A 55647-nucleotide genomic window follows, 5' to 3' on the forward strand; every position below is an offset into this window, starting at 1 on the left:
CGCTTAAAAGGCTAGAACTGGTGCCCACTTAAATTTAAGTGCACACCATGTCCTGGCTTTGCGGGGCTGGGTAGATGACTTGGCCGGACGCTTACGGTTCTCAAACCTTTGGCGGTGGAGGTCGGGGGACGCGCCCCTTGGACTTGCCAGCGCCGCCTGTCGTCTGGCCGGTAAAGCGTTTTGAACGTCCTCAATTCGAAGAGGGTCATCTTCAAAGATCGCCTCGATAGAAGAGTACTCACTGCCGTATTGAGGTGGGCGTGTACCGCAATTGCCGACCGTATCAAGTGGAGATGCCCCTGATGAACGACCTTCCGCAGACCCGCCTTGCGGTCACGCCGCTGCGCTTTGATCCCGCCTTTGAGCAAATACCTGACGATGAGGCCCATACCAGCAAAGAGCTGGCCGATACGCTTCGCTCCATTATGGAAACTACGTTCAACGATAGCGGCCACGCAAATCGTAGCGTTCATGCCAAAGCGCACGGACTGCTGCGCGGGCAGGTCACGGTATTGGACAATCTACCTGCCGAACTGAGGCAGGGGGCCTTTTCCAAGCCGGCCACGATGCCGGTCTTTCTGCGATTCTCTACAAACCCCGGCGACATACTGGACGATAAGGTTTCTACCCCGAGAGGGCAGGCCATCAAAATCGTCGGTGTCGATGGGCCGCGTTTGCCAGGCAGTGAAGGCGACGTGACCCAGGACTTCGTCATGCAGAACGCCAAGGCTTTTACTTCGGCGACCCCCAAGGCATTTTTGGCCACCCTCAAGCTACTGGCGAAGACCACCGACAAAGCTCCAGGGTTGAAGAAGGCTCTTTCAGCGGTGCTCAGGGGCGTGGAGTCGACGATCGAGTCTATGGGCGGGGAGAGCGGTACCCTCAAAAGCCTGGGCGGACACCCGCAAACTCACATACTGGGTGAGAGCTTCTCCACGGTCGTGCCGATTTTATATGGGCCCTATTACGCCAAGCTGGCTATGGTGCCTGTTTCTGCCTCCCTCACCGCGTTGACCGGCCTGCATGTGGACTTTGCCGACAACCCAGATGGCCTGCGCGCGGCTGTCACCGAGTATTTCATTCAGCACAGCGGCAGCTGGGAGCTACGTATCCAGCTGGCGACCGATATTGAAAAGATGCCCATCGAAGACGCATCAGTGCAGTGGTCTGAAGAGCTGAGCCCCTATGTGACAGTTGCTCGTATCGATGTCGATGCGCAGCCGGCGTGGGACGACGAGAAGGTCAGAGCAATAGACGACGCAATGGCATTCAGTCCTTGGCATGGCCTACAGGCACATAGGCCGTTAGGTGGTGTTATGCGTGTGCGTAAACCCTCTTACGAGATGTCCTCTGATTTTCGTGCAAGTCATAACGGATGCCCGATTCGCGAGCCGCGTTAGGACAAGCTGCTGCGCAGTTGATCAGGAATTAACAGGGAATTTGGGGGCAGCATGAAATTGTTCAATCGGGCTACACCAGTGCTGTCGGGGGCGCTGGTTGCGTTGTCGGGCCTGCTTTTTGTAATGGGTGGTGGCTGGCTCGTGGTGTTGCACGGCACGACCTACTACCTGATCGCGGGAGTGGGCCTGACGTTGACTGGACTGGGTCTGATCAAAGGCCGTCGGTGGGCCTTGTGGCTATACGGGGTGGTCTGGCTGGGTACTGTGGTTTGGGCCTTGAGCGAGGGCGGATTGAATGTATGGGCGTTGGAGCCCAGGCTCCTGCTGCCGACGTTGCTAGGGCTTTATTTGCTACTTCCCCGCATTCGTCGCCGTTTGAACCCATCGGGCGCTGTTTCTCCCGTTGGCAACGTCGTCGTTCCCGTTTTATGGGTGCTGCTGATCGCCGGCCTGTTTCTGGCACATCCCTATCCTGACGCAAAGCCGCCTGCTCCGCTTACCCCCCTAGCCTCGGAGTCCGGTGACTCGGAAAATGACTGGAAGTATTACGGTAGAACTGCCAAAGGCGAGCGATGGTCACCTTTGACCCAAATCAGCCCGGCCAATGTTGGCGAGCTTAAACCTGCCTGGGAATACCGGACAGGTGATCTGGCGCGCTCTGACGAAAATAAAAATGGCTATGAATTCAATTTCGAAGTGACGCCGATCAAGGTCGGCGACACCCTTTACATCTGCACACCGCACAGCCAAGTCATCGCGCTTGATGCCGTGACTGGCGCCGAGCGCTGGAAATTTGATCCAAAGCCTGAAACGAGTAACAACGCCTATTTGGCATGTCGCGGCGTGGCTTTTTACCAAGCACCTGCGGGTACCGAATGTGCGCAGCGGATCATCTCGCCAGTAGCCGATGCACGACTGGTCGCACTGGATGCTACGACCGGCAAGCCTTGCAGCGGCTTTGGTGAGCAGGGCTTCGTGTCGCTTCGGCAATATCTAGGCGATGTTCCGAAAGGCTTCCATTTCGTTACCTCGCCACCCTTGGTTGTACGAGACCGAGTGATATTGGGCGGCTGGATCTACGATGGGCAAAAGACCAATGAACCATCAGGCGCCGTGCGGGCGTTTGACCCCATCACCGGACAGATCGCATGGGCATGGGACGTGGGCCGACCTGGAAGTCCTGTCGCTCATCCAGCTGCGGATGAGAGCTTTACCCCAGGTACCCCGAATGCCTGGGGGGTCTACACCGCTGACGTCGAGCGTGGTTTGGCCTATCTGCCAACGGGAAACGCGGTACCAGACTATTACGGCGCCAAACGCCGTCCGTTTGATGAGCAATATTCGAGCTCGGTGGTGGCATTGAACATCGAGACAGGCGAACCGCGCTGGTCTTTCCAGACTCTGCACCATGATCTGTGGGACATGGATGTGCCTATTGGGCCGACCTTGGTCGACCTGCCAGACGCCGACGGCAAGACTATTCCAGCGCTGGTGCAGACGACTAAGCGTGGCGAGTTGTTCCTGCTCAATCGTGAGACCGGTAAGCCTATCGCCCAGGTGGCAGAAAAGCCGGCGCCCCAAGGTGGGTTGCCCGGCGATCCGACCTCCGCGACGCAACCTTATTCAGTGGGAATGCCATCCTTCGCCCCTGAGCAGATCAAGGAGCAGGACAGCTGGGGCGTTACGCCGCTTGATCAGATGCTGTGCAGGATCGAATTCAATCGGCTGGATTACAAAGGCGCCTTCACACCGTTTTCTCTGGATAAGAAAACGCTCGTATACCCCGCATTTGATGGTGTCATTGATTGGCACGGCGCCTCGGTGGATCCGGAGCGGCAGAGGCTTTATGCCAATTTGAGTTACATCCCCTTCGTCGCCGAAACCATGAAGCGTGAGGACGCCGAGGCCAAAGGTTTGGTTGAGCCCTGGGATGGAAAAGGGCAACCGCCCAGGCCCAAGAAGTTCTCGATCAATCCGCAATACGGGACGCCATATGTGGTTAAGGTCGATCCATGGTTAGGCATCCTTGGCGCACCCTGCAAGGCGCCGCCATGGGGGCAATTGGCGGCTGTGGATCTGCGAACGCGGTCTTTAGTCTGGCAGCACGATGTGGGAACGACGCGGGATATGGGGCCTTTGGGTTTGCATGCCAATCTGCCGTTTCCTACCGGGATATTTAACATCGGCGGTAATGTCACCACGCGCTCTGGTCTGATATTCATGGGCGCGACGGCGGATGATTATTTGCGGGCTTTCAATGCCCAGGATGGCAAGGAGATCTGGCGTACCCGGTTGCCAGCGGGCGGGCAGGCCACCCCTATGACCTATCTGGGCAAAGACGGCAGGCAGTATGTCGTGATTGCTGCCGGTGGGCATGGTGGGTTACAGACGCGTTCTGGCGATTATGTCGAAGCGTTTGCACTGCCGGCCAAAGGGCATCTCTGAGAGCATTTAGTCAGCCTCTCTGATAAACATCGCCGCTGTCGTGAAAATATGGCGGCGATCTAGAACGATCAAAAAAACCGCAGGTTTTAGAATCATGTTCCTATGAAGCTATGGCGGGAGACAGCTCATTCAAGAGCGTTTACAAGCCTGAGCCGAATAGGGTCGTTTGGTGCAGCGACCTAAATATAGAATGTCACCATGGCATTGATTTTTTTAAGCAAAAGCATCGCCATTGCAATGGCTTCCGTCATGTCTGGGACCTCCACATCATCAACCCCAAAATCGTGTGGTGACCCAGTTATGAATGTTAAAGAAAAACCTCCTTGGTCGCTGATGAGGTCCACCGACAGATACTCAGTGTTCCCTTGACGATAGGACCAGACGAGGGCCCCGATTTGCCCACGGGTCTGATTCTTTGCATGCCCCGCCAGGGCTTCTGACCATGCCTCGATTTCGGGGGAAATAGTGCGGTTCCCTGATGATCCGATCTGGCATAGTACCACTTCACAGGGTACAGATAATTGCTGGTTTTGATCTGTCATGTCGGGGCTCCTGCTTGGGTAGCGGTCATCATTGCGGGCCGGGTAGGTTTTGTCCGTGGAAAACCTGTTTCAGTTGGGAAAGGGTTTCCTACTGATCCAGTAACCCGATTTGAGACCTTACCGACTGGCCGCGGTGTTTCAGGAAAGTTTTTTAAAAGCTGAGGCCAGCGGGCCGCGCCCTGGCGCGTTCAAGCGGGTGGTTCGAGTGGGTAAAGGATCCGACGACCCGAAGAAGAAACAGTCCTACTACATCAAGCTGAAAAGCAATGAGCCGATGTATTTCGATGCCCTCACCCTAGCTCATGCAGACCTGGAACCCAATGACTGGGACGGTTTTGTGATCATCACGGACGCCAGCAATGCGGGGATTGTCGACATCCATGATCGGCGGCCTGTGGTGTTCAGTCTGCAGGATACTAGGGAGTGGCTGTTACCTGGGCTGTCCGCCGAGCGAGCCATAGAGCTAACACGGCACAGCAGGCCGGTAGAGGATTTTGAGTTGTTTTCCGTGGGACGCGAGGTCGGGAATGTGAAGAATCAGGGGCCTGAACTGATCATGCCTCTGAATTAATCCGAGGCATACGACCAGATGATTGTGATCACAACAACCACCCAGGTAAGCGTCATAAGTATCGATAACCCTGCGAGCTGGCGGTCCATATCATTTCCATTACATAACCCGTCAATAGTCGCACGGTTATAGCCTGACAGGGGATGGCACGGCCGGTCGGCTGCTGAGCGCTAACGGCCTGCAGCATCCCGAACATCCAAACACAGGCAAGAAAACACTGCTGGGAACGGGAAACAGTTGTTGTCGACTGGCGATGACTTTGGATAATTTCCGGCCGACGGCAAGACTGTCACGGTGGTCAGTCATCTGTCGGACTGCCCTGGACTACTGTCCAATTGAAGATAGTTCCAGAAAAACCCAAGGATTATCCGCAGCTTCACCATTTTTGCTGCAATTGCTCGCGTGCTTGAAAGGCTCCCCGTGGTTCTCGACGGATTGAAACTCCAAACACTCCGTACAAGCCACGAATCCACCCATCATTAGCCAGTTCCTGTTCCACTCGACAACCTGACTTACAACGCTACCGCGTTGTCCATAACTGGCCATTTCACACCTCCATGGCGTATGGGCCGGGCGTCCGGCCCGTTACTTTAATGTAGATGACAAATCATGAAGCGGTCTAAGTGTTTGCTTATAAGGCAGATGGTTTGGCGTATCACTATGCGTGGTGGCCAATTGCGTGGTCTCACGCTCGTTCTAATCGCCCATCGGCTCAGGGGCCGAGGTTTGGACATTCAAGCCGTTAACGCCCAATTACGCGGCATCAGGTGACCATGATCAACAGAGGGGGCAGTACAGTCCGGCCAGATTTCCCATACGGACCAGCTGCGCCCGAAAGCTGGCGCAACTACTCTTGCAAAATACATCGCATGTTACCTGGATGGCCTGTTCTGGCAGCGCAGTTTCAGGCCTACCTGCCCTTCGTCCGACGAGCAAGGATTTTGAGAACTGCGAACAAGATTCGGCTGTAAGCTTACAAAAAAAATAGCTAATTGCCATCAGGCGTATTTCGAGGTAGACCATGCAGAATAGCCAGCACGAAGTCCGACCATTACTGACCCCTGAGGAGCGAGCAGCGATCGCTGAAATCGAGGCGACAACCAGTATTTTGAGCATCATCACCCGGATGACACGAATGCGTTTCGCAGCCATTGCGAAATACGACAACAGTGACTGGGTTGTCTGCTCAGTGCACGATATTGGCGACTTGGGTATAAGCGCTGGTGATACGCTACCGATCGAAATCACGCTGTGCAGCGACTTCATCACTAATCCGCAGGCATTGTTACTCCCGGACATACGTGAGAGCCCCAGACATAGAATCCGCCCGGTGGTGAAGCAATATGGGTTAGAAAGCTATGCGGGGGTGCCGATCATCCTGCCGGACGGCACGTTATACGGAGCGTTGTGTGCGCTCGACTCTAAGCCCGTTCCTTTCGAGAATCCAGATCTGGCAGATACGCTCCACCTGTTCGCACGTCTAATAGGATGCATTTTTTCTGGGAGCGGCCGCTCGATCGTTACTGACCCGGATACCAATGGTCATACAAAGCAGCTCCTAAAGGATCCTTCATGATTTGATAGGGATATCAGGATGAAACTCGCCGGAATGGTAATCACCTGTTTGATTGCCGCTGCTGGATGCTCTCGGGGCCAGGCCAATCCAGAACCAGTACAGCCCTAATGTGTATAGGTACGCCATGCCTTACAATGCGGCTTTCCTGGCGAAAACGAGGGTAAACTACGATCTCAAGGACCCAGAAAGCGCGAAATTCCGCGAGGTTAATTGTCTAACTCAAGACCATCGGGGCGAAGCGCATGATCAACCGCCAGCAACATCTGGGTCATTGGATGGATGCGCCGCAGGTATTCAGCGGCAGCGAGCGCCACCAGCCCCCACCGCATGGCGTCGAAAGCAGAAAGGAATGTGTTCATGGTTATGCACCTAGAACTGATCTGATCAACCTGACGAGAGCTTTCAGTCGTGGGATGATGTTCATCGCCAGAAGGCCGATCAGGAAGGCCACCCCGTGTTGAGAGTCTGCGTCAGTCGGCAGTGTGAGATACTGGAGCACCAGGGCGGTGGTGAAGATGGCTGACAGGAATCCTGTCAGTACCGCGGCGGCTGCTGGTCAGTTAGCGTTGGAGCGCCTCCGTCAACGGTCACATTTTCTACGGGCGAGAACTTTAATAGTTGGGAGCTGGCTTCTGCACGCACTCCTTTGCTCCTGCCGCCGCAGGCCCCTTTCTGGTAAGGCACTTACCCTTGAATCCCATTCCCTTCCATCCCTTCAAACCCCTTTGCCTGGGCCATTTCCTTTTGTGCCAGACCTACCCGGGGTAGGATTTGAACTGAAGTAGGAATGGTATATACTATGGTATGTATCATTCGTTCTGGGAGCATCGATCTATGAGCCAAACCGCCAAAGTTTTTCTCAACGGCCGCAGCCAGGCCGTGCGGCTGCCCGCAGCATTCCGGTTCGACGCCGACGAGGTGTTCATCCGCCGCGATCCAGTCACTGGCGATGTGATCCTGTCGCGTAAGCCTGAGTCCTGGGAAGGCTTCCTGAGCCTAATGCAGGAGGTGGAGATTCCCGATGACTTCCTGGGCGAGCGTGAGCGCAATCACGCTGAGGCAGTGAACAGAGATCCTCTGGCAGGTATGGAGGAATGAGGCAGTACATGCTCGACACCAATACGGTGAGCCAGTTGCTGCGTGGGCATCCAGCCGTGGTGGCAAAGGTGCAAGGTATTCAAATGTCAGCGCTGTGTATCTCGGCGATCACTGAGGCAGAGCTGAAATATGGTCTGGCGAAGCGACCGCAAGCCCACAAGCTACGAGCCTTGGTCGAGGAGTTCCTCAAACGGGTTGATACGCTACCTTGGGACAGCCAGGCTGCCGAAACTTACGGGAGAGTTCGTGCTGAGGCAGAGGCGGGCGGTAAAACACCAGGTGCTTTGGACTTGTTGATCGCGGCGCATGGTATAAGTATTGAGGCAGTTATAGTAACTAGCGATCAAGCGTTCTCTTTCATTGAAGATATAAGTCTCGAAGATTGGGCTGTTTAAGCTTTGATGTTTGGCGTGCATGCTATTCGTCGGGATTAGTGCGATGTACTAAAAATAATATTGTTCGTGTCAGCGTTTGGGTCTATAAATGATGGCAGAACGGCATCTTTGAGATGGGAGAGGCACGACATGGCTAGCCACGCAAACAATAGTGATAACTCAGCTGCACGCTTGGGGCAGACCTTGGGCCGTGGTGTCAAGGTTATCCTCGAAGCGGAACGTTGCCTGTGGAACGGTCTCACCCGGCTGGGCCTTCCAGCCGTTGTCTCAAAGCTTGCAAAGTGGGCAGCCCGGGTTGTGCTGTTGGTTGCAGCCGCTGGTGTTTCTCTATATTTCCTCTTCCCGTTCTTCGTTTTTTGCTTTGCCGTCTTTGGGGTTTTCTCGGTTGGTGCAAACAAAGATTCGGCTAGTGAGATGAGCGAGGCGCTGATTAGCTCTGGTGCCGATCATAATGGATGGGAGGGTGATGCAGATGATCATCATTGGGTTCATGTTCCAGGTCATGGTGTATACACAGTAGACCATGAAGACTATTTTATGAAGTAGATATGTAGAGGTTTTTGTGAGGGGAGGTAGGTCGTACCTCCCTGATTAAAAAGTTTTATTTTATCCCCTCTTTGAATCCCCCAGTTGTCATATTTATTCCTTTTCCAATAGTTTTAGCACCCTCTCCACTCTCTTTTTTCGCTGCATTTGCCCCTGATGAAAGGCCTCCTACGATATCTCCAAGTCTATACCCCGCCCAGCTCAATGCAGTGATCCAGAAGCCGGGAAGAACAAGGAACATTGTTGCCATTACATAGCTGAGTAACATGTCTCCTTGCATGTTACTCAGACCCTCTACAGGGTCGAAATTAGAGTGTGCGGAATTATTGTCGATCCCATATATCCCGTTTCCGTACAGGCCGTCCATAATCGTACTATCAACCCATCTGGCGAGTTGAAACCAAAAGTCAACGAAGATCATTGCAAACTGTACTACCGTGAGTGTGATCGTCGTTTGCAGGCTGTAGGTGCTAAGCGTTAGGACGAAAGGCATTGATATAATCAAAGCCATCTTTAAAAAAGCCATCGCCATAGGCGCGGCTTGGCGCACGCTGTCCATCGCTGGGAAGTACACAACAGAGCCCACGCCTTGCCCGATGCCCGCTGTTGCCCTTGCAAGGGTATTGAATAGCGTTGGACTGATTTGTCCACCGTAGTCGCTGTACACCTGGCCCTGGGTCAGGATTTGTTTCTTGGGCGATACCAGGTCACGAATCACTGAATCATTGACCTGGTCCTGGCTAAGGAAGTTTGCCCACTGTTTGATTTGGGTAAACACATCGGGTTTAACCTGGTCGATCAGACGGGCTTTTAAACCGATGCTTGAATCGGACCACCACTGTGTGCAGGTTGGGTAGCCACCTCCTCCTGTGGTCTGAGCCAGGCCCGCATCTCGGGTGGCGTCGTATGGCCATGCTGCTCGTGGTGTATGAGAGCGAAATCCCGACATCCCATCGCTGTAATAACCGGATGTTTGCAGGAAAAAGTGTGAGCCGATCCAGTTCACGTCGTTGAGCTGGTCCTCGGTGAGTGACGGCTGGGTCATGAACAGTTTTGCCCGGGCACGGCCGTAACAGTCGCTGGTGAAGTCGGCGACCTCCTGTGCGAGTAGAGGGCTATTGATCCGGGTACTGTTGATTTCCATGCGGATCTGTTGCAGGTCGACGCCACAAGGTATCGAGGCGACGGAGGCAGCCGTGACGGATTTCGACAGGGCATGCACGAAAAACCACCACACCGGTACTGTCGAACTTTTGCCATTGAGCGTACTGAAGGATGTATTCCAACCCGTCTCACTGGGCGTGGGCAACTGGTACTGGCACTGAGCTGATCGAGTCTGATCAAACGTCAGGGTGTCAAAGCTGACCTGAACCAGCGGCATGCAGGCGAGAACCAACACGATGATGGCGGTGTAGAACCGGTTCTCTACCCTGGCTAGCGCCAAGACACCTTTGTTGCCTTCGTCAGCCCCTTCGCCGCGAGCTTTGAGCCATTCCTGAATCACCATGGCCGCGAAAGGCGCCGCAAACAGTCCGGTGCTGGAGATGATGTCCCAGATCCCACCGTTGATGAGCCAGCCCACGAGCGTGAGGTAATACTCAAGGTAGTCGTTGGTGTGCAATATCATTGGGACGCTCCTTTAGATCAGGCCCGCATGCTTGATTTCGAATAGGCACACAACGAAAATCACCAGCAGCTCACAGCGTCGTAGCCGTTTCATGGAGCGATCTGACGCAGGGTCTTTGGCGAATCGCTGGCGAATGCTGAGCCAGCCCCAGGCCAGTGCGGAGTAGACGAACAGCCGCCATATCAACAGGTAGGCGAAGTGATCCTGTTGCCATTGTTTGAACTGATCAAAGCCACCAAAGTAGTCCTTCACCAGGATCGTCAACGCGACGGCCAGGAAGAGGGTTAACAGGAACATCCACAGAAGCGTCCAGGTAACACGTAGGCCCTTACGCAGAATCTTTACCGCTGACTGAAAGGTGGCCATGGTCATTTACCTTGGCCAGAGCCGGTGTTTTGCAGTCGATCCAGTCGGTTCGGCATAGGGTCGCCCTGGAACACACCCTTCGAGCCATCGCCTCTGTTCTGGGCACGTTCCAGGATGGCCGTAGGCGAGTTGCTGGCCAGGCTTCGACGCAAATCCAGTTCAGTCTTGAGGTTGTCGATTTCCTGTTGCAGTCCGTTGTTCTGTTGATCGATCGCTTTGGTGGCCACGTCGTTGGCCGCGACGTTGGGTTCTTTGCTGCCAGCCATCATGGTGCGCTGGAGTAACAGGGCTTTACCCAGGACATCTGAAAGCGCGACTTCTGAGGCAAGTCGCTTGGCAAGCACGTCCTGGTCGTGTTCTGTGCGCAGCGCCTCAACGACACCGCGAGTGACGGGCAACGAATCGCTGCTGGCCAGGGCCAGGTTGTCAGAGGTCAGCGGTTTGCTGCCAGAGATGAGTTCGTTCAGCGCCTTCAATTTGGCGTCATACGACTCCTGAATCACCGGCGTGAGTCCGGCACCGGCGGTCGTGGTGGTCTTGGTGCAGCTATCACAGGTTTGTTGTTGCTGTTCGCCCAGCACGCGATTGGCGAAGTCGGTTGCTTGCTTGGGCGATGACCAGGTGTTGCATACCAGGCCGTTGCCACACGTGGCGGCGGGGATCGAGGAGGTGTCGGTCGGGCCGCGCCCGTTCATCAGGTTGTAACCAGCCCGGGTCACGTCGCTGACCACTTTGATCGGCTGCTGACCAGAGCCACCGGCCTTATTGCCTCCGACCCAAGTCAGACCATCGTTTCCACTCTTTGCCTCTACATCGGAAACAGCAGTAACGGCATCTGTGCCACTGGCTACGGCCTGAGTCATAGCCTGACCTTCTGCAATCTTGTTCCAGCCCATCTGTCCGCCGGCTACGTCTACCATCTTGTCGGCGATCGCCCGGCATGTGCCTTTGGATCGGTCAAAATCCAAACGGCCCTGGAGCACCCCGTTGGTGAGTAGGTTGTACAGCGCGGGGTTTGAGCGTTGCAGGATCAGGCCAGGCAGCGATGACACGGCCTGAGTCGCGTTAGTCAGCACCGAGCCCATGATCTGCTGGAAGCCTTGTGTCGCGCCGTTGAGCTGATTCTGCAGCGTATTGGTCAGACTCATGTTTCCGCAGATGGGGTTGGTGTTCCAGCCGCCACCAATACCTATGCTGTCCATGTTGCCGGCGCTGCCCATGCTGACAGCGTTACCACCGCCGACGCTGTAGAGCAGGTCGTCGCCAATGACGCTGCCCGAGGAGGAGGTATTAATCGGGTTGACCGCCGCCTCCGCGATGCTAGCTAACAAGATACCTGCGAGCGCCAGGGCTGAAATGGGGCGTATGTGCATGTTCGAGATCCTTATGTGATTACTGGAAGTCGGTGCTGCCCAGGAAGGTCTGGCCTTCGCGCTGGCAGCAGGAGTACGGGCGCCACAGAGCCCAGGCGTAGCCGCCATCGACTGCCTGTACCTGTGCATTGCTGTGAGGAAACACGGCGCAGCTCTGACTCAGTGTGGGTGTCAGCTCCTGCCACTTGCCTGTGGTGGCATCGCCCTCGAGCAGCTCGCCGGCCGGCCAGTAGCCGTCCTGAGGTTGGGCAACCATCGAGAGGTAGACGTGGATCTGCGCGCTGCGCGTGACGATGTCGCCAGCACGCTGCGCGACGACAGCACCGGCCTTGTAATCGTCCGTTTGGTGCAGGAACCCCCCGCGTGGGTAAACAGCGCCCCAGAGGTTGCCCCTGGTCATGCCGCCGACCTCGCGGCGTCCGGGTATCAGGGCCTCGGGATAAACCATTTCCGGTACGGTGTACCGCCATGCGATGGTGTCGAGCGTGCTCAGAAGATAGGGCTCGAATGCGGTGGTCGCTCCCTTACACACATACCCCGAACCACTGGCGAACTGGCTGAACGTCGCACCCCCAGGGTGTCCGATGACGTCCGCGTTCTTGAACTTCGCCATTTCGTTCTGATTGTTTTGGCTGGTGGTGCCGTCGCCACCATCTTGAGCCAGGCCCGAGGGCGAACTGAACATCGACACCTCAGTCCACGGATTCTCACCAGTGTTCGAATAGCTGGAGACCACGGCGTCAGGCACGAAGTGACGAACCTTGGTCGACGTCTTCACTGAACAACCGAAGGGCGTGCAGAGCAGCCAGTAGCAAATACCCACAACCTTGTATTCAAGGCAGTCCGGGGAGAGTGTTGAAGCGACGATAGCTGCGGTGTTTATTGCGGCGAATGCCGGTGCGCCGATCACAAGTACCGAAGCGGCCACCAGGCGCCGAGAGTTGCGGCCCAGTTGTTTCATGGCTTGATCCCCCGGTACCGGGCGATCTGCTGTTCGGCCAGCGGCACATTGGGTTCGCCGTAAATGACAAACTGACGATCAATGACAACGGCAGGGATCTTGGCGATGCCCAGTGACCACGCATCCGCTGTTCCTTGCTGTGCGACGGCAAGATCCTTCTGCAGGCGCTGGCCGTCAGGTGATTGCATGCGCTGACGCACGATCGCCATGGCCTGTTGGGGATCTGCCGGCAGTCCCTGCGAGAGTTTCTCCTGCAGGCGATCGACGTCGTCCAACAAGATCACGCGCACACCGGGTCCAGACTGCGTTGGATGGTGGCTGTCTGTAAAAACCCAGGTTTCGGCATTGGCCGAGGCGCACAGCAGCGCAGTGAGCAGCATCGTCCCCAGCCCTCGCATATACGCGGGGCGGGGTTTAATTCGTTGACGGAGGGCCATGAGGCAGTACCTGATAGGGATTTCAGGTACAGAAGAAGCGATCAGGAGGAGGGCGTCAGCAGGAAACCATTATCAGGTGGCTAAGGGGTTGATCGGCTGATCGTGGAAGGTCACACAACCTGCTGGACGATGGTGCAGCCTCCTCGGGGGCTGGAGGTCTTGGCCGTGCACAACGATTTTATATAGCGGCAAAACTGATATAGGTGCATAGGGACCGGAAAGGTTTATATTGCGATTTTAGGCGTTTGCGTGGGCTCAACATATGGCTGCAAGAGGTTGTGTTTCAGGGCGTGAGTATTCTGTAGCGAATATTTTTGATGACGCCGTCTACCCTCGAATGAAGGAGGAACCACTTCTCAATGCACTGGACGAACTGGTCGTTCCCGTCAGAAAGGTCGGTGCACCACATTTTCGTCGTATGGGTAAGGCTTCGTTCGGCAAGCGTATCGGAAGGACTGAAAATAATCCGACTCATAACGAATGCGTCCGCGTACTTCACGAACAGTTATCTGATACGGAAGTGACAAGGGTTTCTATTTCAACCTATCTCTTTTCAGAGGGCGCACGTGAAGAGCAGGTCATTTTTTCCACGCTTCCTGGAAGCGATTACCGGTGGTTCATGGAGGCAGACGCGCGGATTGCGTTCGAGAATGACACTTACATTCAGCCAGACCTCAGCGGTCGGGACGCCAATCGCTTTTTTCCACGAGCTAGTTGTCCCAACATCATTATTGAAGTAATTCGAACTCATGAGCCAGAAGAGGAAACCTTCAACCGTCTCTACGAGCTGTCTCGGACTAACACGCTTGTAGTTTTTTATGTCATCGGAGACGGAAGCCGAGGCGGTAAGCTGAACAATTTTCGTAGGAACGGGGAAGAGTTAACGCTTCGGATTTCTCACTACCTCATCGCTGGCCAGCCATACGTAAATGGCGTAGCAGTTAAAGCTCTTGGCGAGGACGAAACGCTAGCGCACTGGCACAAATATCTGACGAATAGCTACTTCAAAAAGGCAAAAGAATCGGCTTCCTGACCGCGCATACTCATGCCAAGGGCTTCAATATCGATAAGGCGTCGTTGACAATGACGGCTATCTCACGTTGCCGTTGGTCTCTGCCTTGCCAGAATCCACGCCGTTCAGCCAGAGACAAGGCTAGCTCAAGATTTTTACTTTCAATAGCTTCTTCTAGGTACTTATCTGCCAGGTGGCTGTAGTTTGCAAAAAGCGCCTTTTCAGACGCAGAGATGGCCTCTGATTCACTTCGGTATGTCCCAAGACCAGATAGCTTCTCTATTTGAAATGACCAGTCATCTTCGCTGCCAATAAAGTCCGGATGATGGTACTCGCCAGCTTGCTTGGCGTAGTCGACAGTTCGGCCTATGTTTATGAAAGGGAATCGAGGATGTTTATTGATTGAGGACGAATGCATTTTTTTGCTCCTACTGAAAAATTGCTCACATCTTGATGTCGAGTCTCGACGGTCGAGCTCATCGAGCGTCACTGGCAAGCCAATCGATTGCCGACAGCAATGAATCGTTGCTGGCCGCGCCTAATAGCTTGATTGATCGCTGGGTCAGGTTGTCAGTGATGATTAGGGTGGGCGTGGCATCAATTTTCTTCATCGCGGCTTCTTTGACTTGCTGTTGGACACGCTGGCCAGCCTCCGGTGTCGGTGTCGAACAGCCCTCCACCGCCGTGGCCAGATCTGCAGCTTGAGCCGATGACACATCAAGTTGCCCTGGCAGACCAGCACCATTGGAGCGCGTCTGCTGATAGATCAACTCCACGACCGTCCAGAAAGCCTGATTGCCACTGCTCATACCCACACATTCGGCCAGGCGCGTCTCGCGGCTGGCTGTGGGCTCGTGGATGGACAGTGGCAAGTGGTGCCATTGAAGATTGACGTCAGGTTGCGTATCAATCCAGAACTTCAACTGCGGGAAGTAATCCCTGCAGTAGGGGCACTCCAGATCTGCGTACTCGGTGACGGTGAATCTGGCGCCGGGAGCGCCATAGATCCAGGGACCGCTAAAAGCATGGGGCGATGCGGTTTCCATCTCTCTCGGGGCAAAGAGAGTGTAATAGGCAGCACTCAAAAGCATCCCGATTACTGCTGCCAGGAACAGCAGCCTTAGACGACTACCGGTCATGCTGATTCTTCTCCCATGGACGTCGGTTTGCCCAATAGCTCCTGTTCTAATAGCTCCTGCAATGACTGCCTGGCCATATCGGGCTGGGGATGTTCTTTCAGCCAGTTATCCAAAGCTTTACGCAATTGCGATTCGACGTCGCGTCGATCAACCGCGCTGTGTTTGACCACTTGCAGGTGTTCAATCAATACCGGCGCGCAGATCTGCAACGTGGCGAGTGAGACTTCTGTCGACTCCTTACTAAGAATTTGGGTCAGGCTGTCAATCAGGTTTTGAGTCAGGGCATCCATGGCTCTCATGCCAGGTTCTCCAAAGGGGTCGGGAAGGTAAGTTTTGGAGGTTCAATCCCACGCTTTCTATCGAGGTCTTCGGCAACGCCGAGGGCGGCGCCGAGTTCGTCGACACCCAAGGACTGCATCAGGTCGTAACGGTGCTTTTTCTCCTCAGGCTCAGTCATGGCGAGGGCGAGGTAAAGGCTGGGAGGCACTGCCCGGAATAGTACTTCCATCGATTTGGACATGATGACGCCTTCGGTGAATTTGCCACTTTCCTTGCGGGCCGAAAGCATCAGCGATTTTTGCGCCGGCGATAGCTCTCGGAATTTCGCGATTTTCTCGACCTCGTCAGGCGGCATATTCAGACAGATCCACCACTCGATCATGTTGAGCATCGGTGCCGCCGCGGGCGGCAAGTCATCAATGTTTTGGGTGGCGAGCCAGAACCAGGCGCCGAGTTTTCGCCACATTTTGGTGATCTTGATGATGTAGGGCGATAGCAGCGGGTTCTTAGTGACGATGTGGCCTTCGTCCGTCACGTTGACTATAGGGCGACCTTTAAACTGATCGCGCTCGGCAATGTTATTGACCGTGTTGATCAGCGAGATGTAGGCGATCGACAGTTGGGCGTTGTAGCCCTCTCGCGCATAGGTCGCCAAGTCCACAATCGTGATGTCCGCCTCTGGCCACGGTGTGCCGTCACGGTTGAACATCTCGCCATCTGCGCCCATGCAAAACATATCCATGGCCTCGGCCATTTCCAGCATGCGCTCCCGACGAGCTTCGGGAATGGTTGTGTCTTTACCCGCAGCGGTGAGGGCATCTCGAACATCCTGAGTTCGGACTGTGCGTGCCTCTTTCGCACAGGTCTTAGCCGCCGAAAGGATGCAGTGGCGGATGGCACTTCGGTCGGCCCGGGTCAGACGTGCGTCTTCCTTCTCCTCACCACCTGTGATCATCAACCTGGCTACGATTTCCATTTCGCCCAGGACGTCACGCTCGTCCTCGTCATCCGCTGGGAAGGTGGTTGCCGAGTGGTCATCAGACACATCGATATCATCGGCGTCCAGCGTTTTGACCTTGTGCGGTGATTCGACCAGGCGAATGGCATCGGCGAATGGAGCCAGGCTGACGCCTGAGCCGGGGGCCAGCTTCAAGCGGTTGACTGTGAGCCCCAGCTTCTTGGCAAAGTCACCCAACAACCCGAAGCTATTACCTGCCTCGACAATGAACAGCCTGGGTCGATACACGGCGATCAACTGATTGATCAGATAGTTCAGCGTGGCTGACTTACCCGCACCGGTCGGGCCGAAGATGAACATGTGCGCGTTCATCTGCCGGTCCAGCTTGTTCAGCGGGTCCACCGTCAAGGGCGCACCACCTCGGTTGAACAGTGTCAGCCCGGGGTGGCCGGTGCCGCTGGCACGGTCCCAGACAGGGCACAGATTTGCAATGTGTTGGGCAAGCATCATCTGCACGTACCAGTCCAGGGCACGGCTTTGAGTGACATCGAAGTTGGCCGGCAGCCAGCGAAGGTAGCTATTCAACGGCGCTACTTCATCGGCCGGCGAGACGGGTTCCATCCCGGCACCGAGCAGGGCGTTCGTTAATGCCATGCTCCGATCATTTAATTCTTCCTCGTCACGGCCGCTGAGATAGAACGCCACACTGCCGCGATACAGTTTGTGTTTCCTGCCGATGAGTTTGCGCGCGTCGTCCACGGCCTCGCGGGTCAGGGCAGATGCCTGATTATCACCGACCGATTTACGCGCCAACTTCTCCAGGTGCGCCTCGAGGACGTCCTGAGGGGTGATCACCAGGGTGATGTTGAGGACGGTATCCTCTGGCAGCTTATCGAACAGGGCATGCAGAGCATCGCCGCCCTTGCGGGTTTCACCGGTCAAATGCCCGGTCTTGGGTGCCTCGCGCAAGCGATCGAGGACTACCACGCGATGGGGGAGACCATCGAAGTACCACAGGCCTTTGCCAACGTCCGACCGTGGCTCTCTGTAAAACAGGCTTTGGGCGAAGTCGCCGCCGCTGGCCAGCGGCAATTCGTCCTCTTCGGGTTTGCCGGTGCGGGTGTTGACCAGCTCGAAGAAGCGATCAATATCGCTGCGGGCAGAGCCCAAATGATCGGCGTGTGGGTTGAACCAATGCAAGAGCCAGTGCCGGATATCGTGACCATCCATGCGTTTCGTCTTGATGCCGGCGTTGGCCAGGCCGCCGACAAGGCGCTCGCAGATGTTGCGCAGGTACATGGCCGGAGTCTGGCCACGGATCTTTCCATCGCCGGTACTGGTGCTGCGGCGATAGACAACCATGCGAACACGTCGCTGCTGGCCGCGCCATGGCAGTTGCGAGACCTTGGTGTCCTCAAACAGCCCGCCCGGCTTGGAAATCGCCGCCAGGTGGTGTTTGAACAACTGCAGGTACATTTCCGTGAAGGCAGTGCCCTGGGCGCGCGGTTGTATGTACTCGCGCAGTTGCTGCAGGTAATCATCCCAGCTGGTTTCGTCCTTAGCATAAAACTGCACGACCCAGGGCGACTCATCCAGTTCGTCAAAGCTGTCCTGCAGTGCGTTTTCCAGGGCATCACGAGCTTTGCGCAACCATTCCGGATCCCGGCCCTCGGTGCCAATGGGCGTGATCTCAAAGAAGGCTGCCAGCGATTTGCCATCCTCGAGGAGCATGGCCTGCTCATCAGGCAGGTACTCTGCCCAAGGTAATAGATCCACAAAGCTGGGCTTCACGTCATACAAGGCAGAAACATCGGCCACAGTGGCCGGTTTGCTTTTCGAATCCTGCCAGTTGCCGGGCGTTGGTACGCCCTGGGCACTGAGGCGTCCAAGGTAACGCTCCATCGCTTCATCCATGGATGCCGATGCGGCTGATGGTGTTTCCTTCAGTGGTGGCTGAGATATGGGCTCGTCGGCGGTGATCAGCTCTTCAGTGACCTGTTCCAGGGACGTAACCACGGTGTCATTTGCAGGCTTCGAGTGCCTCAGGCTTTCCAGAAGTCCCATCAATAGTCCTCCACCCGTTCACCGGGCATCGCGTACTGCACGCGCTGATAAAGTGGGAAAACGGTCGTGTACCCAGGTACTGGCGCTGGGTCAGAACCCGCCAGGTGCGGGAACACGTACATGACCAGGTCAGGATTGGGCAGACGCTTGAACTGGCTGTAGATCTCGTTTTGAGAGGTGCGGGTGTAGGCCGCGTTTTCCTGCAGGCCGCCCTGACCCGCGTCGAGCGGTCGGCGCAACTGAGCGCGCGCATCGAGCATCTGTCGATTGCTGGAGCTGGTTCCTGAACCTGTGGTGCCGCCATCCCAGACGTCCATCATGGTGTTTTTGCCATGAGGCAGCATTTGTTCCTTGTCCGTGGAGCACCCGCCCAGCAGCGCGATGGCCAACAGGGCGCAAAGGCATGCTGGCTGGCGAAAGAGGCTAGTTGAGTCAGTCCAGATTGGCAGCGGCATGGCGTGCTCCTGTGCCGTAGTTGACCTTGCGGCCTTTGATTTCGTAATCAATGTCCAGCTCCTGGTCCAGGTGCAGGACGACCTTGGCGCCAGGCTCTACGTACACTGCCGCGAACGCCTGGCCGTAAAGTTTGTTCACCCAGGCAGAGATATCGCTGACGCCCGAGTTGAGGATCTGGCCCATGGCCTGGTTACCGGACACACCGGTGGTGCCGAGGGTGCTGCCGGAGCTTGATACGTAGGATGAGGTGGTGTTATCGGTCTTGATCAGTGACGCAGCGCCGGCACCGGCAGCCGTGATCAAGGCCTGGGAACCGATGTATTGAGCGGCGTTGCTGCGCCGTTCACCGCTGATGCAGGGAATGCCATAGGGATCACTGATCCAGCCCATGCCACCCTGGACGGGTTGTGGCTGACCAGCGCTGGCCTGGTTCTGATTTTGGTTGCTGTTGTTCTGCTGGCCATCCTTGCTTGGCGCCGGCAGTGTGCGGATGGTGCCGTCGGTGAAGACGAAGGTCATGCTGCGGATCTGCCCACGCACACACGATAGCGTCCAGTCACCGGACGCCGAGCCGCTGGCCACCGCACCGGCCACGTCCGGCAGGTCGATACCGTTGGCTGTCAGGTTGTCCGGACCGATAAGCACTTTGAAAGGGTAGGGGTCGTTCACAGTGCCATCGACAGGGACACGGCCAATCAGTGCAGACATGGCCACCGACCCCATCAATGTGGAGTTCTGTGGCAGCGTGTAGACCTTACGGACTTTTTTGCGTGACTCCTGCTGACTGGTTGGGCTCATGCTGTCGCTCACACGCTCCGCACCGCTGTTGAGCGCTTTCTGTCCCCGATCCACCGAGTCACCGAATGACGACGGGAAGCTGAAGCTGCTCGGCTGCAGGCTTGATCCAGCAGCGATGGGCTTGCCTGTGGAGTCCACGGCAGTAGCGTCTTGCGGACTGATCCAGATGATTTCCGAGCTATCACTTGGCTTTTTGACGTCAACGCCTTCGCCAGCCGCGATTCCCAGGCCAATGGGCATGTCGTTGTTCGAGGCGGCAGGTTTACCCAAATTGTCGAACTGCTTTTGAATCATTTCAGTCAGACTTTGTTGCCGCTGCACGCTATCCGTTTTCATTTGTTCTGTTGCCGCTTGAACGCGCTGATTGACTACCTGATCGATGTTTCCCAGCTTGAGCTTCAGCGTTTCGTTTTCCTGCTTTGCAGCTTTGTTATCCAAGAGCACCTGGTTGACCTGATCCTTGAGCTGGCGGCCTTCTGCAACCATCGTGCGCAGGGTGTCGCTTGGCGTATCGCCGTCGACGCCCATTGCCTTGGCCTGCTCGGCGGTCAGTTTTGGGCCGCCTGCGTCACCGCCGTCCGTAGCCGGTTTATTGCCAAACGCCTTGATCCCCAGAAACACTGCAAGGACGATAATGGGGATAACCAGTATTTTGAGGAGCGGATTACCTTTCATGATCGGCCTCCTGTTTCACGCGCGGGTCGGCTTGGCCAATTGCCGGGAGCACCGACTGACCGATGCCATGCCCACGGGTGACGACATACAGCGTGGTCGTGTCCGTTGCGTCGCCCTTGGCACCCAGGTAATTGTGTTGAAAGGTCGCCGTCACCAGGTCGCCCATCAATTCCCGTGGATCAAGTGAGAGACGCTGCGTGGTCTGATTGCGCAGCTTGACCGCAGTAACCCAGTAGTCGTCCAGTTGCCATGAGCCCAGTGCGGAGGAGACCACCGGCAGGGTTGGCAGCAGCGTGGAAAGGTCAGCGCGTCGATCCAGCTTCACCTGGATGATGCCCTCCACGGGCTCCACGGTTCGAAGGGGGGCGTACAGCATTTGCGATGCATAGCGAGTGAGAACTACCGGTACGGGCGTTTCACCTTTGGGCGGCGCGTCGTCTTCCTCGGTCTCTTCCTCATCGTTGGTATTGACGGCTGCTGAGGAGGTGCGACTGGTGGCTTTCAGCGCCGGTTTGCTGGTCCCATAACGGGTAGGGGCCGTTTCGCCGGCGATGATTTTGACCGGCTCAAGGGCGGCCTGGTCTTTTGGCGCTGTCATTGCAGCGATATCCACCAGCATGATTTCGCCGGTTTGAACATTTTGCAGCTGCAGGCGTGTGGGTTCGATGGTCTCCTTGGCGAGCAGATAGATCGCACCGCCAATGCTCTGAACCCGCAATTTGTCATTCAGTGATCGAGGGATGCCTACCCGGACATTCTGGTCCAGGAAAACGATGCGTTCTTGTCCGACGACCAGTGGGACCGCCAGTGGCAGCCGTTCCCAGCGCATGATCTCTACTGCCTGGGCTGACCAGGTCGCCATCAGCAGGCAAGCGACGATGCTGAATCGCGCTACGAAGCGGAATACTGTCATTTGGCACCTCCAGCAGGAGGTAGCGGGGTGGCATCGATTCGTTGAGGCGTACCGCTGTAGCAATCCCATGCCATGCCGAAAGGGTTTTTTTCTGGATCGACGTCTTGGCGAATGATGTGTAACGGGTAACGAGCGAGCGCGCGTTTGACCAGCTCCCCACCGAGGTATTCATCAGCGGAGAGATCCAGGTTGACGGTCCATTCGTTGATCGAGAGTTGCTTAACGTGCAACGTCGGCTCGTCGCCATAGCCTCGGCCAGGAATCTCATACACTCCTCGCACACGCTTACGCAGCTCGCCACTATTGCGCCGCAGTTCGAAATCACTTTGCAGGTAGGCTCGGCAGGACGGCGTCAGGTAGGCCGTGAGCTGGATGAGATTACGCTCATAGTCCACTTCACCATTTGTGGGCCAGCGATTCAGTTGCTGGAAGATGTAGAAGCCAAAGGTGTAAACCGACTCTGGCGGTACATCCCACCACTTGCGTGTACTGCCCGATCGCAGATCTGGAGGTACATGGACCGTTAGTTCGCGCGGTGCTGACCACCAGCCGTAGCCCAGGCCTACGCTGATCAAAGCACTCACCACCAGCGCAATACGCAGGCTGACGATATGGGTGCGCTGCGCGTCTGCGAGTTTCCAGAAACGGCTCATATCTGCCCCCGGCGTTTACAGGTCCAGGCGCCTGAGCGGATCACCAGGCGCGCACTGTTCATGAACGTCGGACCTTGCTCTGCAATGAGCCATTGGGCACGGCGATACAGCCAGGTCTCAGGTCGACCGCGCTTGAGCCTGCGCAATACACGCGCGGCGATCAAAAGTCCGGCAGTTCCGCCGGCGAGTGCAGTGACCACTGGCATCGCGGGCGTAACAAAAAATGCCAGCGGAATGCCGATGACAAGACCGACGCCGGCACTGCCGAAAACGGTCACCCACATCTCGTCAGCGGTCAGCCCACCGATGACGACGGGCTGGTTATTCAGTCTGCTCGGAAGGAAAAGCAACGTTCCGTCATCATGCTGATCACTCATCAGTGCACCTTAATCGTCAGAGTACGGAAGTGGCTTTTGTGACCAGGAAGATCGTGATACCGATCAGGCAGACCCCCACTGTTGCAGTCGCACCGAGGTCGGCCCATTTCGCCTTCCCCATGTGAATTTCGTGATAAACCCCGATCCCATGACGGCCGACCATGATCAACGCGGCGGCACACATCACCAGTCCAATGAGGGTGAAACCATCGAACATGTAGTTCTGGATCGTCTGCATGATGCTCGTGCCTTCACCCCGAGTAGGGGCCTGGGCCTGCGGCAAGGCCGCGAATGACATCTGCGGTAACGCGGTCAACAAAACTGCTGCCTGAATGGCCGAGGCGGTCCTGATGCGTTTTACGCTTGCAGATAAGCGAGGAAGGAACGGCATTTAAATCTCCTAAAGGTCAGTGCAAAAGCATGAAACTCATGATCATGAACATCAGGGTCCAGCGGATGACCCCGGCGGTTGCCGCGGCTTGATCAAGATTGCGTGTCGACCAGCCGCGGTAGATGCTCTGGAACACCCACACTCCCCACAGCGTGGTGACGACGACGGCCAACCCCACCCACAAGACGTTGCTGTCGGCAGCGGAGAACCCGCCTGCGGTCTGGAACGCGCTGGATTGGGCAGAGGACATCGTCATGGCTGACGTTCGCTGTTGGTGGTGTAGTGCCCCGACAGCTCGGTGGTGTCTCTGGGCTGTGCCCGGGACGGCGAGAGGTAGTCCTGCAGGCCTTGGCGCATACGCGCGACGTCGCCTGCCAGGCGCTGGTAATCGAAGTGATAACGCTGGGACCCATCGTTGGGCAGTTCTCCGCTGCGCCGCGCAACAGCTTCGAGCGCATTGAGTTCGCGAATCATGACTTCGACGTTCGCCTGCTCGGAGGCAGTGCCTGCGGCTTGTGCCTGGTTCACGCAGAACAGGCTGGCAACGATGAAGGTGACCATGCACCCGTTGCATAGCAACGAGCCGGTTTTCTTCGGGGGAGTGATTTTCAATTTGGGGGCCTCAGTATCCTGCTGCGGGGCAATGTCCACAGCATGACCAGAGGCCAGATTTGAATCAGCAGGAAACCCTTATCAGGTCCAAGAGGGTTTAAATGCGCCTGTAAACACGAACAATCAGCGGGCCTGTGAGCGCTTGAAGAACAGCAAAAAGCCGGTGGTTAACGCATATCCAAATGCCCAACCTTGAGCGTTTTGATTGCCTACCTGGTCGTGGCCACGGTTGATCGGTTGAGCGCTTACCAGCTCCCATCCTTCCAGGCCATGACGATTGAGCACGGCCAGGGATTCAGGACTGTTCAGGTAGGCCTGAATGTCCGGCTCAGTGGTTTCGTTGGTGGATTTGAAGAGCAGACCGCTGGTGACGGTCTTGTAAGGGAGGGGGACGAAAGCGTGGGTGTATTCGAATGAAGGCATGGGGCACCGGCTGCAAGTTGGGTCAAAGCAGGCTTGCAGCCGATGGCGCGGTACAGCAAGGCGAAACCCTTTTTTGTGTCGTTTAGGGTTTCGGGGACAGACGGACCCATTGGTGCCATGATGGGAGCGCCAGAGACCCCGGAAATCATGGACATCCTCAAATCTGGTTGACACAAGTGTCACCTTGTATATCCTTGTTGTTGAGGACTGCAACTGCGCATTCGTCGGGACTGGGTACCAGCAAAGGCCCCCCCGCATTTTTGGCAGCAGAGGAAGCTGGTTTCTCTGAAGTAGTGACGACGGGCATAGCCGGTCGGATTCTGAACCCAAGGTCGCTAGACTGGGAGCTAAAGAATCGCTGCGACTACTCCTCTAGAACATTGAAAAGGCGCCCTTGGGGCGCCTTTTTCATTTGTGTGTTGGCTTTGGTTCAGGTGCTGTGAGATCAGGTTTCATCGGTCGCGGAATCTGACCTACCAACGTGCCATGCGCTCGACGCTGGGGATACCAAGTCACAACGTAATATCCAAACCCGCTAGTACGCTCATGACGTGGTTCAAGGATTAGTGTTCCTGCAGACGTCCTGAGCACCGCAATGCGGTTTCCGCCACGTTGCTCTTTGAACTCACAGTAGATTTGCGCTCCTGGAACAATCATTTTTGCGATGTGCCCGGCCACTCCGTCGATGGTGGCACAACCTTGCTTAAGCAAATCCGGTTGATGCGCTTCCCAAATGTGAATTACACCAAAACCGCTATTCGCTCGGCGGTGAACACCCACGCGCAAATAGACCTCACCCCCCGGCAAACCAAATTTCGGCATGTCTGGAATTGTGCCAAAGCTAAACCCGCCGTCAGGATGGGCTAGTAGTGTGTTTTCTTTGAGTTTGAGCAGTTCAGACAAAACCGAATCCAGACTATGACAGACGATAGAAACTAGCCGTCACGATTGTGACACGACTGAAATAAGACGTGACGAACAGCCACGTACAGACCAGGGGCAATGGAACACACGGCCCGTTACCTTGCCGAAGCTATCAGTGCTTTGTTGTCTTTGAACCGCTGCATGATATCGATTACCAAGGAGTTGATCGCAAGAATTTTCATCGCTCTGGTCACTGACACGTACAGTAGGTTCAGCTCATCGTCGCGCTTTGCCGCATCGATGTCGGGTGACAGAGGATCTGCGCTGAAGTCCTCGTACAGACATACAAAATCCCACTCCAGGCCCTTCGCTCGATGGGCGGTGGTCAGCGTGACCGTAGCGTCCAGCTCGTTGGTGACGGAGCTTTGCCGCAATCCGTCGATCCGCGCCGGCAGATCTGGATACGCCTCAATGATCCTGATCGACCGCAGCATTTCAGGATCCTGAGTCGCCTTTGCGATCACGACATACTGGTCGTAGTCCCTGTAGTCCGTCAGCAGTTTGCGGTTCTGCACGTTGTCCCTGATATCGCGGCTGAAGTAGAACAGATCCTCGAGGTCGCGCAATGAGTAACTGTCGATGCCTCCGACCCAGTGCATCCGATGATTTTTGCTCACCAAGCTCAGTGCATTTTCGATTACGCCACTGACAGTGCGGTGCAGAAACGTTTGGTGAGGCAGACCCTCCGGCAACTTTCGCTTCACCTGGGTGGGCTGGCCAAGGCCCTGCAAAGGGATCGTTTCGCCCTTGAAGGACAGAATGATGTTGGCTACATGGGCCACCGCTGGGCCAAAGCGAAAGCTCTTGGTCAGGTAATGGTGTTCAGCATCTCGCATCCAGGCACCGCTCAATGCATCCACGGCGCCGCGGAAGCGATAGAGCTGCTGATGCCGGTCACCCACTGTGACCTGGGTAATTTTCTGAGACTGGACCAGGTCCGCAATGACCGGGTTAACATCCTGCCCCTCATCGAGGAGCACAGCATCGAAGCGCTGACTCAGATCCGGCTTACTCAACTGGTAGAGCTTCAAATAGCCATCGTGGGTCATCGATACGCTGCGATCCTGCAGATCCACCATACGTGCCCAGATGCTTTTCGCTGCATTGACGGCCTTGGTCTGATAGTCCTGCTGAGCGGAAGTGAGCATTCGATTGTTCTGGAAACGAAGCAGGTGAGCGCTGTTCAATGACATGTATTTGCTGGCCATGAACACATTCAAGATCGACACAACGTCCTTGGCCAACTCCCAATCCTGGATCTTTAGCGTGCGCGCGATATCGGTCAGCCGCAGATTACCTGACAGTTTGTGCTTGTACTGAGTGCCATAGACGGCGTGAGCCAAGCCATGGGCGGTTTTGCAGGTGACATTGCGCGGGAAGCGGTTTTTCGCCGCCATCTCTACCGCTTTGTTGTAGCAAAGGTAAAGCATGCGCATGGAGGACTTCTCCTCGGCATACCCGACCAGCATCGTGGTTTTTCCTGTACCGGCGTAGGCTTGCACCAGCAGCTTCTTGGCCTGTGACTGAATTGCCGGTGTCTGTTCATCGGTCCAACGCATGTTCATCACCACAAAGTTTTGCGCACTAACAGGCGATCAACACGCACCTGCAACTGCTGGAGAATGGGTTTACAGGTACTTCTTGAAACTGGAAGCGGTAATGCTCACCGAGAGCCCCAGAAGCGCGGCGCATGGCAGCAGCACCAGTAATGGGCTGACACTGAAAGGCAGAGCCAGATAGAGCGACCAGGGCATGATCACCAGGGGCATCATCGTCGAGCGCGCCTTGTGGTACAGATAACTGGATTCTCGGCCTGCACCGAAGCGCCGCAGATCCCGCCGTACCAGCCCGTCGACGAACCCGACAAATGCCGCCATCACGAACAGTGGGATCGCCAAGGTGAGAATGACCAGGCGCACGCAGAACACCAGTGCGGTGTAGAGCGCGGCCAGGCCATAGTCCTGGACCTTGGTGACCACCCATGCCAGCTCATAGGTGAAGTCAAACCCACCGCCAGGACGCCCGTGCTGGGCATAGGCGGTCATTTTGGTCAGCCAGTCGAGTAGGCCCGTCTTCACTACCAGCCAGTCATAGGTAAGCTGGACCAGCCACTTGGCGGTGTGCCCGGGTTCTTGGACGATTACACTTTGCAGAAAACCCTGAGACAGCCACCCAAGCTCGTGATCGAGCATGCCCTGGGAGTGATGCCAACCAGCCTCCGGCCAAAAGAAATAGAGGCACAGCCACTCGACGATGATCGCGCCGCCGAGTGAGAGGAACATCACACCGATGAAACGGAAGGGCAGGCTTAGCAGGGAGCCAAACCAGGTCTGTTCCCTGATCTGCTGTTGCTGCGCTTTTTCGGCCACGTCAGCCATGAGTTACGTCTCCTACTCAGGCGGCCGCGTCATCGGGCTTGGCGATTTGCTGGAAGTCCTCGATCAGGTCCAGGGGCAGCGCTTCAGTGAGAGATCGATACCCTGGGGCTTCCCACCAGCCACTGTCTCCCACTTTGCCCACTTGGTAGGTCTGCCGCATGCTTTCGGCCAGGGCTTTTAAATCCGGCGGCATGACTTCATCCGGATCGTTCGCCGGCAGGGGCATGCGGACTTTCCACAGGTTGCCGCCCTCGATCAGCGCGAAACACTGACCTTTGGGCAGTCCGACGACGTGGGCAGGCTCGATCATCGGCACGCTGACCGAGCTGACCTGGTCATGAGTGTTGGAGGTGAATGCCGTTTCGCCCGACGCGGCATCGCTGGCAGAGCTGGCCGGTGTCGTGGTGAATACCTGCACCTTGGGCAACTGATTGGTCAGCAGCTCTGCCGTGGACGTTTCACGAACGCGCAACATGAACACGTTGTTGAAGTTACCGATCACCTGGCCGGCCTTGGCCTTGTTACCGATCTTCGCCTCGATGTCGCTCATGGTTTGGGTGTAGGCCGTCACTTGCATGCCGGCGCCGCCGCCCTTGTTGATCATTGGGATGAACTCTTCGCCCATCAGCTCGTTGAATTCATCGGCGTGCAGGTTGATCGGCACCTTCGAGCCCGCGATGGCACCGGGTAGCCCGTCATCGATACCGAACTTGTAGATGTGGCCGGCCACCGAGACCAGGTCGGAGAACATGGAGTTGCCCACGGCTGCGGCCACCTCGGTATCCGACAGCGCATCGAGGCCGACATACACAACAGCGCGTTTGCGAACGACCTGCATCCAGTCGAAGATCGGGCGCGGGTCGTTGACGTCCTGGTAGTCGGGCGAAATCAGCTCAGCCATGCGCCCGGTGGTAAGCTTTTCCAGCAGCGGCAGCAGGGATGCCACAATCTTGTCAAAGTAGGTCTTGTCGTAACGGACCGCGCTGCGCAGGCCGTCCATAACTGGATCTGATACCCGGGTCTGCGAGAGATATTGGTCAATCGCAACCACCCGGAACGGGCGGCCTTTCATGTTGAACGGAATGTTCTTATCGTTGAGCTTGCCTTCAATCGCTACGATGCTGTCCCAGGCCTTGGGATCGTTTTCCGCGAAGTACTTGGTCGCGTACTCGACGAATATGCCCTCGATGTTGATCACGTGTTGCTGGATCTGCAGGTAGTCAGGTCGACGGCCGAGCGCCACCAGCGCCCGGGCGATGATGTTGACGAATCGCCAGGCGAATTCGCGGAACGCCGCGGAGTTGCCTTCACCGGAAAGTTGACCCGCGATACGGGTGGCCACCTCAGATATTCGACCAAATCGGCCCACGGCGTTGTAGCGTGCCGAATGATCCGGCCAGCCCAGGTGGAAGACATAGAACTCACTCAAACGGCCAGCCCGCTTGGCTTCGACGTACATTCGTTTGAGGAGATCGGCGTCGCCTTTAGGGTCAAACACAATAACGACCTCGTGCTGGCCATTGCGTTTACGGCGTATATCCTGGGTGATGAACAGCTCAGCCAGGCGGGTTTTGCCAACCCGGGTGGTGCCCAAGACAATCGAATGGCCGACCCGCTCGCTCAGGGGCAGAGAGACGTTTTCCTCATAGGGCTCGATGCCGTGCAAGCGTGGCAACCCACCGACCGGGGGCAGCGGCCGCATGGGATTGATCGGAACGTCCCACGACGTCGCCCTGGCCAGCACCTTGATCGGCCAGGGCGCAAACTCTGCTCGCTGCTCGAAGCGACGGGCCATTCGAAACAGTGGCGTAGCCTCCACATAGCTTGCGTACTGCGGAAGATAGGTGTCCATGAGCCGCTGGGTGTGTCGCTGATGCCAGCGAAAGCCCAGGCCGATGAACAGCCGCTCATTGCTGACCGGCACTTCCTTACTGGTCATGGTGTAGTGAGGCAGCCGGCGAATGTTTCTTCGGTACCGCAAAACTCGCGATGCTTGCTTCAACCGCGTCACGCCCAAGACCAGAAAGCCTGCCGCGCTGACGGCTCCAAAAAGAGGGGTGAGCGCAAATGCCCAGGGTGCGAATACACAGAGAAATGCGCCGGCGGCGCATACCGCAACGGTATAGAGTTCAACTGCAGGTCGAAGGAGGGAGTCAATCGCATAGTCGGTGGCCATCTGACCTCCTATTGCTCAATCGCAGTGGCGGTGATGAGGGCGGGGTAATGCTCCAGCGCCAGGCGCTGGGCAAGGTCATCACCCGGTGTTGGTGCAATCCGTACTCCGGTGATCCAGCCCTGAATGACCGCCAGGCGCTGGCTGGACGCAACGTTGACCACAAGGCCCATCGCTTGCATTTGCCGGAGAGCGTCTGCGTGCTGAGTCAGCCAGAGCCGTGATTGTTCGTCGTCCCCGACCAGGAAGAATGGCGTCAGGCCAGGGGCATTGATGACGCGGCCCTGAACCGTGCCTGGCGATAGGCGCGTCGACCGCACCGGCAGGCCTTGTGCTTTCGAGACATCTACTTTGCCGATCGGAGAGGCTGTCACAGGCGTGGCGGGTTGAGGATTTAGCCCCCGATAGTAGGGAAGTGCCGAGTCACCGCCTCGGTCGTCGACCACGATGAGTGGTGATGCATACAGCGGTAGCGCCGGTATGCCCATCAATGCGATCAGGGTCAGCTTGGAAAGTTTGTTCATGGGTTGCCCGCCAGTTGAGTGATGCCGGTCACCCGACTGAGGTGCTCGGCGAATAATTTGCGGTAGCGTGCGGCCGCTGGACCTCCAGCAGGATGGTGGTAACGACCGGCAGCTGCGATCCAGTCCCCCGTGGCCGCGTAATGCTCAGCCAGGAGCTGGGAGGCCACCCTCAGGTTGGTGTAGGGATTCAAGGATTCGCAGGGTTCGGAGAAACGTTGCCCGTTCCAGCCGATGTTCACTTGGCCAAGCCCTGAGTCCACTTTCTTCGGACCCACAGTGGCGACGGCGATCAGCAATGCTCTGCAGGCGTCATCCCGCGTCGCAAAGCGGTAGCCCGCACCGGCAACGTTCAGCGTCCAGGGCCACGGCACCAAGATTCTCTTGCGGCCCCGTAAGTAGGTGCCGCTCTCCTGCAGCGCCACGGAGTACAGCACCTCGGAGGGGATGCCCGCCGAGTATGCGGCGAGCTGATAGGCAGGCGGCGGGAGCTCATTACCCTGGGCTGTTAGCAGAAACCACAGGGCCGCCGCGCCAGCCAGGCGGGACAGCCATGCTGCTGTCATTGACGCAGCCATTGCCCGTTCACTTCACGAACAACAGCAGGCAACTCACCGCCCAGGCCAAGGCTCAGCCAGCGGCCCGCATCGTGGTTCAGGGTTATTTGGCGTTTGCGCACGCTGGTGGGGTCAATGTTCGCCTGAATTGCCCAGGCGCGGATCCGTGCGTCGTCGCCCTGGCTGCCGACCATGTAGACATCGAACTCTTGCCCGCGGGCCTGCAATGCCTTGACCCGCTGCGCGCAGTCCACGCAGTCGGCTTTGACGAACACAGCCAGGCGCCCGCTTGCCCGGGGGGCAGTGCCCGCAGAGCCTGATCCGGAAGGCTGGATGGGCAGCAGGTTCGGGTAAAGGCGTTTCCACGCTTCATCGTAGGCCTGTTGGTAGGCCAGTTCTTTGGCCGTGCGCTGGGCTTCGGCTTGTACCTGGAGTTCGGCGTAATGCCGGCGCTCTTCATCATTCCTGGCTTCGATGCCCAAAGCGGTCAACGGGTCGAGGCCTGGCGAGTAAATCCCTCGGGATCCTTGCATCAGGCCCTGGTAACGCTGCCATTCCTGCTTATCCAGATTCCACTCTTGCGCACGTGCTTCGGCGGGGCCTTCGATAAAGTTGATGGTCGAGTTGGGCGAGTTGCGAACGGAGGCTGTTCCAGAATCAGCTAGCGCCTGGTTACACCAGAGGCCCGTCAACCCGGCCATGATTAAAATGCGTAGGTAAACACGGTGCATAGAGACCTCTAGGGCTTGAGAGAGACGATTCGGGATGTGCCGTTGATGCTGAACTGGGCGCGCCCGTCATCCAGGCCGTTCAGACGCCAGTTGCTGCCAGCAACCGTGTCGCCGGGTCGCACCAGGTAAAGCTGGCTGAGTTGCGTACTCCCAGGGGGCGCAACGGAGAGGAAGCGTTCGCCGCCGCGATACTCGACACCGACAACAGTAAATGGTGGCGGGGTTTCTACAGGTTTTGCGATGGCTTCGGTTTTGCGCGGAGGAGGGGCTTTGGATTTAGCGGGCTTGGTGGGAACGGGCGCTGGCGTCGTCTTTGGCCTTGTTTTCACAAAGTCCTGAAAAGTGGCCTGCAGTCCTTCAAACTTCGCCTCCAGGGCAACGATGTCCAGCATCGAGGCAGCCGAGGGCGAGGTGGGCTGCGTGGACTCTTGATTCTTCTTGATCTGCGTCTGAAAGGTATCCATACGATTGGACAGGGCCTGTTGCCCGGCACGAAAATCTTCCATCGTGACTGACGGTGCCTTTGCGCTTTGATCGAGCCGATCTTCCACGCTATTGATGCGCTGGATCAGCGAACCGATGCTGTCCTGGTCCACCGTACCCGCGAGCGCAGTGCTCAGGTGGTAAATCTGGTATTGCTGATACCCACACCAGCAAGTCAAACCGACCAGGCATAGGGCTTTCAGGACGATGGGATTACTTAGCGAAATTTGCAGTGGCAGCTTCATGGATGGCCTCACTCATGATGTGAGGCACTTTCGCAAAAGCGTTAGAACAATTCAGTAGGAAACCCTTATCAGGTCCAATGGGGTTTTATTATAGCTGCGCCGGTTGCGGGTATTGGCAGCGGATCGCCGAGGTCAGGCCTAGGGTATGTAAGGTCGATGGGGCAATGGCAGTGCTTTGCGTGAGGAAAACACCACCCAACGGGAAGTGTTTTCCCGTCGGGTGAAATGAAGACGTGTTACTGGGCTTTAGAGCAGTTGCCCTGATTCAATCGATATGAAGCGCGGGTACCTGATGCAGGATGTCGTTTCGCTGGGCGAACCAGCATTCTCCCAGCAGTCGTTGTCCCGATCCCAGCCACTTTCGCAGAACTCGAAAATGACACCGACGCTGAAACCGTGAGGCTGAGCATTCAGTATGGCCGCGCAGAGATGGCCATCATGAAGGAGGGCCACGCAATCACTGCTGATGACGAGGGCTGAGCCAGGATTGGCTTCCAGGAGGCGCCGATATGACGACAGTGTTTCGGTGTAAGAGTCGAGCTTGTGGGTAGCGTGCATGGTGTTTCTCCAGATAAGTGGGGAAACACCGCCTATGGGGAGTGATCCCCGCTGGGTTGAAAATGACTGTGATTAAGGTGCATTCATCGTTTGGCACTGCCTTACGACCGTTCGCGCTTCCGAATGCTTGGGCGAACTTGGGGATGGATTAGCGCCTCAAAGGCGCCGCAGTCATGAAGTCCGGACTGCCTGGGATGATGCTGTCAACGACAGCAAATCCACTTTGGCAGGTTCTGAAAGATCACTGTTTTTGTCAAGGTCGGTCCAAATAGTGAAATCGCAGACACTGGACCAGCTCGACGTTCAAATTGCGAGTATCACAACGACCTCATTTGGGCCTTAGCGTCGGGCGGCAGTCGACCCAATGCAGACATTCCCCTTGCACCAATTTGATTCTACGCAGACACGGCGTACAGTGTATGTGTCGGAAAAGGCAGACTTGGTTTGGTAAGCCCAAGTCCTTTCGCGCTGTGAAAGCTCTGTCTACTGCGTAGCACGCAAGACCCCACGACGAACACGCGCCGCATTGCGGCGTTCCTTGTTCGTCCGTGCGGTTTCATTCGATGACTGCTCCGGTCGAACGACCTTTTAGGAGCATTACATGTCATTTTCAAAACTTCACGATGTCATCATTGCTGGGGCCGGCCCCGTCGGTCTTTTTCTCGGCTGCGAACTAGCGCTCGCTGGGCTCGATGTGTTGATCGTTGAACGAGCCGAGAGTCCACAGGCGCCGCTGAAACTGCCGCCGCTGGGCATGCGAGGTCTTTCCGTAGCGACCGGTGAAGCGCTTTATCGCCGGGGACTTCTGGACGATCTGATCGCGACTGCTGACGCCGCTCGTGCGGCAATCGCTAGCCATGCGCCAAGCCGGGGCGCCGTCAAGCCCACCAAAGCGCAGGTGGGGCATTTCGCTGGGATTCCCATCGATCCCGCCCTGGTCGATCTGTCGCAATGGACTTACCGGCTGCCTAGTCCGGCGTTCGCTAATTTCGCGGCCGACATGGCTTCAGTTGAAGCAGTGCTTACGGAGCGAGCACTGGCTTTGGGGGTCGAGATCCGCAGAGGCTTGGCGGTAACGGGGGTCTGCGATGGGAGCGACCAAGTGACCATCGACCTAGGCAACTTAAAATTGCGCGCGCGCTGGCTTGTCGGCTGTGATGGTGGACAGAGCAGTGTCCGTAAACTGGCTGGCTTCGATTTCCCAGGGACGGAACCGGAATTCACCGCTTACTATGCGCTCGTCGACATCGCCGATTCGCACAAGCTTCTCCCTGGCCGCAATGCCACCGCGTCGGGCTTCTATGTGAATCTTCCCGGGCAGATTTCTATCGCCGACTTTGACGGTGGTGCATTCGACCGCTCGAGCGCCATCACCCGGGACCATCTACAGGCGGTACTACGTCGCGTGTCGGAGACCGATGTCACGCTGACGGCGGTTCGGCTTGCTACGAGTTTCACCGACCGGGCCAGACTCGTGACAAGCTATCGTCGCGGGCACGTGTTGCTGGCGGGCGACGCTGCGCACATTCACTCGGCGCTCGGAGGCCAGGGCCTTAATGCCGGCCTGGGCGACGCAATGAACCTCGGGTGGAAGCTGGCTGCGACGGTCTTAGGAACAGCGTCCGAGCAGTTACTCGACACATACGAAACCGAGCGTCGTCCCATCGGCCAATGGGTGCTTGACTGGACGCGGGCCCAGGCTAGCATCATGAAGCCAACACCTCAGGCCAGGGCCATTGAGGGTATCATGCGCGACTTGGTTGGCACCGGCGACGGCGCAACCTATTTTGCCGAGCAACTTTGGGGCATTACGTTGCACTATGATCTTGGCAGCGACCATCCGCTAGTCGGCTACAGTGCGCCCGACTTAACTTTCCAGAATGGCCGTCGGCTGGCAGAGCACCTGTGCGCAGGCACCGGCGTTCTGATCAACCTCGCCGGCGATGAACGATTGCGGGCTGCATCAGAACGTTGGCGCGACCACATAGACTACATCGAGTCTGTTGCGCAAAATTCCCTGGGATTGAGTGCAATGCTCGTACGCCCGGATGGCTTCGTTGCCTGGGCTGCGGATGGGGAACCTGATTTCGGCGGTTTCGATCAGGCCATCTCGCAGTGGTTTGGCGCGCCAGCCTTAGCCTGCTGAAGTCGAATGTCGGACTACTGAGTCGAATGCAAGAGGTCGATCGTCCCAGCCAGTCCTCGTCGCAATTGCGAACGGTGCGCTGCCTGAGGCACTGCGCGCTTTACGATTGGTGCGATGCTCCTTTCCAGAATCCGCCATCTGCGAAAGGCAGCTTCTGGCCGGCTTAAGCCCGTGATCAATGTTCCGTGATCTGGTCGGATGGAATTGACTGGTAGGCAGGGATAAATGCCCGGCGAGCCGGGCATCGTTTGTTAGCTCCTTTGATTCACTGAGCCCCCACCAGTTGCCTGGCCAGCGCCATCTCCACCGAATCTCCATCCTGGTTCAACGAGTCGAGACCTGAATCAGGCACGTCGCCAGAAGTGCTTTGGGCGACCGCGATCTTCTTTGCCATCAGTTGCAAGCAGGTAATCTGCGAGCTGCCGATGTAGCCGAAGAACAGCACCCGTACCGCGTGCTTTTGCCCAATCCGCCACGACCGTCGTGCCGCCTGCTGCAGGGTGTATACGTTGTAGCCCGTCTGCAGGAAGACGATGGTTGGGAAGTCCAGCAAATCCAGCCCCGTCTTCACCAGCTCGGGATTGGTAATCAGTACGTCAATGCCTCGGTCGACCTGGTCGAGAATCCAGTCCTCGCGCCGCGTGGTATCCACTGTTGCTCGCAGCACGACCACTTTCAGTCCTGCCTGTTCCAGCGCACGTTTGAGCCTGGCCGTGGTGTCGCGAGTCCCTGTGTAAACGGTGTAGGCCAGAACCTTACGGCCCAATGCCTTTTCCTGCCGGCACAGATCGATCAACGCCTGTTCCTTGGGCATGAGTTGATCATCGCTGAAGACCGTTGGCACGAAGGCGAGCAGCTCCTTGGTGCGTGGATGTTTCACGGTCTCTGGTCGAAAACTGCAATCTGGCCATGCCAGCAGGACATTGAGCACCACTCCCATCAAAGTTGTGTCACGACGAGCGAGGGCTTGTCGTAACTGAGCTGTAAGGTTGCTGGCCAGCTTGGTGTACGCCGCCCCTTGTTCGTCAGTCATGAGCAGATCCACGAACTCCTCTTGGTAGGTCGGAAGAACATTGGCACCAATGTCCTTGAGCTTCAGGAACACTGTGAATGGAAGAACGAATCGATGAATGCCCTTCGGACCGAAGCCTGGGGCTTTCACCGTGCGTACCGATAGTTTCTTGCCCTTGGCCGTCTTGTGGGACTGGCCGTCGCGCTCTGTGTAAATGTCCTTCAGCACGCCATGATCGCGCATGAACGCCATTGCACTGGGAGCCATGCTCCCGCGATGGTTGGGCCGATAGCCGTCCTCGATCATGCGCTGTGGCAGGATCCTGAACAGCAGGTAGAACAGATCATCGGCATACCCGCCCATCAGGGTCCCTGTCAGTACCAGGCACTTGCGTGCTTTTGCTGACAAAACCCCCATGGCTTGTCCCTGGGCAGAGCCGTTGTTTTTGTATTCATGACCTTCATCGACGACCAACAAATCGAAGTAGCCCTGAGGCAGGTAGCGCTTGATGAACTCGGTTGGCTGGTAGCCGCCCTCACCGAAACCGAACTCCAGATTGGCCATCGCTCGCTCCATCCGTTTGGCTTGTCGATCGCTGAAGACAAAATTGCCCTGGGCGTCCATCAGATTGATGAACTCATGAACATTGTCGATCAGCATCGAGACCAGGAAGTCCTCGCCAAAGTCGGTCATCAGTCGCTCTGCACGCACCGGTCCGATGGTGGGGATTCGGCACATCGACTTGAGAATGACATTGCGGCGTTCGTCTGCATCGGTTCGTCCTGGGCGCATCAGTGTCCACAGAGGGCTTGCGCAGAGCTCGCAGCGCCGGCGGCGCTCCTCGCGGTAGAACTCCTCTGTGGTGATCCGATTGCCCTCGATGTCAGTCAGGATCTTGCCGCAGCCTGGGCATGCAGCAAAAACCTGCCTCCCAAGTGCTCTCCTGGGCCAGCAAGCCAGCCTCCAGTGAAACCCCATGCGCATGCGCACACGTCCCAGAATAAAGAACTCCTGGCGACCCTCCTGAGTGATGCCGAGACTGTCCCTGAGTTTGAGCAGTTTAGTCAGCGTGTCAGGGCCGTTAAGCACCCAGACCCTAGCGTCTGGAACCGTTTCAAGGATCTCCCGCCGCCACTTGTACACCAGGTGAGGAGGGCAAATGACCAGCGTGCGGCGGTATCCTTCGGCGAACATCACCGCTGCCGTGGCGATGGCCATCATCGTTTTACCCGTGCCCATTTCGGCATTGATGACGCCGGCCTGCTCGTTACGATCAAGCAACAGGGCTGTGATTGCCTGGACGACGTCGGCCTGGGCGGGGAAAGGGCTGCGCTTGAGTGAGTCCATCACCGCAGCACGAATCGGGTTGGCGATGCCGGTGTAGACCGGTGGGTTCGAGCGGTTAAGAGAGCCCAACAGTTCGTCGCCGAATTCGTCGATGAAATCGGTCAGGCTGATGTTCAGTTGTGCGAGGTCGTTCATGATGTTTCTCCATAAGCCGGGAAACAGGGCATGCACGACACCCGACGGGTACGTGACATACCCTGGGTAGTGATGAATCGAGGCCGCCCGGAACGGGCGATAGCAGGTCAGTATTCGGATGGCAGCAAGAGTGTGGTCACGCTGCGATCGGCTTCAGTGATGATCCAGAGCCGGGGCTCGTCGTCGAGGTTCGTGTCATAGGCGGAAAACAAGCGATCACCATATTGCAGTGCCTGTTCGTTGCTTTGCCGGTCCTCGTCGGGCAGTTCCCCCCAGTCACCCTGGGCGTGCCGACGGATAAAGGGCATCGGATTGAGTAGGCCTTCCTCCACCAGCTGGTGAACGGAAGATGTGGAAACGAGTTGGCCAAGAGCGAATCGTGGCGATATGACGGGTGGAGCTGGTTCTGGCGCGTCAGGGACACTGGGCGCAGCCGTCTGTGCAGGCGCTGAGCTGATTGTCAAAACGCTTCCCCGGGTTGCCGAACCTGGCGTCATGTCCCATGCGCGGATGACGGGTATGAAGCGGTCAGTCAGGATCCGCACCTCAACGACATTGCCCTGTTCATCTTCAGTGAACTCGGTTTTGTGCGCTTTCTCTTTGTAAGTGTTGCCTTTGAGCGCCAGAACACGTCCTGATTTCGAGGTCACGACGCCGGATATAGCACCGGCTGCGAGAGCAAGCGCCAGGTGCCATTGAGACAGAGCTTTGACCGGTGGTCGCTGCGCGACGCCGTTACGGCCGAAGTGCAGCGAAAACTCAGACCACAAGCCGCTCAATCTGCCGATTTCCATCGCAAATTGTTCCGGCTCCAGCGTTACCCGGTAGAAGTGCTGAATCTCATTGCCTGCAGGGAGAACCGCATATGGTTCACCCAGCCACACTTCTGGAATGTCTGCCGCTTCAACAGCACCACTGCCAATTGCGCGTAATTGATTACGCGTGTGCGTGACTTCGCTCGAACGGCCCAGATCCTGCCGGCGTATTCGAATGCCGAAAATCACCACTTGTTTGAACTGGTGATCAACAGCCGAGAAGACCTGCAGTTGAGTGAAATGGTTGCAGAGCCAGCCACAGAACTCATCATCCAGTACGTAACTTGGCACTAGAAGCACGAGCACGCCGCCGTATTGCAGCAGTGGAATACAGCGCTGATAGAAAAGCTTCTCCAGCCTCCGTCGACCGGTTCCCTGGTATTGAGAGGCTCCGCTATGGTCTGCCGCCAGGTCGCCATAGGGTGGATTCAACCAGAGCAGGCCAAAGGACTGACGCGAGATCATCGTGTCCATGAGGTCGCTGTGCAGAACCTGGTCCAGCAGTGCCCGTGAATGCTGCGCACGATCCCGGTCATATTCGACTGCGTATGACTGGACGTGCTCACGTCCCAGCGCGTGAGCGACTTCGGCCAGGGCAGTACCTTCGCCCGAGCACGGGTCGAGAATACGCATGGTCCCAAACGCGGAAGGCGTCAGGGCTTGCAATGTCCTCTCAAGGGTCTGTTCATCGGTAGGGTAGTAGCCATTTTTGGCAAAGTTGTGCGCCAGGCGCGAAAACATAAGAGCCATTATGTGAATCTCCAGACAGATGACGGGCAGCAATGCTGCCCGCGGTGGGAGGGTGGGGTTAGGTGAGGGATGTAATCGTCAGGCTGTCGTCGCGGATCAAGTTGCCCAGAGCGGGTTCCAATGCGTCGATATCGATAGCGAGTCGCCATGCGCAGACATTGCCCAATACCCCGGAGAGGGGTTTAAGCATCTGCAGCGAAATGAGTAGGTCCATCACCGGCCTCTGCCAATGCGTCAGCAGGGGTAGGGGGCAGGTGGCGATGACCAGCGGCCAGAGCCTGTGGTGAACATCACCGTCCTGTCCCATCAGGGCAAAGGCGAAGTAGTTCGCTACGTCAGGTTGGGTGCAACGCTTGTCGAATAGCCAGACATGCAACAGGCTGCCAAAGAGAGTGCCGGGGTATTGCCGGGTAGTCCGCTTTTCAAGCAGGTCGGTGTTGGGAAAAATCGTGAGGCGATGGCCTGCAATGGAAATGTGGAACTGGTCGATTCCGCCTTCAGATTTGCCCAGCGTCAGCCGTGCAAGGAATTCCTGCAGGACGGTGTCGCGCCCCCAAGCTGATAGAAAGACCAGGTTGTGCTGTTCGTCAAAAACGCATGCGTCCAGGTACAGGTCTGGAAACTCATCCAGGGTGAATAATTCGGCCATGGCCATCTCCGTGAGTAATCAATAGAGGCGACCAGTGCCGAGGCGCTAGTCGCCCCGATGTGGGTGAGAGTTATGCTGCAGGTTTAGATCCAGGCTGATTCCAGACCTGATTTCGGAAGTCCAGCTGGTATCCCAGCTCGCCAAGACGCAAGCACTGCAAGCGCAGTTTTTGACGGTCAACGGTGAAGTCCAATTTCACCTGATCGCCCAACGGCCAGACCGCACCGAAGAGCTCTGTATCTGCATCAGCGGTGGATTGTTTCGGCGCTGCGGGCTTTGCCGGTGTCATCCCGAAGGGGGCATCCGACTCTAAACCGCTGGCTGGTTTTGAGGTCTTGGGCCTCGAGGGCGCGCGAGTGGTAGCTGCAGGTTCGTCGGCAGGATCCGGCATCTGGTGATCAATGGAGGCGTTGTCTTCAAAGGACAACTTCTCCACATCCTCCAGCGTCATGCTGTCCAGCCTTGCCCGAATCTCAACGACTAAACGGCCACCGGTTGTGTAGTAGGAGGGGCGTATCTCGATGATCGCGAAATCACCTCGGTACTTGCCTTCAGTGTATTGCTCCAGGAGTGCGTCCTTGATGACGAACTCGCCGATTGACGTGGATAGTCGGCCGACATTGAAGTCTCCGTTGCGGCCGGTGATGGTACGAATGGCCAGGTGGCCGGGCAGGGTGATCATGCGTGCTCCTGAGGCTGTAAGGCGCACGTTGCCTCGTAAGGTCGAGGCCTTACAGGCAGTGATCAAAGGGCTGAAGAGTGCGGAGATACGGGACCTACGATTGAGAGTTTTGGAGCCGTGTGCAGCAGTGGCAGGTTTTCCAGTACCGGCGCGCTGGGATCGAATACCAAAAAGCGAATATCAGCCTGGCTCGCCAGAAACAGGACGTTCACCAAAGACTCTGGGAGTCCGAGGTTGAGCTGTTGCTGTCGAAGTTCAGCTGCCGTGATGTTTTCAGTCGGCAGAAGATTTTCATCAGTCCACGGCGTGTTGTAGAGCTTGCATCCGACGCTGTCGCTGTCGGTCAACAGGAAGCACTCGAACTCCAGTCCGATCTGAGTACTTGACTCAGCAAAGCGTTGAAGGCGCTCAAATGCCCTAGGTGTGAGGTGAGAAGTGCTGATCTCCCAAGAGCGGCTGTAGTGGCCAGTCTGGAACGACAGAACACGTATTAACGCCTGTGCACCTTCCGCTGTTGGAGTGTCACCAACATGAATGAGCTTGCCGTCATCAACGGCTCGAACTTCATACAGCACATCTCTGACCTGGCCATTGCTTTGGCACTGTTCACTCAGTTCCTCAGGAACCGACTGTCCCTCAAGAATCAGCGTGAAGCTGTCGCAGAAAACGCAGGGAAACAGTTGGATTTCGTGATCTTGCAGATGTTCTTGCGAGGTATGCAACGTTTGATAGCTGGGTGGGCAGTCGTCAGCGTAGGTGACCAGCAAAACTCGCCGGTAGCTCAATTGGGTGTAGCCGCGGGTGAATGGGTTTGTGGTGGCTTTCATAATCTCTCCGGTTTCAGAGAGGGGACAAGCCCTCGGGGGCGTTGCCCCCGAGTGGGAAATGGATGGTTCAGGTTATTTGAAGGTGTAGTTGCGTACTTCCCGAATCAGAGCGATTGCGATTCGGGTAGCAACGACGATGGATGCGAAAGTTGCAACCATGCCGGCTTGGTAAATCATGCGGTTCGAAGTGCCGCTGCCAATCTCGTAGAGAGCTACTGACAACACGAAGAAACCAACGTAAAGGGTAAATAATTTCATGAGAAATGCGCCTGTTTAGTGGGCTGGTTTGAGTAGTTGGAGACTGGGATTGAACAGTGGCTTGGCGCGAGGCGGAATCCACTGCACTTTGGTTGCAGATACCAGGCCTGAGAAAACCAGTGCCCCGGATGCGTCGCGTACCGAAACCCTTTGGCAGTGGAAACCCAATGCCATCTGGTTGTAGTGAAAAATGCCGGTAGCGATTGCCATTTCAGCCGCAGCCACTGCATCTGAAAGCAAGCTGAAGGGCTGGTTGGATATCGATCCTTCGGCGCTTTCGCAATGAATGCCAAAGTCAGGAGCGGCGTGTTCGTACCGCGCTTGGCCGTGGATAGTCACGGTGTAAGCAGGAGCATTCATGGTGGTTGCCTCAAAGAGTCAGGGGCACCATGTCCCGCCGGGGAATGATTCCCCTTGTGGGTTATGCGATAGAAAAAAGGCGCCTTGGAGGGCGCCTTGGGTTGATTGCTTAAGCAGCTTGACGCCGAGCGGCGCGCTTTGCTTTTGCAGATACATCAACTGGTTCAGGCTTCGGATCTGCAACAGCTGCAGATTCGTTGACTGGTTCAGCGTCAGCAGGTGGTACTGGCTGGCCGTCACCGACGATGGAAGCAGGAGCTTCTTCACGTGGTTTGGCTTCATAGACAGTGACACCCTCTACTTTGATCCAGCTGAGGAACAGCAAACGACCTTTCAGACTCACGCCTGATTGGCCTGCTTTGTCACCTTTGGTGTAAGTGAAAATGTCGGGCCAAACGTCACCGATGCGGAAGGACACGAGGACCTTCTTATCGTTGTCGACAGCTTCTTTGCAGCGGCGAATCAGCATTTCAGCCTCAGCGCCGACGACATTGCAGTCGATGTATTGGTATTCGACATCGTCAGATTTGCCTTTCAACGCTGCAATGGTGACAGCCATGAAAGGAATGCTTTTTTTACCTTTGGGCGTCACTTCACGGATGCGGTTGAGATAACCGATACCAGTGGTGTGCAGGTCAAAGTATTTAGCTTCAGTAGAATTGCTCATAGTGATTCTCCAATTTCGAAAAAACAGAAAGCGGAGAAAGACTTCGCCCGTGGGGGAAAGTATTCCCCGCGTGGGTGGTAGAGCGAAAGGGATGTGCAAAAGCACGGATCTTGAACTGTGCATTCATCAATCGGAAAAACCGACTGACTGTTCGCGCCTCCGAATGCTGTGGCGAACTTCGGGAAGGGATCTATACGTGGGTACGCATCGTAGTCATGAGATCCAGACTACCTCGGGCATGTGGCTGACAACGTCAGCGGAACATGGCTTAAGAATGTGAAAGGCCGGCAGGCTTTGTCAATACATTTATGAAAGAAAAAGCCCCTCAAAAGGGGCTTTGGCGTTCGTCAGACTAAATAGGCTTGACCGTCAACTCGACGCCCAGTGCTAGCAACAGCTTCTGAACGGTGTCAAAGCGGGTCTTGTCGCCTTTTTTAAGGGTTTTATACAATGATTCTCGGTTTACACCTGCGTCCTGCGCAAGCTGATTCACGCCTCGAGCTTTGGCCACTTCACCCAATGCTTGCATCAGGATCTGAGGGTTATTCTCTTTCATGATTTCGCTGAGAAAAGCGCTGATGGTTTCTGGAGAATCCAAGAATCGAGAGGCCTCAAAACGGCCGGTGTTTTTACTGGTAGCGTTTTTCAGCGGGATAATCGGCATATCCAGCGGATTGAATGTCTCACTCATGATGCACCTCTCAATGCTTCCAAGATTTCCTTGGCACGCCTGATGCCTCGTTTTTGGTCTGTCTTGTCGCTGCCATACAGCATCAAGAACGTGGTTTCGGCCGACCTGACAAAGTAAAGACGATAACCAGGCCCGACGAAGACGCGCATCTCACTCATGCCTTCGCCAACCGATTCACAGTCACCAAAAAGACCGTTCTCTGCCCTCAAGAGGCGAGCGGTGATGGCTGCCTTGCCTTTACGATCATTGACGCCGGCAAGCCAATCATCAAACGCTGTCGTTGTGTCGATGATGATTTTCATGTTCCCCACAATGTAGCCTAGTGACTACTCCTTGTCGATCTGCGGTTCGTCGCTCGAATGGCTCGGTGCAGAAGAATAGAGCCCCCAAAGGGGCTCTTGGTGAACGAGGGGATTCGTAGCAGGGGAGGCATCAAGGATCAACCCTCGAAACCATCCGCTTAGCATGTCCATCTATCAATTTCACGCCAGCAAAACTCGTCCTCTTGATCTACATCCGCAAGGGATGTTTCGGACCATCCTCCGCCGTGAATGGCTGCATTCCAGCCCTCGTGCCAAGCCATGTTGAGGGCCGGCACGTTTTGGAAAAGTTTCGGAACGCCTTGCTGATTCGTGAGTTGGGCATGTTTACCAACCAGGTGAGCCTGTATTTCGTACTCAAATGCAGTGATCTCGTCACCGGCGATTTGGGCTTTTTCGAAAGCGACTCGGATATCGAGAATCTGGCCGATATTCGCGAATGCGGAAATCAAGCACGTGTTTGCGCGTGCTTCGATGTGTGTAGGGGGGCTGAGCGGCATGGTGAGTCTCCAGTTCGAATCGTGATGACCGGAGACACTCGCCCCGGGGGAAAGTATTCCCCGTGGGTGATTGAGATAGATGAGGTTTGATGACGCGGTTGGGACGCGACCAGCTGTTATTCAGTGTTGGCGGAGCAAGCCATGCTTGCTGCACCAGTCCTTAACTTCGCGCCATTTCGCCCAGACGACCATCCCGGAGCAGACCATCAGCAGCGAGCCCATGATAATCAAACCAAAGGTATCCTGACTCATGTTAAGCCTCCTTAGTGAGGTAGATGCCTGCCAACCAAATTACAGTACCCACAATGAAGTCACAACCGGTCAGGAATCGATGATCGCTGAGGAAAACCCCAACCAAAGCTGTGGCCACCGCAGTGGTTCCAACCTTTCGTAGATCTTCAGCAATTGCTGATTGTTGGTAAGGTTTCATAAGCGTCCTTGATTAGGAACGCCGGAAAACCAGCCCGTCGGGAGGTTTCCCGACAGGTGGATGAGGTGCGGCGCCGAAGGCGTTAGGCGATCAGTTCATTTAGCGAACCGAGCGAAGATGAATCGACCTGTTTAAGGGCCGAAGCTTTGCGCGGTTTACGTTTTTTCGCCGTAGATTGAGGTGCTGGCTGGCACTCACGAACGTTTTGATTGAACCAGTCGGTAAGATTGACTTTATCGAGTCGAACGATCGCAGGGAGCAGGCACATTTCCTCAAGTTCTGCAGCGCTTGAAATAGAGGACTGCATAGGGAAGGGGCTAACGATATTTGCCTTGACTGGCAGGGCAGGTCGTTCAGCAGTGCGAGTTGCACGAAAGATTTCACGTACCGCAGTACCGACGGAATAGCCGAAGCGGAAGCTAGATGCGCTCATGGTGTTTCTCCTGAAATGAAAGTGCGGAGAAACACAGCCCTGGACGGGGAGTGATCCCCGCTGGGTGAGTTGAAGCGATGAGTGTGCATTCATCGATCAGGGTTAGCCGATCAACCGTTCGCGCCTCCGAATGCTGTGGCGAACTATGGGTTGGATCTGTGCGAAAAACGCACCGCAATCATGAGATCCAGATTGCCCGGGCATGTGGCTGACAACGTCAGCGGAACATGGCCTAAGAATGTGAAACAGAGATTTTTTTGTCAAGCAGAAGGGCTGGTGCAGGCGGGGCATGTTGCGGGGGAGGGTAGGAGAAGCCTGCCGAGGGCGATCAACCTCAATCGCACCCGGCCGACGTGATACAGCGAAACTGAGAAGGATGCCACCTGTGAGCGGGAGCTCGCGTTGCGTGGGTCCCTGGGCATTGACCATACGCTGCGGTTCACCGGCTGCACCTGGCCCATTGTCGTGGCTGGGGCCAGTAATCAAAAGGCACGCATTCGCGCACAAAAGGCGCCCGTTTTTTCACCGGCGGGCTCCGGCAATGAAAAACAAACCCCGAAGGGTAGCCTGGTCATTCAGAGGACTAAATGACCAGGCTACCGCTCGAAGGTTTTTTCAGAAGAAAGCGGACCGCAGCACCTGTGCGGTCCTATGACAAGTATGCACCGAACCTTCTGTGAACTCTGTGTGCCTTTGAACCCGTTTTCACGAGTTAGACGGCTGCGTGTCTGCGAAGGACAGGGAGACACAGGGAGAATTCACGCAAAAATCCACACGCCCTTCCCGATGCTAAGCGTGTTCTGGGTTTGGCGTCTGTAAGCAAGGCCTACGACTCCAGGGTGTCACTGATGACCGTCAGTAACCAGCGGGGTGTAACTGATGTTGGCGGCATTGTGGCATATCGAGTAAATCCCTGCCAGATGGGCTCTTTGAACAGTTTTATGTTCGGGCCGTTCGAGGCCTGGAAGTCTTGGAAGCGCTTTTCTTCGGCGCCTCGATGTTCACAGAGCCCTTGCAAGCCGGGTAGGTACTGCAGGCCCAGAAGCTTCCGCTCTTACCGTGACGATTTATCGTCTTCGAGGAGCAGATCGGGCACAGAGGGCCTTCGGGCACTTTGATGGCCAGCGTCGTGCCTCGGTATTGCTCGATAAGCCTAGTGATCCAGGTTGATTGTTTTTCGATGAATCCATCGACGGTCAGCGTGCCGGCCTCGATCATGCTCAACGCCTGTTCCCAGATCGCGGTTGTACCCGGATCGGCCAGTGCCGACGGTACGGCGTCGATCAATGATGCGCCGCTTTCGGAGGCGCGCAAGGACTTGCCTTTCTTTTCCAGATGACCTCGGTCGATCAATCCTTGAATGATACTCGCCCGGGTTGCTTCAGTACCGATGCCGGTAGTCTCTTTGAGCTTTTGAGCCAGCCGCGGATCTGTCACGTATTTGGCAACTTGCTTCATGGCCTTCACTAGGTCGCCTTCGGTGTAAGGTTTGGGGGGCTGAGTTTTCAACGCCTTGAGCTCCGAACTCTGCACCTGGCATCGAGAAGCATTTTGCAGGGGTGGAAGTACCTGGGAGCGGGACTTACCTTCTTTGTCCTCTTCATCATCCGAGCTTGTGATGAGGGATCGCCAGCCAATCACAGCGATGCTTTTGCCGACGGCTTGCAGGGTCAGCCCCTCACAGTCGAACTCGGCAGATGTTCTGTCGTACTCGTGATTAGGAAGGAACTGCGCCAGATAATGCATTCTGATGAGCTCGTAAACGGCTCGCTCTTTGTCCGACATTGCAGAGAGATTCGGCGTTTCGGTCGTTGGTATGATGCCGTGGTGAGCAACAACTTGTTTATCATTCCAGGCCCTGGAGCGCAGCGCAGGATTCAGCGACTGCAGGACTGGTCCAAGTGCCGGGTCACTTCGGCGCAGCGCGGCGAGCACTGCGGGAACGTCGGAAAACATGTTTTCAGGCAAATAGCCAGTGTCGGTCCGTGGATAAGTCGTGGCTTTGTGCGTCTCATAGAGCGCCTGGGCGATGTTCAACGTTTCCTGAACCCCGAATCCGAATTTGCTCGAGCACACCTCTTGAAGCGAGCTGAGTGCAAATGACAGGGGTGGGGCTTCACGTTTGCGTTCAGTTTCCACCGTAATTGCGATTGCGGTTTTGCCTGCTATGAGTCGCTGTTGAACGGATGCGGCGTGGCGCTGGTCGACACAGCGACCCTCATCGTCCACGACGGTTTGATCTGGTATCCAGTCAGCGCTGAAGACCTGTCCGTTTGCATGCAACTGAACAGATACGTTCCAGAAGGGGGCTGGCACGAATGACGCTATTGCCCGGTCACGCTGCACCACGAGCCACAGCGTCGGAGTCTGAACACGGCCCACTGAAAGTACGCCGCCGAAACCAACTTGGCGGGCCAGCAGTGTGAACAGACGAGTAAAGTTCATGCCGATCAGCCAGTCTGCGCGGGATCGAGCCAGTGCCGAATGGTAGAGAGGACGAGTTTCAGCATCCGTCTTCATATTGGCCAGTGCCTGGCGGATTGAAGCGTCATTTAGAGCGGACAGCCAGAGGCGCTCGATTGGACCGCGGTATCCGCAGAACTCGACCAGCTCACGCGCGATCATCTCTCCTTCGCGGTCGGCATCGGTGGAGATGACCAGTTGCTTGGCCTCTTTGAGTAACTTCTTGATGACCTTGAACTGGCTTGCGGTTTTGGGCTTCACAACAACTTGCCAAGCTGCCGGCAGGATCGGCAAGGTATTCATGTTCCAGGATTTGTATTGTTCGCCGTAGGCCTCAGGCGACGCGGTTTCGAGCAGATGACCAATGCACCAGGTCACTGTTACGCCTGGTCCGGTGTAGCACCCATCACCACGTTGGGTGGCTCCCACTACGGCAGCAATGTCTTTGCCCTGACTGGGCTTTTCGCACAAAAAGAGGCGCATTCGATTCTCCGAGGATTCAACAGTGGGCTGTTGGGAGAACCGTCGCATGGTGATCTGGAACGTGCCTCAGTAAACCATTACTGAGATACCGTAGGGTTATGCTTGGAGGAGGGCTGACGTGTTAAGCCAAAAATGAAAAGGGCTTCTCTCGAACACATTCGAAGAGAAACCCTGACATTGACGCGGCTGGAGGATGGAGCATAAGTCTTCAGGCTGCGAGTCCGAATGCGTCATAGGCTGCTGAGTGACTTGCAGCACCTGTGAGTTCGACAGCCGTTGAAACAGTCGCGTCCTGGGCTGACGCGGTTACCGGGGCATCGGTCCAGCTGGCCATCACTGCGTCAAGCGCATGCGGCGAAGCGGCTGTGCCGTACTTCTGAATGATCGCGTTGATTGCCGCGTTGGCAGAGGCCGCATCACTAACGTTCTGGATCACGGCATGCAGATCGATACCTGGTGCACCTGGTCCAGATACATGCGCCTGGGCCGCGTACTTCGATACTGCGATGCGCGCTTGTAAGAAATCGCTGTCGCCTGCGTTGTTGATCGCGTCACCGACGAACTTGGCAACGAATGTGCCACGATCGACAGCGCCAGTAGCCAGCTTGTCGTTCCAGTAGCTCACCCCTGCGGCATCGCCTGCGCGGCCCAGAATGTTCTGGTACGCAAAGTTGACGTACGCGCTGTCCCCGAGAGTTGTACCGGCTTCGCCATTGCCCTTGCCATCGATGTACATCTGCTTACTGACGACGCTGTACGCCGTGGTTTGATCGGTGCCGTAGCTCAGCTCAACGTTCAGTTTGTTCGCCCAGTAGATCAGGCCACCATTTTCGGGCGCACGGCTGAAGGTCGCGTCATACAGGGCGACAATCATGTCTTGCTGAGACGAGGTGACTCCTGGGACGTGCAGGCCCGAATCGGGATAGCTTGTAGGAAGGCCCGCGACGGTCGCAGCCTTTGTCACGTCAGCCAATGTTGGAGCAGTGTTGGTGGTCCCCAGCTTGGTAATACCGAAGGTGAAGTTTTCTTTGCTGATCGCGCCGGTATCCAGTGCGGTTGTCATGGCCGCTTTGGTATCGGCAGAGGCCTGTGGATAAAGGAAGTTGATCACCATTGAGGAGGGGAGGCTTTCTACAAAGGTTTTCGCGTCAGTTGGACCGATAACGACGGTGTAGCCCGGAAATGCTGCAGGGTTGTCAATAGCTGCGAAGTACAGGATATCTGCGGTTAATTTTTTAAGTGTGTTTTCTGGAGAGAGACCTGCTTGAGAGTAGTAGGCATCCATAGCAGAAAAGAGCTGAGAATGATTGTTAAGGTTCATCCCGTAGCTGGCAGGAAAGTACTTTTCGTAAGCAGTTGCAGCGACAGTCTTAGCTTGGTCAAGTGTTAAATTGCTCATTTTCGAAATCCTTTTAGAGTGTGAGAAGCAATGGGCGAACTTTAACTAATTTACTCTACGGTTACAATGCATTGATTGCCAGAATACAACACGTACTCAGCCTGGGAAGTCGGGCCGAACCTCTCGGTAGCGGCTAATTGGCACAGATGGTTTGCGGCATATATCCCTGCAGCTGTTTTTTCACCAGTTTGATTAGCACCTGTATCGATAGCGGCGAATGTTTTAGTTAAGTACGCATCGAGATATGTTTCAGCGTCAGGGACGCCGGGCCGTGGTGCCCACATTGTATAGGCCCAATCATTCACAAATTTAACCCAGTTAACAAAGCCACTGGTCTCAGGGCATCTCTGGCCTTCCCAAGAGCGATACTGGCTAATGATCTGGTTTCTAATCGCAATAGGCGTATCAACCGGGGCCGTGTAGTAGTCTGGTGAGCTACCGTCACAAATCATTGCCGTGATGATGCGATACGTTGTCCCCACTGGTGCAGAGCCGCCGCCAGTCCCGCCACCTCCACCGCTATCAGGCGGTGGATCAGCAACGCAGCTGTTAGACGTGCTGTAGCAACCTCCCCAGTTAGTAGCGCCGTTGTAGCTGATTTTCTCCTGACCGGACGGCGGTATGGTCCAGCCGTACACACCATAACTGCCGTCACGACTGGAGGTACAGGAACCTGAGGTCCCTGAGCCGCAGGAGCAACTGCAGCTTTCGCTCACGTTCACAGTCCTGAGCAGCACTTCGGTGGTGCAGCGCCCTTGTCCCGTGTCCCAATACTGTCCTGGCGGGCATCCACCGGCACTGCTGGATGAGCCAACAATAATATTGATGTTTTTCAAGTCGGAGTCCAAGTGGATGTCCGCCTTGTTCGCATCAAGCGCGAATGCTGATTGGCATGCCGTAACGAACAGCATCACTGCCATAAAACGTAATAAATTTGAGAAAGAGCTAAGCCATAGCATGAGTTTTGTTACTCCATCATGAGTGATAGACGCATGATTGGCTTTCTTGGCTTAAAGATAAGTCAGATAAAGTGACTTGTCAATAGGGCTTCGACACCTTCCGCTTTGAGTAGGGGTCCCCAGGAATCGAGCCTAAACACAGAGTCTTCTCTTGCGATTTGGGTCAAGTACTGGGCGTTGAGCGCTTTCACATAGTCATCTATCAGCGCTCTGTGAAGTCCAGTGAGCTGCGAAATAGACGTAACAGATGGGCGCTCCAGGTAGTCGATTGCGGCCAAGGTCACCAATAATCTTCCGGCGTGCCCCTTGGGAAGCTGTGGCACACCGTGTTCGTTTTTTTCGTAGTCCTCGTACTTCATTGCTGCGCTCACACTCACTAATGACCCGCCATGATGGCGTTTCACGAGCGATACCTGCAACCAACGATCACCAGGGCGCGCGCATTGGGATCAGCAGGCGTGATGTTCACGATCCCTGAGTCAACCGATACTCCCTGGGCGGTTCGGATTGAGCTATCCGGCATCGATGTCACCGTGCCGTTGAAACTACCGGTAACGTTGACTGCCCCTGACTGGTTCACGTAGCCGGTACCGGCCACGCTGCCTGCCAGATTGCCTCGAACATTGATATCAGTGCCGGTCATCGTGGCGTCGAGCTTGACCAGCGATGCGTAGCTGAACGGCTCCATGTTTGTTCCAGGGCAAACTGGCGGCGTTACAGCTGCACCATTGGCCAAGACCTGGGTGCCCATCACGGTATGGTTGGTGTATTCAAACCAGCTCCCGCCAGTGCAGATCACGGGCGAGCTGCGATTGCTGGTGGCGTACTGCCCTTCGACCGTGCAAGCGCTTCCAGGCTGATAGGTAGTGTTGAGTAGCAGCCCCGTGTTGGACGAAATCTGTCCCTCAACCGACAGGGTGTTGTTGAGATTGACCGGTCGAATGTCACCCATGCGCACATAGCCGTAATGATCGACATCGTTCAGCGATGCAATGACGACTGCATGTCCAGGACTGTTGGCTGGGAGATCCAGATCCGAGGTCGGGCGGTTGAACAGGTTACCTCGGAGCTTGTCGGCTGACATCGTGTTGCTGCCACCATAGCCGCCGGCTGCCATGACAACGTCGCCTGCCAGGGTTCCGTCGACCACCAGGCCCGCGGGTGCAGCAGGGCACGTTTGGGTATCGACCACACCGACTGGCCTGGCCGTGCTGATCGGCCAACAGGTGTAAACGAACGCTTTCGTTTCACAGCCAAAACCAGGGCAATCGGCGGTGTTTCTGAAAAACTTGATATGCACTGACCGTCCAAGCGGCGGTGTGCCTGGGAAGTCGGCGCCCAGTAAGCCTGCGTCTTTCAAGTCCTTGACCGAGATCGTGACGGAGTCACCTGTGAATGCAACCCATGCCGGCGCCGTGGGGTAAGTACCCGGGGGCGCCTTGCTGATGTCAGTCAAGCTAAACGCCGCTTCGTACCGTTCCAGGGACACAATGACTGCGCTGCGCACGGCGATCATGTATTTGCCGGTCGACACAGCCGCAGCACTCTCAATGTCGCGAGCGAGTCGGCCAGCCAATGCTGTAGCCAGCAATGTCGATATCAACACAGCGACGAGCACTGATAGCAGCCCAAATCCCTGTTGGGAGCGTCTTCCCCGTGAGAAGGCCATGGGCACCGACCTCATCATCGAATGGTTAAAACAACTTCGTTGGTGTCGCCGTCAGTGCAGGCATCACCGGCCTTGGCAGAGGTGTAGTCGGTCGTTGAGTTGTTGCTTGCATCAACGTCCTTAACGGTCTTGCCATTGATCTTGATCGTCTGCGCGGCTTTCTGCATGGTTGATGGGAATCCAGGGCATGCGTAAGAGCTCACATCAGCAAAGGTCCAGGAGGCGGTATCGCCGGTTTCGCTGACGGTGACGGTCCCATTGTTGCCGCCTCCAAGACCGTGAAGGACCACACCGGTAGAAGTGTTTGCCTTAAGGGCACCGTCCTTGATGTCCCGGGAGAAGCTCTTTTGGGTCAACCCCTCATAAGGCGTTACACCTTCGGTTTGAGCATGAATTTTCACGCCGCCCATATAGCGCTGCATTTCTTCGGCAACAGGGCTGATGGATGACTGCACGATGTAGCGGTTGTAGGCGGGGATCCCGATCACCGCGATGAGGGTACTGATCAGGATCGCAAAAACGATATTGGTTAATGACATGAACGAACTCCAGGGTTTGTCAGTAAAAGAGGTTTTGTTGCGCGGCTGACAGGCCGTCAAGGGCTGCGTAAACCCACAGCATCAGTCCTACAGCAGCACCGATCACAACGACGATGAGTACCCAGCTAAGCGCCAGGCTCTGCAGCGTCAGCTTCTTGATGATTCGCTCCTCCAACCTGGTCTTAACGACCATGAGGGCGTCCTGCAAACCCCGTGAATCGATAAGGACCTGCAGATACCACTCGTTTTTGCTGTCGAGAGTGCCGGTGGTGAAGAGCAGAGCGTTGTCGGCGCCGGTGTCGACGTACGCGAGCATTTTTTCAAGGTGATAGCGTTTCCAGCGCGATGCGCCGGGAAGCTGCATCGCGACGCTTTCGCGTAACCCCTTGGCGGCAGTTTTCTGATTGATCGCCGTAGCCAGGCTCGACAGGGTCCTAATGCTCTGGAAATCGCGGTACATACCCCAAATAAGGCCGTACTTGTCCAAAGTGAGGCGAAGTTGTCCCGTTAGATTTCCCAATGACCAGTAACAGATACCCACCAGAATCAATGTGCAGAGGACGATCCACGGCCAGCCCGCTTCTACGAAGTCCGAAAAGCGGAATAGCCTGGCTGCTGTAATCGGCCAGTCTTCGGAGGGCACTAAAGAAAATGAGTCTTTGAGCTTGGGAATAATGAATCCCGGTGTGCATAAGACCATGGCCATCAGGACCGCCAATCCAATCGTTGACGCCAGCATGGTGGCAATCACAATGCCCAGCGCTTTGCGCTGCAGATCAGTGTTCGCAGCCAGCTCGCGCAGAGATTCAATCAGGGCCTCTTCATCGCCTTGTTCCTGGGCTGTTGCAATGACCGCGACGTCCTGTGCAGGAAGCGTCTTATTGAATGTGCGGCCTAGATTCCCCCCTCGAGCGAACTGATGCGCCCAGCGCTCTGATAGTCTGCCCAGGGGCGTGCCGGGGAATCGATTTGCATCGTCCTGAAATATCCGCAGGAGCGACTTTGCGCCTTGGGTTCCCTCGATCATGTCCGCCAGGAACCGGTAGTAATCGGCTCGGAAAAATGAGAAGCGAATCGCGTCCCATCTCAGTTGCAGATCAAGCTTTTCAAAGCGTGTCCAAACGCTTCGGGCTTTCAAGGCCAGTGTTTCGAGACTCATCGGCTGCGCCCCTGTCTGGCATTCGCGTTCATCTGAAGGCGTTCGACTGACTCAAATGAGCTCGTTTTTACCTCAATGTCGCGAGGATCGAGCAAGCCTTGAAGCGCCTTGTACATGGCGCATTCCTGGACTGTTTTGTTGGTCATGTCAGGGTCGTTGATGGGGGACCGGTCCAGGTCTTCCAGGTGCTCTTGCAGGCCGATCATGTCCTTGTTCATCACACAGCGCAGGATGTACCGGTCCAGGCTCGGTTCGAGCATTTCCATCACGACTTCCCGGCCTTGATAACCGTTGAGTTCGGGAATTTCTTTATTCTGGCAGTGTGCGCATCCGGCCTGTTTCCTCACCTTGATAAGGCTGGTATCGATGCCATCGTAGATCCGGTGGATACGCTCGATGTAGCGCACCCAGTAGTCCTTGTCGCGGTGTTTACCAATGGCATCGACACCGCCGTTCTCGGCCAGCGAGTGCAGAGGCAGAGCACAGTGTTCACAGAGCCTGGGGAGCAGCGCCATAAATACCAGTAGCTTCAGTACACCTGGCGAAGCCAGCAAATCGTTAGGAACCCCAATCGATTTGGAGTAGAGGCGCTCCGGGATCTGCCAGGGCGACTGGGCGTGGACCGTTGAGTACAGGTTGGTCCCGCTGTTCGCCAGGTCCTGCATCGCATCGCCGGTTTGAGTGTCTCGAATCTCGCCGAGCATCACATCGTTGGGTGCAGACCGGCGGATCGTTCTCAGGATTGCGGTGAAGTTCTTGCTGTCGTCTTCGGTCAGGCTACGGCGGATAGTGATCTGCAGTGCGTTGGGGATGCGGTATTCCACCGGATCTTCGACGGTGATGATTTTCCTGGTACGGGGCAGCAGAGACATCAGCTTGGCCAGGAGTGTGGTCTTACCGGATCCCATCACGCCTGAAAGAAGAATTGCGCCTCCTTCAGCTCGCATCGCTCGGTCCAACATTTCGATGTGTGAGGGCAGGCAACCCATGTCCTCAAGTGACGTATCCGCAATGGATTTATGCGTATCGAGAATTCGAAGCGTCACTGACGGCCCGGCATCTGGGGCCAGGGATGCCCAGCGCGCGGAGATGAGATGATTATTGACAACCATCTCCAGCGAGCACTGTTGTGCGGCAGTTTTTGAAAAGGTCGCGCCCTTACCGCCGTTCCCCCATTGCCAGGCAACAGAGAGGAGCTCGAACATCCGAGCGGTTGGCATTTTCCAGCGAGGCGGAGATACGTACAGGCCGTGGATGTGGAAGCTGATCTGCGATTCGGTTTCCTTGTTGCTCAGGTTCAGATGGACATCTGATGCCTTGTTTGAAAAAGCCCACTCGATCAGTTCCTGGAACGCCGCGCGATAGGCGGTCATCTCTTTCTCAGGAATGCTGTCAGCTTCCCGACCGGAGGCATCCTCTTCGACGATGGTCATCAGCAGTGAGTGCGTGACGGTATAAATCTGCACTTTTGCAGCTGAGCTACGTTTTAGCAGCTCGACCTTGCAGGCCTCACAGATGTCACTCTCCACGAACTGGCGAGTGGCGAGAATGACCCAGCGGCCCCCTTCAAGCTGAAACGGGCAGAGGTTGGCCGCATGTTGAGGGCCAACAATGTGCGGGAATGGCCGCAATACTTTTGTGCCCAATGCAGTGTGCAGTTGCAGCGCATTGGAAAACTCTTCGGGGCCGACGTGAGTGTCAGCTTCTCGGGGTTTTGCTCGTGTCTCAATATTCAACAGATTGCCGAGCGTCAGGGACGTAATACTCATCGATTAACCCTCGCTGGCCATGCGCTTGATGCAGATGGTCTTGCTATTCTTGGCATTAGTCAGGACAGCGCAGGGTGTCTTGAGCGACACCAAGGTGTATCCATCCACCACTGGGCCGCTGATCGGCGCCGAAAGGCCGGCCTGGAAGCGAACGCGATGACCGTTGATGGACACATCTGCCCGCAACTGCTGACCGAACCCAAAGATCCCAAGAAGGGCGAGCTGATCCTCGGGAGGCGTTTCAGGCGCCGGGTTTTCAGGTGCAGGCGAAGGCGCCGGCGTCGCTGATACAGGCGCCATGGCCGGTTGCGGGGATGGAGCTGTTTTAGTCGTCGACGTTGCGTGCGGCTTCACCAGCGAGAGCAAATACCGCTGACGTTCATTGTTCTCCGCAGATTCAGCATCAAGGCGCAGTAGCTCGCCAACGGTTGAAATAGCCAGCGCCTGGCCATCCGTTTCAGCGTCCTGTGCTGTCGCATTCAGGCTTAGAGCCAGGCCGCAGAAAAGTACGTATAGGGCTCTACTGCA

Annotated in this window: 61 protein-coding genes (2 of these 61 cut by a window edge); 9 read left to right on the top strand and 52 right to left on the bottom strand. The window is 56.2% G+C overall.

Features of this window, described 5'->3' with window-relative positions; genetic code table 11:
- Positions 1–302 precede the first annotated feature (302 nt).
- Together M2401_RS33500 and M2401_RS33505 are read left to right on the top strand one after the other, a co-directional pair.
- Positions 303–1400, top strand: a complete 1098-nt coding sequence (locus M2401_RS33500; protein WP_259111233.1) for a catalase family protein — start codon at positions 303–305, stop codon at positions 1398–1400.
- Positions 1401–1451: 51 nt separating this feature from the next.
- On the top strand, positions 1452–3845 hold the full coding sequence (locus M2401_RS33505; protein ID WP_259111234.1) for a membrane-bound PQQ-dependent dehydrogenase, glucose/quinate/shikimate family: 2394 nt from the start codon (positions 1452–1454) through the stop codon (positions 3843–3845).
- Between the two features lie 179 nt (positions 3846–4024).
- Here M2401_RS33505 and M2401_RS33510 read toward each other — a convergent pair whose 3' ends face one another.
- The gene (locus M2401_RS33510; RefSeq protein WP_259111236.1) at positions 4025–4387 is read right to left on the bottom strand and encodes a hypothetical protein; all 363 of its coding nucleotides are present in this window, start codon (positions 4385–4387) and stop codon (positions 4025–4027) included.
- Positions 4388–4520: 133 nt separating this feature from the next.
- On the opposite strand from M2401_RS33510, the gene M2401_RS33515 reads away from it, so the two are divergent.
- A complete protein-coding gene (locus M2401_RS33515; protein WP_409034024.1) occupies positions 4521–4958 on the top strand; it encodes an SOS response-associated peptidase family protein in 438 nt (145 codons plus the stop codon).
- Between the two features lie 1021 nt (positions 4959–5979).
- On the top strand, positions 5980–6534 hold the full coding sequence (locus M2401_RS33520) for a GAF domain-containing protein (RefSeq protein ID WP_259111237.1): 555 nt from the start codon (positions 5980–5982) through the stop codon (positions 6532–6534).
- Positions 6535–6740: 206 nt separating this feature from the next.
- Here the strand turns inward: M2401_RS33520 and M2401_RS33525 are convergent, their stop codons facing one another.
- The gene (locus tag M2401_RS33525) at positions 6741–6893 is read right to left on the bottom strand and encodes a hypothetical protein (protein ID WP_259111238.1); all 153 of its coding nucleotides are present in this window, start codon (positions 6891–6893) and stop codon (positions 6741–6743) included.
- Positions 6894–7368: 475 nt separating this feature from the next.
- Here M2401_RS33525 and M2401_RS33530 point away from each other — a divergent pair, with 475 nt between their 5' ends.
- The 3 genes from M2401_RS33530 to M2401_RS33540 all read left to right on the top strand — a co-directional run bounded on the left by M2401_RS33530 (position 7369) and on the right by M2401_RS33540 (position 8573).
- On the top strand, positions 7369–7632 hold the full coding sequence (locus M2401_RS33530; RefSeq protein ID WP_259111240.1) for an antitoxin: 264 nt from the start codon (positions 7369–7371) through the stop codon (positions 7630–7632).
- Positions 7633–7640: 8 nt separating this feature from the next.
- Positions 7641–8027 (top strand): type II toxin-antitoxin system VapC family toxin, encoded by a 387-nt coding sequence (locus tag M2401_RS33535; protein ID WP_259111242.1) that lies wholly within the window; start codon positions 7641–7643, stop codon positions 8025–8027.
- Positions 8028–8156: 129 nt separating this feature from the next.
- On the top strand, positions 8157–8573 hold the full coding sequence (locus M2401_RS33540; protein WP_259111243.1) for a DUF3742 family protein: 417 nt from the start codon (positions 8157–8159) through the stop codon (positions 8571–8573).
- Positions 8574–8628: 55 nt separating this feature from the next.
- Here M2401_RS33540 and M2401_RS33545 read toward each other — a convergent pair whose 3' ends face one another.
- Genes M2401_RS33545 through M2401_RS33565 form a run of 5 tightly spaced genes read right to left on the bottom strand, consistent with a single transcriptional unit; the run spans position 8629 to position 13337 of the window.
- Positions 8629–10200 (bottom strand): conjugal transfer protein TraG N-terminal domain-containing protein, encoded by a 1572-nt coding sequence (locus M2401_RS33545; protein WP_259111244.1) that lies wholly within the window; start codon positions 10198–10200, stop codon positions 8629–8631.
- Between the two features lie 12 nt (positions 10201–10212).
- Positions 10213–10566 carry a hypothetical protein gene (locus M2401_RS33550; protein ID WP_259111245.1) on the bottom strand — a complete coding sequence of 118 codons (354 nt, stop codon included), beginning with the start codon at positions 10564–10566 and terminating at the stop codon, positions 10213–10215.
- A 2-nt stretch (positions 10567–10568) separates the two neighbouring features.
- Positions 10569–11939, bottom strand: a complete 1371-nt coding sequence (locus M2401_RS33555) for an integrating conjugative element protein (protein ID WP_259111247.1) — start codon at positions 11937–11939, stop codon at positions 10569–10571.
- 19 nt (positions 11940–11958) lie between these two features.
- Entirely contained in the window at positions 11959–12900 is a 942-nt protein-coding gene (locus M2401_RS33560) for a TIGR03756 family integrating conjugative element protein (protein WP_259111248.1), read from the bottom strand.
- Positions 12897–13337, bottom strand: coding sequence for a TIGR03757 family integrating conjugative element protein (locus M2401_RS33565; RefSeq protein ID WP_409034025.1), 441 nt, complete (start codon positions 13335–13337; stop codon positions 12897–12899). Before M2401_RS33565 ends, M2401_RS33560 begins: the two co-directional genes overlap by 4 nt.
- A 262-nt stretch (positions 13338–13599) precedes the next feature.
- Between M2401_RS33565 and M2401_RS33570 the strand changes: the two genes are divergently transcribed.
- On the top strand, positions 13600–14370 hold the full coding sequence (locus tag M2401_RS33570) for a hypothetical protein (protein ID WP_259111249.1): 771 nt from the start codon (positions 13600–13602) through the stop codon (positions 14368–14370).
- A gap of 10 nt (positions 14371–14380) precedes the next feature.
- Here the strand turns inward: M2401_RS33570 and M2401_RS33575 are convergent, their stop codons facing one another.
- From M2401_RS33575 to M2401_RS33680, 22 genes are all read right to left on the bottom strand, one after another.
- Positions 14381–14767, bottom strand: a complete 387-nt coding sequence (locus M2401_RS33575) for a hypothetical protein (protein WP_259111250.1) — start codon at positions 14765–14767, stop codon at positions 14381–14383.
- Positions 14768–14825: 58 nt separating this feature from the next.
- The gene (locus tag M2401_RS33580; RefSeq protein ID WP_259111251.1) at positions 14826–15488 is read right to left on the bottom strand and encodes a DsbA family protein; all 663 of its coding nucleotides are present in this window, start codon (positions 15486–15488) and stop codon (positions 14826–14828) included.
- Complete coding sequence (locus M2401_RS33585; RefSeq protein WP_259111253.1) at positions 15485–15787, bottom strand: hypothetical protein; 303 nt, start codon at positions 15785–15787, stop codon at positions 15485–15487. Before M2401_RS33585 ends, M2401_RS33580 begins: the two co-directional genes overlap by 4 nt.
- Positions 15784–18639 (bottom strand): conjugative transfer ATPase, encoded by a 2856-nt coding sequence (locus M2401_RS33590; RefSeq protein ID WP_259111325.1) that lies wholly within the window; start codon positions 18637–18639, stop codon positions 15784–15786. Before M2401_RS33590 ends, M2401_RS33585 begins: the two co-directional genes overlap by 4 nt.
- A 149-nt stretch (positions 18640–18788) precedes the next feature.
- Positions 18789–19244, bottom strand: a complete 456-nt coding sequence (locus M2401_RS33595; RefSeq protein ID WP_259111254.1) for a TIGR03751 family conjugal transfer lipoprotein — start codon at positions 19242–19244, stop codon at positions 18789–18791.
- Positions 19222–20718: a TIGR03752 family integrating conjugative element protein gene (locus M2401_RS33600; RefSeq protein WP_259111255.1), complete on the bottom strand. Its 1497-nt coding sequence runs from the start codon at positions 20716–20718 to the stop codon at positions 19222–19224. The genes M2401_RS33595 and M2401_RS33600 overlap by 23 nt, the downstream gene beginning before the upstream one ends.
- Positions 20708–21580 carry a TIGR03749 family integrating conjugative element protein gene (locus M2401_RS33605; protein WP_409034028.1) on the bottom strand — a complete coding sequence of 291 codons (873 nt, stop codon included), beginning with the start codon at positions 21578–21580 and terminating at the stop codon, positions 20708–20710. Before M2401_RS33605 ends, M2401_RS33600 begins: the two co-directional genes overlap by 11 nt.
- A 47-nt stretch (positions 21581–21627) precedes the next feature.
- Positions 21628–22284 (bottom strand): PFL_4703 family integrating conjugative element protein, encoded by a 657-nt coding sequence (locus tag M2401_RS33610; RefSeq protein WP_259111257.1) that lies wholly within the window; start codon positions 22282–22284, stop codon positions 21628–21630.
- Positions 22281–22661: a TIGR03750 family conjugal transfer protein gene (locus M2401_RS33615; protein ID WP_259111258.1), complete on the bottom strand. Its 381-nt coding sequence runs from the start codon at positions 22659–22661 to the stop codon at positions 22281–22283. Before M2401_RS33615 ends, M2401_RS33610 begins: the two co-directional genes overlap by 4 nt.
- Positions 22662–22677: 16 nt before the next feature.
- Positions 22678–23052 (bottom strand): TIGR03745 family integrating conjugative element membrane protein, encoded by a 375-nt coding sequence (locus M2401_RS33620; RefSeq protein WP_259111260.1) that lies wholly within the window; start codon positions 23050–23052, stop codon positions 22678–22680.
- Positions 23053–23068: 16 nt separating this feature from the next.
- Positions 23069–23308: a TIGR03758 family integrating conjugative element protein gene (locus tag M2401_RS33625; protein ID WP_259111261.1), complete on the bottom strand. Its 240-nt coding sequence runs from the start codon at positions 23306–23308 to the stop codon at positions 23069–23071.
- Complete coding sequence (locus M2401_RS33630) at positions 23305–23613, bottom strand: RAQPRD family integrative conjugative element protein (protein WP_259111326.1); 309 nt, start codon at positions 23611–23613, stop codon at positions 23305–23307. The genes M2401_RS33625 and M2401_RS33630 overlap by 4 nt, the downstream gene beginning before the upstream one ends.
- A gap of 174 nt (positions 23614–23787) precedes the next feature.
- Complete coding sequence (locus M2401_RS33635) at positions 23788–24087, bottom strand: DUF4177 domain-containing protein (protein WP_259111262.1); 300 nt, start codon at positions 24085–24087, stop codon at positions 23788–23790.
- A gap of 408 nt (positions 24088–24495) precedes the next feature.
- Entirely contained in the window at positions 24496–24990 is a 495-nt protein-coding gene (locus M2401_RS33640; RefSeq protein ID WP_259111264.1) for a hypothetical protein, read from the bottom strand.
- 116 nt (positions 24991–25106) lie between these two features.
- Positions 25107–26570, bottom strand: coding sequence for a UvrD-helicase domain-containing protein (locus tag M2401_RS33645; RefSeq protein WP_259111265.1), 1464 nt, complete (start codon positions 26568–26570; stop codon positions 25107–25109).
- Positions 26571–26639: 69 nt separating this feature from the next.
- Positions 26640–27389 (bottom strand): TIGR03747 family integrating conjugative element membrane protein, encoded by a 750-nt coding sequence (locus M2401_RS33650; protein WP_259111266.1) that lies wholly within the window; start codon positions 27387–27389, stop codon positions 26640–26642.
- Between the two features lie 16 nt (positions 27390–27405).
- On the bottom strand, positions 27406–29565 hold the full coding sequence (gene traD / locus M2401_RS33655; protein WP_259111267.1) for a type IV conjugative transfer system coupling protein TraD: 2160 nt from the start codon (positions 29563–29565) through the stop codon (positions 27406–27408).
- 8 nt (positions 29566–29573) lie between these two features.
- Positions 29574–30086 carry an integrating conjugative element protein gene (locus M2401_RS33660; RefSeq protein ID WP_409034026.1) on the bottom strand — a complete coding sequence of 171 codons (513 nt, stop codon included), beginning with the start codon at positions 30084–30086 and terminating at the stop codon, positions 29574–29576.
- Positions 30083–30661, bottom strand: coding sequence for a lytic transglycosylase domain-containing protein (locus tag M2401_RS33665; protein WP_259111268.1), 579 nt, complete (start codon positions 30659–30661; stop codon positions 30083–30085). Before M2401_RS33665 ends, M2401_RS33660 begins: the two co-directional genes overlap by 4 nt.
- The gene (locus M2401_RS33670) at positions 30646–31371 is read right to left on the bottom strand and encodes a TIGR03759 family integrating conjugative element protein (RefSeq protein WP_259111270.1); all 726 of its coding nucleotides are present in this window, start codon (positions 31369–31371) and stop codon (positions 30646–30648) included. The genes M2401_RS33665 and M2401_RS33670 overlap by 16 nt, the downstream gene beginning before the upstream one ends.
- 8 nt (positions 31372–31379) lie before the next feature.
- Positions 31380–32099 carry a hypothetical protein gene (locus M2401_RS33675; RefSeq protein WP_259111272.1) on the bottom strand — a complete coding sequence of 240 codons (720 nt, stop codon included), beginning with the start codon at positions 32097–32099 and terminating at the stop codon, positions 31380–31382.
- 246 nt (positions 32100–32345) lie between these two features.
- Complete coding sequence (locus tag M2401_RS33680; protein ID WP_259111274.1) at positions 32346–32657, bottom strand: hypothetical protein; 312 nt, start codon at positions 32655–32657, stop codon at positions 32346–32348.
- A 601-nt stretch (positions 32658–33258) separates the two neighbouring features.
- On the opposite strand from M2401_RS33680, the gene M2401_RS33685 reads away from it, so the two are divergent.
- Positions 33259–34803 carry an FAD-dependent monooxygenase gene (locus M2401_RS33685; RefSeq protein WP_259111276.1) on the top strand — a complete coding sequence of 515 codons (1545 nt, stop codon included), beginning with the start codon at positions 33259–33261 and terminating at the stop codon, positions 34801–34803.
- A gap of 265 nt (positions 34804–35068) precedes the next feature.
- Here the strand turns inward: M2401_RS33685 and M2401_RS33690 are convergent, their stop codons facing one another.
- Positions 35069–37297 (bottom strand): DEAD/DEAH box helicase, encoded by a 2229-nt coding sequence (locus tag M2401_RS33690; RefSeq protein ID WP_259111278.1) that lies wholly within the window; start codon positions 37295–37297, stop codon positions 35069–35071.
- Between the two features lie 107 nt (positions 37298–37404).
- Complete coding sequence (locus tag M2401_RS33695; RefSeq protein WP_259111280.1) at positions 37405–38862, bottom strand: class I SAM-dependent methyltransferase; 1458 nt, start codon at positions 38860–38862, stop codon at positions 37405–37407.
- 58 nt (positions 38863–38920) lie between these two features.
- On the bottom strand, positions 38921–39517 hold the full coding sequence (locus M2401_RS33700; RefSeq protein ID WP_409034027.1) for a hypothetical protein: 597 nt from the start codon (positions 39515–39517) through the stop codon (positions 38921–38923).
- Between the two features lie 64 nt (positions 39518–39581).
- Positions 39582–40193 carry a DUF3275 family protein gene (locus M2401_RS33705; RefSeq protein ID WP_259111283.1) on the bottom strand — a complete coding sequence of 204 codons (612 nt, stop codon included), beginning with the start codon at positions 40191–40193 and terminating at the stop codon, positions 39582–39584.
- A 62-nt stretch (positions 40194–40255) separates the two neighbouring features.
- A complete protein-coding gene (locus M2401_RS33710) occupies positions 40256–41020 on the bottom strand; it encodes an ABC transporter substrate-binding protein (RefSeq protein ID WP_259111285.1) in 765 nt (254 codons plus the stop codon).
- Between the two features lie 72 nt (positions 41021–41092).
- Complete coding sequence (locus M2401_RS33715) at positions 41093–41278, bottom strand: hypothetical protein (protein WP_259111286.1); 186 nt, start codon at positions 41276–41278, stop codon at positions 41093–41095.
- A 15-nt stretch (positions 41279–41293) separates the two neighbouring features.
- Positions 41294–41638 carry a hypothetical protein gene (locus M2401_RS33720; RefSeq protein ID WP_259111287.1) on the bottom strand — a complete coding sequence of 115 codons (345 nt, stop codon included), beginning with the start codon at positions 41636–41638 and terminating at the stop codon, positions 41294–41296.
- Between the two features lie 109 nt (positions 41639–41747).
- Complete coding sequence (locus tag M2401_RS33725) at positions 41748–42305, bottom strand: STY4534 family ICE replication protein (RefSeq protein WP_259111288.1); 558 nt, start codon at positions 42303–42305, stop codon at positions 41748–41750.
- Between the two features lie 352 nt (positions 42306–42657).
- Positions 42658–42996, bottom strand: coding sequence for an addiction module antidote protein (locus M2401_RS33730; protein WP_259111290.1), 339 nt, complete (start codon positions 42994–42996; stop codon positions 42658–42660).
- Positions 42993–43298, bottom strand: a complete 306-nt coding sequence (locus M2401_RS33735) for a type II toxin-antitoxin system RelE/ParE family toxin (RefSeq protein WP_259111292.1) — start codon at positions 43296–43298, stop codon at positions 42993–42995. The genes M2401_RS33730 and M2401_RS33735 overlap by 4 nt, the downstream gene beginning before the upstream one ends.
- Positions 43299–43456: 158 nt before the next feature.
- Positions 43457–43816, bottom strand: a complete 360-nt coding sequence (locus tag M2401_RS33740; protein WP_259111294.1) for a hypothetical protein — start codon at positions 43814–43816, stop codon at positions 43457–43459.
- Positions 43817–43936: 120 nt separating this feature from the next.
- The gene (locus M2401_RS33745) at positions 43937–44068 is read right to left on the bottom strand and encodes a hypothetical protein (RefSeq protein WP_259111296.1); all 132 of its coding nucleotides are present in this window, start codon (positions 44066–44068) and stop codon (positions 43937–43939) included.
- Between the two features lie 260 nt (positions 44069–44328).
- On the bottom strand, positions 44329–44679 hold the full coding sequence (locus M2401_RS33750; RefSeq protein WP_259111297.1) for a hypothetical protein: 351 nt from the start codon (positions 44677–44679) through the stop codon (positions 44329–44331).
- A gap of 939 nt (positions 44680–45618) precedes the next feature.
- Positions 45619–47625 carry a DNA topoisomerase III gene (locus M2401_RS33755; RefSeq protein ID WP_259111298.1) on the bottom strand — a complete coding sequence of 669 codons (2007 nt, stop codon included), beginning with the start codon at positions 47623–47625 and terminating at the stop codon, positions 45619–45621.
- A 208-nt stretch (positions 47626–47833) separates the two neighbouring features.
- Positions 47834–49024 carry a DUF4214 domain-containing protein gene (locus M2401_RS33760; RefSeq protein WP_259111299.1) on the bottom strand — a complete coding sequence of 397 codons (1191 nt, stop codon included), beginning with the start codon at positions 49022–49024 and terminating at the stop codon, positions 47834–47836.
- 50 nt (positions 49025–49074) lie between these two features.
- A complete protein-coding gene (locus tag M2401_RS33765) occupies positions 49075–49983 on the bottom strand; it encodes a hypothetical protein (protein ID WP_259111300.1) in 909 nt (302 codons plus the stop codon).
- A gap of 62 nt (positions 49984–50045) precedes the next feature.
- Positions 50046–50387: a hypothetical protein gene (locus M2401_RS33770; protein ID WP_259111301.1), complete on the bottom strand. Its 342-nt coding sequence runs from the start codon at positions 50385–50387 to the stop codon at positions 50046–50048.
- Entirely contained in the window at positions 50384–51499 is a 1116-nt protein-coding gene (locus M2401_RS33775) for a hypothetical protein (protein WP_259111302.1), read from the bottom strand. Before M2401_RS33775 ends, M2401_RS33770 begins: the two co-directional genes overlap by 4 nt.
- Before the next feature lie 167 nt (positions 51500–51666).
- Positions 51667–52191: a type 4 pilus major pilin gene (locus M2401_RS33780; protein WP_259111304.1), complete on the bottom strand. Its 525-nt coding sequence runs from the start codon at positions 52189–52191 to the stop codon at positions 51667–51669.
- A gap of 19 nt (positions 52192–52210) precedes the next feature.
- A complete protein-coding gene (locus tag M2401_RS33785; protein ID WP_259111305.1) occupies positions 52211–53350 on the bottom strand; it encodes a hypothetical protein in 1140 nt (379 codons plus the stop codon).
- Complete coding sequence (locus M2401_RS33790; protein ID WP_259111306.1) at positions 53347–55119, bottom strand: GspE/PulE family protein; 1773 nt, start codon at positions 55117–55119, stop codon at positions 53347–53349. Before M2401_RS33790 ends, M2401_RS33785 begins: the two co-directional genes overlap by 4 nt.
- Positions 55120–55122: 3 nt before the next feature.
- Positions 55123–55647 carry the 3' portion of a hypothetical protein gene (locus tag M2401_RS33795; protein WP_259111307.1) on the bottom strand. 3 nt of this gene lie beyond the right edge of the window, so the window shows 525 of its 528 coding nt (coding positions 4–528); its start codon lies beyond the right edge, outside the window; its stop codon occupies positions 55123–55125.
- Positions 55640–55647, bottom strand: the end of a protein-coding gene (locus tag M2401_RS33800) for a hypothetical protein (protein ID WP_259111309.1). 1297 nt of this gene lie beyond the right edge of the window; only the last 8 of its 1305 coding nucleotides appear in the window; its start codon lies off the right edge, out of view — the gene reads right to left on this strand; it ends in the stop codon at positions 55640–55642. The genes M2401_RS33795 and M2401_RS33800 overlap by 11 nt, the downstream gene beginning before the upstream one ends.

The organism is Pseudomonas sp. JUb42 (genome assembly GCF_024807945.1).
In the GTDB taxonomy this organism is placed as follows: Bacteria; Pseudomonadota; Gammaproteobacteria; order Pseudomonadales; family Pseudomonadaceae; genus Aquipseudomonas.

What these genes read in the sequence shown, in the direction of transcription:
- M2401_RS33690 (WP_259111278.1), bottom strand. Translation starts at nt 37,297, where the DNA reads ATGAACGACCTCGCACAACTGAACATCAGCCTGACCGATTTCATCGAC.
- M2401_RS33780 (WP_259111304.1), bottom strand. Translation starts at nt 52,191, where the DNA reads ATGTCATTAACCAATATCGTTTTTGCGATCCTGATCAGTACCCTCATC.
- M2401_RS33700 (WP_409034027.1), bottom strand. Translation starts at nt 39,517, where the DNA reads ATGGCCATGGCCGAATTATTCACCCTGGATGAGTTTCCAGACCTGTAC.
- M2401_RS33720 (WP_259111287.1), bottom strand. Translation starts at nt 41,638, where the DNA reads ATGAATGCTCCTGCTTACACCGTGACTATCCACGGCCAAGCGCGGTAC.
- M2401_RS33570 (WP_259111249.1), top strand. Translation starts at nt 13,600, where the DNA reads ATGGCTGCAAGAGGTTGTGTTTCAGGGCGTGAGTATTCTGTAGCGAAT.
- M2401_RS33610 (WP_259111257.1), bottom strand. Translation starts at nt 22,284, where the DNA reads ATGAGCCGTTTCTGGAAACTCGCAGACGCGCAGCGCACCCATATCGTC.
- M2401_RS33550 (WP_259111245.1), bottom strand. Translation starts at nt 10,566, where the DNA reads ATGGCCACCTTTCAGTCAGCGGTAAAGATTCTGCGTAAGGGCCTACGT.
- M2401_RS33695 (WP_259111280.1), bottom strand. Translation starts at nt 38,862, where the DNA reads ATGGCTCTTATGTTTTCGCGCCTGGCGCACAACTTTGCCAAAAATGGC.
- M2401_RS33680 (WP_259111274.1), bottom strand. Translation starts at nt 32,657, where the DNA reads ATGCACGCTACCCACAAGCTCGACTCTTACACCGAAACACTGTCGTCA.
- M2401_RS33505 (WP_259111234.1), top strand. Translation starts at nt 1,452, where the DNA reads ATGAAATTGTTCAATCGGGCTACACCAGTGCTGTCGGGGGCGCTGGTT.
- M2401_RS33555 (WP_259111247.1), bottom strand. Translation starts at nt 11,939, where the DNA reads ATGCACATACGCCCCATTTCAGCCCTGGCGCTCGCAGGTATCTTGTTA.
- M2401_RS33665 (WP_259111268.1), bottom strand. Translation starts at nt 30,661, where the DNA reads ATGGCTGCGTCAATGACAGCAGCATGGCTGTCCCGCCTGGCTGGCGCG.
- M2401_RS33790 (WP_259111306.1), bottom strand. Translation starts at nt 55,119, where the DNA reads ATGAGTATTACGTCCCTGACGCTCGGCAATCTGTTGAATATTGAGACA.
- M2401_RS33615 (WP_259111258.1), bottom strand. Translation starts at nt 22,661, where the DNA reads ATGAGTGATCAGCATGATGACGGAACGTTGCTTTTCCTTCCGAGCAGA.
- M2401_RS33510 (WP_259111236.1), bottom strand. Translation starts at nt 4,387, where the DNA reads ATGACAGATCAAAACCAGCAATTATCTGTACCCTGTGAAGTGGTACTA.
- M2401_RS33775 (WP_259111302.1), bottom strand. Translation starts at nt 51,499, where the DNA reads ATGATCGCCGTGCGCAGCGCAGTCATTGTGTCCCTGGAACGGTACGAA.
- M2401_RS33650 (WP_259111266.1), bottom strand. Translation starts at nt 27,389, where the DNA reads ATGGCTGACGTGGCCGAAAAAGCGCAGCAACAGCAGATCAGGGAACAG.
- M2401_RS33580 (WP_259111251.1), bottom strand. Translation starts at nt 15,488, where the DNA reads ATGACCGGTAGTCGTCTAAGGCTGCTGTTCCTGGCAGCAGTAATCGGG.
- M2401_RS33735 (WP_259111292.1), bottom strand. Translation starts at nt 43,298, where the DNA reads ATGAAAATCATCATCGACACAACGACAGCGTTTGATGATTGGCTTGCC.
- M2401_RS33560 (WP_259111248.1), bottom strand. Translation starts at nt 12,900, where the DNA reads ATGAAACAACTGGGCCGCAACTCTCGGCGCCTGGTGGCCGCTTCGGTA.
- M2401_RS33670 (WP_259111270.1), bottom strand. Translation starts at nt 31,371, where the DNA reads ATGCACCGTGTTTACCTACGCATTTTAATCATGGCCGGGTTGACGGGC.
- traD (WP_259111267.1), bottom strand. Translation starts at nt 29,565, where the DNA reads ATGGCCACCGACTATGCGATTGACTCCCTCCTTCGACCTGCAGTTGAA.
- M2401_RS33715 (WP_259111286.1), bottom strand. Translation starts at nt 41,278, where the DNA reads ATGAAATTATTTACCCTTTACGTTGGTTTCTTCGTGTTGTCAGTAGCT.
- M2401_RS33635 (WP_259111262.1), bottom strand. Translation starts at nt 24,087, where the DNA reads ATGCCTTCATTCGAATACACCCACGCTTTCGTCCCCCTCCCTTACAAG.
- M2401_RS33520 (WP_259111237.1), top strand. Translation starts at nt 5,980, where the DNA reads ATGCAGAATAGCCAGCACGAAGTCCGACCATTACTGACCCCTGAGGAG.
- M2401_RS33705 (WP_259111283.1), bottom strand. Translation starts at nt 40,193, where the DNA reads ATGATCACCCTGCCCGGCCACCTGGCCATTCGTACCATCACCGGCCGC.
- M2401_RS33575 (WP_259111250.1), bottom strand. Translation starts at nt 14,767, where the DNA reads ATGCATTCGTCCTCAATCAATAAACATCCTCGATTCCCTTTCATAAAC.
- M2401_RS33500 (WP_259111233.1), top strand. Translation starts at nt 303, where the DNA reads ATGAACGACCTTCCGCAGACCCGCCTTGCGGTCACGCCGCTGCGCTTT.
- M2401_RS33750 (WP_259111297.1), bottom strand. Translation starts at nt 44,679, where the DNA reads ATGAGCGCATCTAGCTTCCGCTTCGGCTATTCCGTCGGTACTGCGGTA.
- M2401_RS33645 (WP_259111265.1), bottom strand. Translation starts at nt 26,570, where the DNA reads ATGCGTTGGACCGATGAACAGACACCGGCAATTCAGTCACAGGCCAAG.
- M2401_RS33745 (WP_259111296.1), bottom strand. Translation starts at nt 44,068, where the DNA reads ATGAGTCAGGATACCTTTGGTTTGATTATCATGGGCTCGCTGCTGATG.
- M2401_RS33725 (WP_259111288.1), bottom strand. Translation starts at nt 42,305, where the DNA reads ATGAGCAATTCTACTGAAGCTAAATACTTTGACCTGCACACCACTGGT.
- M2401_RS33605 (WP_409034028.1), bottom strand. Translation starts at nt 21,580, where the DNA reads ATGGCGACCTGGTCAGCCCAGGCAGTAGAGATCATGCGCTGGGAACGG.
- M2401_RS33755 (WP_259111298.1), bottom strand. Translation starts at nt 47,625, where the DNA reads ATGCGCCTCTTTTTGTGCGAAAAGCCCAGTCAGGGCAAAGACATTGCT.
- M2401_RS33590 (WP_259111325.1), bottom strand. Translation starts at nt 18,639, where the DNA reads ATGGATGAAGCGATGGAGCGTTACCTTGGACGCCTCAGTGCCCAGGGC.
- M2401_RS33730 (WP_259111290.1), bottom strand. Translation starts at nt 42,996, where the DNA reads ATGAGTGAGACATTCAATCCGCTGGATATGCCGATTATCCCGCTGAAA.
- M2401_RS33540 (WP_259111243.1), top strand. Translation starts at nt 8,157, where the DNA reads ATGGCTAGCCACGCAAACAATAGTGATAACTCAGCTGCACGCTTGGGG.
- M2401_RS33740 (WP_259111294.1), bottom strand. Translation starts at nt 43,816, where the DNA reads ATGCCGCTCAGCCCCCCTACACACATCGAAGCACGCGCAAACACGTGC.
- M2401_RS33675 (WP_259111272.1), bottom strand. Translation starts at nt 32,099, where the DNA reads ATGAAGCTGCCACTGCAAATTTCGCTAAGTAATCCCATCGTCCTGAAA.
- M2401_RS33525 (WP_259111238.1), bottom strand. Translation starts at nt 6,893, where the DNA reads ATGAACACATTCCTTTCTGCTTTCGACGCCATGCGGTGGGGGCTGGTG.
- M2401_RS33585 (WP_259111253.1), bottom strand. Translation starts at nt 15,787, where the DNA reads ATGAGAGCCATGGATGCCCTGACTCAAAACCTGATTGACAGCCTGACC.
- M2401_RS33710 (WP_259111285.1), bottom strand. Translation starts at nt 41,020, where the DNA reads ATGAAAGCCACCACAAACCCATTCACCCGCGGCTACACCCAATTGAGC.
- M2401_RS33765 (WP_259111300.1), bottom strand. Translation starts at nt 49,983, where the DNA reads ATGCTATGGCTTAGCTCTTTCTCAAATTTATTACGTTTTATGGCAGTG.
- M2401_RS33600 (WP_259111255.1), bottom strand. Translation starts at nt 20,718, where the DNA reads ATGAAAGGTAATCCGCTCCTCAAAATACTGGTTATCCCCATTATCGTC.
- M2401_RS33685 (WP_259111276.1), top strand. Translation starts at nt 33,259, where the DNA reads ATGTCATTTTCAAAACTTCACGATGTCATCATTGCTGGGGCCGGCCCC.
- M2401_RS33535 (WP_259111242.1), top strand. Translation starts at nt 7,641, where the DNA reads ATGCTCGACACCAATACGGTGAGCCAGTTGCTGCGTGGGCATCCAGCC.
- M2401_RS33630 (WP_259111326.1), bottom strand. Translation starts at nt 23,613, where the DNA reads ATGGTCACCTTCATCGTTGCCAGCCTGTTCTGCGTGAACCAGGCACAA.
- M2401_RS33760 (WP_259111299.1), bottom strand. Translation starts at nt 49,024, where the DNA reads ATGAGCAATTTAACACTTGACCAAGCTAAGACTGTCGCTGCAACTGCT.
- M2401_RS33620 (WP_259111260.1), bottom strand. Translation starts at nt 23,052, where the DNA reads ATGCCGTTCCTTCCTCGCTTATCTGCAAGCGTAAAACGCATCAGGACC.
- M2401_RS33660 (WP_409034026.1), bottom strand. Translation starts at nt 30,086, where the DNA reads ATGAACAAACTTTCCAAGCTGACCCTGATCGCATTGATGGGCATACCG.
- M2401_RS33530 (WP_259111240.1), top strand. Translation starts at nt 7,369, where the DNA reads ATGAGCCAAACCGCCAAAGTTTTTCTCAACGGCCGCAGCCAGGCCGTG.
- M2401_RS33565 (WP_409034025.1), bottom strand. Translation starts at nt 13,337, where the DNA reads ATGGCCCTCCGTCAACGAATTAAACCCCGCCCCGCGTATATGCGAGGG.
- M2401_RS33785 (WP_259111305.1), bottom strand. Translation starts at nt 53,350, where the DNA reads ATGAGTCTCGAAACACTGGCCTTGAAAGCCCGAAGCGTTTGGACACGC.
- M2401_RS33545 (WP_259111244.1), bottom strand. Translation starts at nt 10,200, where the DNA reads ATGATATTGCACACCAACGACTACCTTGAGTATTACCTCACGCTCGTG.
- M2401_RS33595 (WP_259111254.1), bottom strand. Translation starts at nt 19,244, where the DNA reads ATGCCGCTGCCAATCTGGACTGACTCAACTAGCCTCTTTCGCCAGCCA.
- M2401_RS33625 (WP_259111261.1), bottom strand. Translation starts at nt 23,308, where the DNA reads ATGACGATGTCCTCTGCCCAATCCAGCGCGTTCCAGACCGCAGGCGGG.